The organism is Streptomyces sp. NPDC043680, from assembly GCF_056436685.1.
This window is the reverse complement of sequence record NZ_JBWKCE010000001.1, coordinates 1-57,671: the sequence shown is the minus strand read 5'-3', so window position 1 is coordinate 57,671 and position 57,671 is coordinate 1. Positions and strand designations below refer to the sequence as shown.

General features: G+C 71.7%; 48 protein-coding genes (1 of these 48 running past the window's edge). 29 read left to right on the top strand and 19 right to left on the bottom strand.

The window, feature by feature from the left end; genetic code table 11:
• The 4 genes from AC0666_RS00240 to AC0666_RS00225 form a co-directional block, all read right to left on the bottom strand.
• Window positions 1–483 carry the 5' portion of a GNAT family N-acetyltransferase gene (locus AC0666_RS00240; RefSeq protein WP_478706839.1) on the bottom strand. It extends 180 nt beyond the left edge of the window, so only the first 483 of its 663 coding nucleotides appear in the window; the start codon lies at window positions 481–483; its stop codon lies beyond the left edge, outside the window.
• On the bottom strand, window positions 480–2,600 hold the full coding sequence (locus AC0666_RS00235) for a penicillin acylase family protein (RefSeq protein WP_478706838.1): 2,121 nt from the start codon (window positions 2,598–2,600) through the stop codon (window positions 480–482). The genes AC0666_RS00240 and AC0666_RS00235 overlap by 4 nt, the downstream gene beginning before the upstream one ends.
• A gap of 62 nt (window positions 2,601–2,662) precedes the next feature.
• Window positions 2,663–3,163, bottom strand: a complete 501-nt coding sequence (locus AC0666_RS00230; RefSeq protein ID WP_468581287.1) for a DinB family protein — start codon at window positions 3,161–3,163, stop codon at window positions 2,663–2,665.
• A complete protein-coding gene (locus tag AC0666_RS00225; RefSeq protein ID WP_478706837.1) occupies window positions 3,139–4,005 on the bottom strand; it encodes a GNAT family N-acetyltransferase in 867 nt (288 codons plus the stop codon). The genes AC0666_RS00230 and AC0666_RS00225 overlap by 25 nt, the downstream gene beginning before the upstream one ends.
• 62 nt (window positions 4,006–4,067) lie before the next feature.
• Here AC0666_RS00225 and AC0666_RS00220 point away from each other — a divergent pair, with 62 nt between their 5' ends.
• The 6 genes from AC0666_RS00220 (at window position 4,068) to AC0666_RS00195 (ending at window position 11,686) form a co-directional block, all read left to right on the top strand.
• Window positions 4,068–4,436, top strand: a complete 369-nt coding sequence (locus tag AC0666_RS00220; protein ID WP_478706836.1) for a cupin domain-containing protein — start codon at window positions 4,068–4,070, stop codon at window positions 4,434–4,436.
• A 210-nt stretch (window positions 4,437–4,646) separates the two neighbouring features.
• A complete protein-coding gene (locus AC0666_RS00215; RefSeq protein ID WP_478706835.1) occupies window positions 4,647–6,896 on the top strand; it encodes an MMPL family transporter in 2,250 nt (749 codons plus the stop codon).
• Between the two features lie 42 nt (window positions 6,897–6,938).
• Window positions 6,939–7,487 carry a GNAT family N-acetyltransferase gene (locus tag AC0666_RS00210; RefSeq protein WP_468581282.1) on the top strand — a complete coding sequence of 183 codons (549 nt, stop codon included), beginning with the start codon at window positions 6,939–6,941 and terminating at the stop codon, window positions 7,485–7,487.
• Window positions 7,488–7,590: 103 nt separating this feature from the next.
• Window positions 7,591–8,199, top strand: a complete 609-nt coding sequence (locus AC0666_RS00205) for a hypothetical protein (RefSeq protein ID WP_478706834.1) — start codon at window positions 7,591–7,593, stop codon at window positions 8,197–8,199.
• Between the two features lie 169 nt (window positions 8,200–8,368).
• Window positions 8,369–8,536, top strand: coding sequence for a hypothetical protein (locus tag AC0666_RS00200; RefSeq protein WP_468963392.1), 168 nt, complete (start codon window positions 8,369–8,371; stop codon window positions 8,534–8,536).
• An 84-nt stretch (window positions 8,537–8,620) separates the two neighbouring features.
• A complete protein-coding gene (locus tag AC0666_RS00195) occupies window positions 8,621–11,686 on the top strand; it encodes a helix-turn-helix transcriptional regulator (protein ID WP_468963529.1) in 3,066 nt (1,021 codons plus the stop codon).
• On the opposite strand, the gene AC0666_RS00190 is transcribed toward AC0666_RS00195, so the two are convergent.
• From AC0666_RS00190 to AC0666_RS00180, 3 genes are all read right to left on the bottom strand, one after another.
• The gene (locus tag AC0666_RS00190) at window positions 11,652–11,837 is read right to left on the bottom strand and encodes a DUF6191 domain-containing protein (RefSeq protein ID WP_468581279.1); all 186 of its coding nucleotides are present in this window, start codon (window positions 11,835–11,837) and stop codon (window positions 11,652–11,654) included. The two genes, AC0666_RS00195 and AC0666_RS00190, sit on opposite strands and share 35 nt — an antisense overlap.
• Window positions 11,838–11,870: 33 nt before the next feature.
• Entirely contained in the window at window positions 11,871–13,154 is a 1,284-nt protein-coding gene (locus AC0666_RS00185) for a PQQ-dependent sugar dehydrogenase (protein ID WP_478706833.1), read from the bottom strand.
• A 106-nt stretch (window positions 13,155–13,260) separates the two neighbouring features.
• Window positions 13,261–14,268 (bottom strand): aldo/keto reductase, encoded by a 1,008-nt coding sequence (locus AC0666_RS00180; protein WP_468963394.1) that lies wholly within the window; start codon window positions 14,266–14,268, stop codon window positions 13,261–13,263.
• A gap of 70 nt (window positions 14,269–14,338) precedes the next feature.
• Between AC0666_RS00180 and AC0666_RS00175 the strand changes: the two genes are divergently transcribed.
• From AC0666_RS00175 to serA, 6 genes are all read left to right on the top strand, one after another.
• Window positions 14,339–15,295, top strand: a complete 957-nt coding sequence (locus AC0666_RS00175; protein ID WP_468963395.1) for a 2-hydroxyacid dehydrogenase — start codon at window positions 14,339–14,341, stop codon at window positions 15,293–15,295.
• Window positions 15,296–15,566: 271 nt separating this feature from the next.
• Window positions 15,567–18,458, top strand: coding sequence for a putative bifunctional diguanylate cyclase/phosphodiesterase (locus AC0666_RS00170; protein ID WP_468963396.1), 2,892 nt, complete (start codon window positions 15,567–15,569; stop codon window positions 18,456–18,458).
• A gap of 204 nt (window positions 18,459–18,662) precedes the next feature.
• Window positions 18,663–20,549 carry an acetolactate synthase large subunit gene (locus AC0666_RS00165; RefSeq protein WP_468581275.1) on the top strand — a complete coding sequence of 629 codons (1,887 nt, stop codon included), beginning with the start codon at window positions 18,663–18,665 and terminating at the stop codon, window positions 20,547–20,549.
• A gap of 32 nt (window positions 20,550–20,581) precedes the next feature.
• Window positions 20,582–21,106 carry an acetolactate synthase small subunit gene (gene ilvN, locus AC0666_RS00160; protein ID WP_468963397.1) on the top strand — a complete coding sequence of 175 codons (525 nt, stop codon included), beginning with the start codon at window positions 20,582–20,584 and terminating at the stop codon, window positions 21,104–21,106.
• Between the two features lie 147 nt (window positions 21,107–21,253).
• The gene (gene ilvC, locus AC0666_RS00155; RefSeq protein ID WP_468963398.1) at window positions 21,254–22,255 is read left to right on the top strand and encodes a ketol-acid reductoisomerase; all 1,002 of its coding nucleotides are present in this window, start codon (window positions 21,254–21,256) and stop codon (window positions 22,253–22,255) included.
• A gap of 237 nt (window positions 22,256–22,492) precedes the next feature.
• On the top strand, window positions 22,493–24,082 hold the full coding sequence (serA, locus tag AC0666_RS00150; RefSeq protein WP_468581273.1) for a phosphoglycerate dehydrogenase: 1,590 nt from the start codon (window positions 22,493–22,495) through the stop codon (window positions 24,080–24,082).
• Window positions 24,083–24,181: 99 nt separating this feature from the next.
• Here the strand turns inward: serA and AC0666_RS00145 are convergent, their stop codons facing one another.
• A complete protein-coding gene (locus AC0666_RS00145; protein WP_468963399.1) occupies window positions 24,182–25,720 on the bottom strand; it encodes an MFS transporter in 1,539 nt (512 codons plus the stop codon).
• 89 nt (window positions 25,721–25,809) lie between these two features.
• On the opposite strand from AC0666_RS00145, the gene AC0666_RS00140 reads away from it, so the two are divergent.
• Window positions 25,810–26,409, top strand: a complete 600-nt coding sequence (locus AC0666_RS00140; RefSeq protein ID WP_468963400.1) for a TetR/AcrR family transcriptional regulator — start codon at window positions 25,810–25,812, stop codon at window positions 26,407–26,409.
• Window positions 26,410–26,471: 62 nt separating this feature from the next.
• Here AC0666_RS00140 and AC0666_RS00135 read toward each other — a convergent pair whose 3' ends face one another.
• Window positions 26,472–27,839 carry a PucR family transcriptional regulator gene (locus tag AC0666_RS00135; RefSeq protein ID WP_478706981.1) on the bottom strand — a complete coding sequence of 456 codons (1,368 nt, stop codon included), beginning with the start codon at window positions 27,837–27,839 and terminating at the stop codon, window positions 26,472–26,474.
• A gap of 200 nt (window positions 27,840–28,039) precedes the next feature.
• On the opposite strand from AC0666_RS00135, the gene AC0666_RS00130 reads away from it, so the two are divergent.
• Entirely contained in the window at window positions 28,040–28,966 is a 927-nt protein-coding gene (locus tag AC0666_RS00130) for a proline dehydrogenase family protein (RefSeq protein WP_361717466.1), read from the top strand.
• Between the two features lie 34 nt (window positions 28,967–29,000).
• The gene (gene pruA / locus AC0666_RS00125; protein WP_468581268.1) at window positions 29,001–30,632 is read left to right on the top strand and encodes an L-glutamate gamma-semialdehyde dehydrogenase; all 1,632 of its coding nucleotides are present in this window, start codon (window positions 29,001–29,003) and stop codon (window positions 30,630–30,632) included.
• Window positions 30,633–30,718: 86 nt separating this feature from the next.
• On the opposite strand, the gene AC0666_RS00120 is transcribed toward pruA, so the two are convergent.
• Window positions 30,719–31,642, bottom strand: a complete 924-nt coding sequence (locus AC0666_RS00120; protein WP_478706832.1) for a quinone oxidoreductase family protein — start codon at window positions 31,640–31,642, stop codon at window positions 30,719–30,721.
• An 86-nt stretch (window positions 31,643–31,728) separates the two neighbouring features.
• On the opposite strand from AC0666_RS00120, the gene AC0666_RS00115 reads away from it, so the two are divergent.
• Together AC0666_RS00115 and AC0666_RS00110 are read left to right on the top strand one after the other, a co-directional pair.
• Entirely contained in the window at window positions 31,729–32,160 is a 432-nt protein-coding gene (locus tag AC0666_RS00115; protein WP_478706831.1) for a MarR family winged helix-turn-helix transcriptional regulator, read from the top strand.
• A 109-nt stretch (window positions 32,161–32,269) separates the two neighbouring features.
• A complete protein-coding gene (locus tag AC0666_RS00110; protein ID WP_478706830.1) occupies window positions 32,270–33,013 on the top strand; it encodes a tyrosine-protein phosphatase in 744 nt (247 codons plus the stop codon).
• A gap of 22 nt (window positions 33,014–33,035) precedes the next feature.
• Here the strand turns inward: AC0666_RS00110 and AC0666_RS00105 are convergent, their stop codons facing one another.
• Both AC0666_RS00105 and AC0666_RS00100 read right to left on the bottom strand, forming a co-directional pair.
• Window positions 33,036–35,063, bottom strand: a complete 2,028-nt coding sequence (locus AC0666_RS00105) for a phosphocholine-specific phospholipase C (RefSeq protein ID WP_478706829.1) — start codon at window positions 35,061–35,063, stop codon at window positions 33,036–33,038.
• A gap of 119 nt (window positions 35,064–35,182) precedes the next feature.
• Window positions 35,183–36,196, bottom strand: coding sequence for an NADP-dependent oxidoreductase (locus tag AC0666_RS00100; RefSeq protein ID WP_478706828.1), 1,014 nt, complete (start codon window positions 36,194–36,196; stop codon window positions 35,183–35,185).
• A gap of 62 nt (window positions 36,197–36,258) precedes the next feature.
• Between AC0666_RS00100 and AC0666_RS00095 the strand changes: the two genes are divergently transcribed.
• From AC0666_RS00095 to AC0666_RS00080, 4 genes are all read left to right on the top strand, one after another.
• Complete coding sequence (locus tag AC0666_RS00095) at window positions 36,259–37,188, top strand: LysR family transcriptional regulator (protein ID WP_478706827.1); 930 nt, start codon at window positions 36,259–36,261, stop codon at window positions 37,186–37,188.
• 261 nt (window positions 37,189–37,449) lie between these two features.
• Entirely contained in the window at window positions 37,450–37,578 is a 129-nt protein-coding gene (locus AC0666_RS00090; RefSeq protein ID WP_356853685.1) for a hypothetical protein, read from the top strand.
• A gap of 91 nt (window positions 37,579–37,669) precedes the next feature.
• On the top strand, window positions 37,670–38,710 hold the full coding sequence (locus AC0666_RS00085; RefSeq protein ID WP_468963407.1) for a 3-isopropylmalate dehydrogenase: 1,041 nt from the start codon (window positions 37,670–37,672) through the stop codon (window positions 38,708–38,710).
• A 232-nt stretch (window positions 38,711–38,942) separates the two neighbouring features.
• Window positions 38,943–40,028 carry a branched-chain amino acid aminotransferase gene (locus tag AC0666_RS00080; RefSeq protein ID WP_468963408.1) on the top strand — a complete coding sequence of 362 codons (1,086 nt, stop codon included), beginning with the start codon at window positions 38,943–38,945 and terminating at the stop codon, window positions 40,026–40,028.
• A gap of 69 nt (window positions 40,029–40,097) precedes the next feature.
• Here the strand turns inward: AC0666_RS00080 and AC0666_RS00075 are convergent, their stop codons facing one another.
• A complete protein-coding gene (locus tag AC0666_RS00075; RefSeq protein ID WP_468581255.1) occupies window positions 40,098–41,534 on the bottom strand; it encodes a cytosine permease in 1,437 nt (478 codons plus the stop codon).
• A gap of 167 nt (window positions 41,535–41,701) precedes the next feature.
• Here AC0666_RS00075 and ureA point away from each other — a divergent pair, with 167 nt between their 5' ends.
• The 6 genes from ureA (at window position 41,702) to AC0666_RS00045 (ending at window position 49,210) form a co-directional block, all read left to right on the top strand.
• Complete coding sequence (ureA, locus tag AC0666_RS00070; protein WP_468963409.1) at window positions 41,702–42,412, top strand: urease subunit gamma; 711 nt, start codon at window positions 41,702–41,704, stop codon at window positions 42,410–42,412.
• Window positions 42,409–44,142, top strand: a complete 1,734-nt coding sequence (locus tag AC0666_RS00065) for an urease subunit alpha (RefSeq protein ID WP_361717433.1) — start codon at window positions 42,409–42,411, stop codon at window positions 44,140–44,142. Before ureA ends, AC0666_RS00065 begins: the two co-directional genes overlap by 4 nt.
• Window positions 44,143–44,168: 26 nt before the next feature.
• Window positions 44,169–45,215, top strand: a complete 1,047-nt coding sequence (locus tag AC0666_RS00060) for an agmatine deiminase family protein (RefSeq protein ID WP_478706826.1) — start codon at window positions 44,169–44,171, stop codon at window positions 45,213–45,215.
• Window positions 45,216–45,245: 30 nt separating this feature from the next.
• Window positions 45,246–45,854 (top strand): TetR/AcrR family transcriptional regulator, encoded by a 609-nt coding sequence (locus AC0666_RS00055; RefSeq protein ID WP_468581251.1) that lies wholly within the window; start codon window positions 45,246–45,248, stop codon window positions 45,852–45,854.
• Window positions 45,855–46,135: 281 nt separating this feature from the next.
• Complete coding sequence (gene cimA / locus AC0666_RS00050; protein WP_468963411.1) at window positions 46,136–47,767, top strand: citramalate synthase; 1,632 nt, start codon at window positions 46,136–46,138, stop codon at window positions 47,765–47,767.
• A gap of 105 nt (window positions 47,768–47,872) precedes the next feature.
• Window positions 47,873–49,210 carry a hypothetical protein gene (locus tag AC0666_RS00045; RefSeq protein ID WP_478706825.1) on the top strand — a complete coding sequence of 446 codons (1,338 nt, stop codon included), beginning with the start codon at window positions 47,873–47,875 and terminating at the stop codon, window positions 49,208–49,210.
• Window positions 49,211–49,283: 73 nt separating this feature from the next.
• Here AC0666_RS00045 and AC0666_RS00040 read toward each other — a convergent pair whose 3' ends face one another.
• Window positions 49,284–49,895 carry a YceI family protein gene (locus tag AC0666_RS00040; protein ID WP_468963413.1) on the bottom strand — a complete coding sequence of 204 codons (612 nt, stop codon included), beginning with the start codon at window positions 49,893–49,895 and terminating at the stop codon, window positions 49,284–49,286.
• A 264-nt stretch (window positions 49,896–50,159) separates the two neighbouring features.
• Between AC0666_RS00040 and AC0666_RS00035 the strand changes: the two genes are divergently transcribed.
• Complete coding sequence (locus AC0666_RS00035; protein ID WP_361717417.1) at window positions 50,160–51,743, top strand: acyl-CoA carboxylase subunit beta; 1,584 nt, start codon at window positions 50,160–50,162, stop codon at window positions 51,741–51,743.
• Between the two features lie 23 nt (window positions 51,744–51,766).
• Window positions 51,767–51,967 (top strand): acyl-CoA carboxylase subunit epsilon, encoded by a 201-nt coding sequence (locus tag AC0666_RS00030; protein ID WP_468581246.1) that lies wholly within the window; start codon window positions 51,767–51,769, stop codon window positions 51,965–51,967.
• Between the two features lie 206 nt (window positions 51,968–52,173).
• Here the strand turns inward: AC0666_RS00030 and AC0666_RS00025 are convergent, their stop codons facing one another.
• The 5 genes from AC0666_RS00025 to AC0666_RS00005 all read right to left on the bottom strand — a co-directional run.
• Complete coding sequence (locus tag AC0666_RS00025; protein WP_037792108.1) at window positions 52,174–52,755, bottom strand: GTP-binding protein; 582 nt, start codon at window positions 52,753–52,755, stop codon at window positions 52,174–52,176.
• Window positions 52,736–53,305, bottom strand: a complete 570-nt coding sequence (locus AC0666_RS00020) for a DUF742 domain-containing protein (protein ID WP_468581245.1) — start codon at window positions 53,303–53,305, stop codon at window positions 52,736–52,738. Before AC0666_RS00020 ends, AC0666_RS00025 begins: the two co-directional genes overlap by 20 nt.
• Before the next feature lie 93 nt (window positions 53,306–53,398).
• Window positions 53,399–53,812, bottom strand: coding sequence for a roadblock/LC7 domain-containing protein (locus AC0666_RS00015; RefSeq protein ID WP_008739857.1), 414 nt, complete (start codon window positions 53,810–53,812; stop codon window positions 53,399–53,401).
• Between the two features lie 10 nt (window positions 53,813–53,822).
• Entirely contained in the window at window positions 53,823–56,999 is a 3,177-nt protein-coding gene (locus AC0666_RS00010) for a sensor histidine kinase (RefSeq protein ID WP_468963414.1), read from the bottom strand.
• A 333-nt stretch (window positions 57,000–57,332) separates the two neighbouring features.
• A partial coding sequence (locus tag AC0666_RS00005) for a GTP-binding protein (protein WP_361726162.1) occupies window positions 57,333–57,671 on the bottom strand: 339 nt, incomplete at its 5' end.

Below are 57,671 nucleotides of genomic sequence, written 5' to 3'. Positions count from 1 at the left end.
CAGGAAGGCGAGGACCTTGGCGTTGCGCACGTCCGGCTCCCCGACCACCCGGCGGGCGCCCGCCGCGGAGAACAGGTAGGCCGTGAAGGCGCTGACCAGGGCCGCGGTGAAGCCGTGCTCGGGGTCGCCCTGCGGGGGACCGATCAGCAGGTGGATGCCGATGTCGCCGGGCCGGACCTCGTAGCACTCGCTGATCCGGTCCTCCGCGCAGTCGTAGGTCTGGAACAGCGCGACCGGTTCGCCGTCGCGGCGGACGAGGAAGGCGTGGTGCGTGGTGCGGCGGTCGACGTCCTCGTAGATCTCCTGGACCAGCTCCCTGTCGGCCCCGCCCATGCCCCAGAAGCGGGCCCGCTCCTCGGCGACCCAGCGGTGGACGAGCGCGGAGTCGGCGGCCGGGTCGAGGGGGGTGAGGGTGACGGTGCCGAAGCCTCGGATGCGGCGGGTGAAGACGGCCTGCCGGGTGGAGGCGGGGGCGGGGCTCATGTCGATTCCTTGGTGAGGCGGGCCCAGTCGGTGACGACGGGGACGAGTGCGCAGCGGGCCCAGAGCGGGAGCTGGTCGCGGTGGTGGGCCGAGCCCGTGACGCCGTCCGCGCCGAGCGGGACCACCCAGAGGCTGTCCTCGCGGCGGGCGAGGTCCCATACGTAACGGGCCGCCGATGCGCGGGCGGTGAGGTCGGTGTAACCCGGGACGCTGGAGGTGGCGTTCACGCAGTCGTGGTCGCCGCCGAGGCCGGGCCACTCGGCCTCCGGGTCCGGGAGCGCCGCCCAGGGCGCGAGGCGGTGCACCTGGGACCACGGGGTGTCGGGGGAGCCCGCCGCAGCCGTCTCCTCCAGGGCGGCCCGTACGTGGGCGACCCGGTCGAGGCCGGGCAGGAGCGGGGTGGTCAGCAACCCCTCCAGGGCGTAGCCGACGCGGGGGAGCAGGTACAGCCAGGGGTGGAAGACCTCGGGGCCGGTGGGCGCACCCGCCAGGTCCGCGAAGACGGGATCGGCGGCGAGGCGGCGTACGGTCCTGGCCCGGAAGGCCGAGAAGACGGTGGCGTCGGTGCTCTCGGGCGCCATGTGCCGGTCCCAGGCGAGCAGTCGGGTGCGCAGCGCGTCCGCAGCGGGGGACAGGCCGGTGAGCCCGGGCAGCAGGTCCAGCAGGGGGGCGGCCGAGGCCAGGTACGTGTCCCGGTGTACGTCGGCCATCGCCTTCGGGGACCAGTCGGCCGAGCCGGAGAGCAGCGCGCGGATGCGGTCGGCGCGGTGCGGGGGCGCGAACTCCACCCCGAGCGGGGAGGCGATGCCGCGGGCGTTTGCCATGACGGCGAAGCCCTGCACCGGCTCGGCGGGGGTCTCGGCCCAGCCCTGCCAGGCGTACTGCGGATCCCACGCCGGCACCGGGCGCAGGCGGTTCGTGCGGTGCCGCAGCGGGACGGCGCCCGCGACGCGGTGCAGCAGGCCGCCCTCGGAGTCGGCGGCGTGGACGACGTTGACGGGCTCGGCCCAGCCGTCGAGGGCGCGGTCGATGTCGGCGACAGTGCGGGCGCGCAGGAGTGCGGGCAGGGCGGCGAAGCCGAGGTCCGCGCGGACGCGGGGCGGGTAGCGCAGGGAGAGGGTCTGTTCCCCGTTCTCCCCGGTGTCGCCGGTGTCCGCGGCGTGCACGGGGTGCCCGCGGGTGATCACCGGGCCGCGGGCGGTCTCCAGGACCTCCACCTCGACCGGGTCGGCCCCGGCGACGGTGATGGTCTCGGTGTGGCGGTGGACGGGCTCCCAGGTGCCGTCAGGGCCCAGGGCCTCGTAGCCGCCTGCGTCCGTCGGGCGCACCTGCTCCACGTACAGGTCCTGGTAGTCCGCCATGGCGTTGGTGATGGCCCAGGCGGCGGTGCCGGTGTGGCCGAAGTGGGCGAGGCCGGGCACGCCGGGGACGGCGAGGCCCAGGACGTCGTACTCGGGGCAGGCGAGCCGTATCTGCTGGTAGACACCCGGGTCCTCGATGAACCGGTGCGGGTCGCCCGCGATGATCGCCGCACCGGTGGCGGTCCGCTCGCCGGGTACCAGCCAGCCGTTGCTGCCTGCGGTGCCGGGGCCGTCGGTGGCGAAGAGGGTGACGGCCTCGTCGCCGAGGGCGCGCGCCACGCGCTCGCGCCACAGCTTGGTGGCGAAGCCGGCGAAGAGGATGTGGGTGGCGAGCCAGATGCCGAGCGGGACCCACGGCTCCCAGGGAGCGGGCGCGTGGCCGGTGCGCGCGAAGCGCTCGTCGCGGGCGCAGCCGCGGGCCAGGCCGTCGTTGACCCCGTCGACGTAGGCCCCGACCCAGGCCGCGGTGTCCGGGGCGAGGGCCGCGTGGCAGCGCCGGGCGGTGTCGTCGAGGCGGCTCCGGCGGGCGAACCGGTCCCAGGTGACGCAGTCGGGGCCGAGGAAGGCGGCGCTGGTCCCCTGGGCGCGGCAGCGCTCGACCTCCAGCTGCCAGGCGCGGTCGAAGGCGGTGGTGCGGCCCTGCGCGTAGGCGAGCCTGAGCGGATCGGCGGCACTGAGATGGGGGATTCCCCAGTCGTCCCGGTACAGCTCGAAGGCATCCGCCTCCGCGGCGTCTGCGGTGTTCACAAGACTCACTCGCGCTCCCTGTTGTTAGGTAAGGCTAGCCTAACTATAGAGATGCTCGCGGGGGGAAGTGCTCAGGCTCCCGTGGTGCCGTCGATGCCCTCGCGGAGGAAGTCGGCGTGGCCGTTGTGCCGTGCGTACTCGTGGATCAGATGCAGCATGACCAGCCGCAGCGAGGCCTCCGCCTGCCAGCTGGGCACGTACGCCGTCACGTCGAGCGATTCGGCGGCCGCCTCGATCCGGCGGGCATGCCCCACCTCGGCCTCCCAGGCGGTGAACGCCTCCTCGCGGGTCGAGCCGGTGGCGTCGTAGGCGGCCTGGAAGTCGTGGTGGTCGGACCAGAGGTGGGGGAGGTCCTCGCCGTTCAGGATGCGGCGGAACCAGTGGCGCTCGACCTCGGCCATGTGCCGCACCAGCCCCAGCAGCGAGAGGGTGGAGGGCGGCATGGAGGTGCGCCGCAGGTCCTCGTCGCCGAGCCCCTCGCACTTCCAGGCGAGGGTGGCCCGGTGGTAGTCGAGGTAGGCGCGCAGGGTGTCGCGCTCATTGCCGGTCAGGGGCGGTCCGATGCGATCCATGGGTTGATCTTGCCCCGGCGGGCCGGGCCGATGGAAGGCTTTCGCCCTGCCGGGGCCGTCCACACCCACGGCACCGTCACGCCCAGGACCCCGAAGCCCAGCCGCTCCAGGATCGGGCGGCTGTCCTCGGAGGCGTCCACCTGGAGGTAGGGGATGCCGCGCTCGGCGGCGATCCGGGCCCGGTGGGCCACCAGGAGCCGGTAGATGCCCCGGCCCCGCCACTGCGGGAGGGTGCCGCCGCCCCACAGTCCCGCGAACGAGCACCCCGGGCGCATCTCCATCCGGGCCGCGCTGACCGGGGTGTCCCCGGCCATCGCCACCACCGCCGCGATGGTCTCCGGCTCGTCCTCCAGCAGGCTCAGCATCAGCTGTCGGATTCCCGGCCGGTCCGTCCCGAAGGCCCCGGCGTGCACCTGCATCATCAGATCCACGCCCGCCTCGTCGGTCACCGGCCGCAGGGTGATGCCCTCCGGCGGGTCCACCGGCAGCGAGGCGAGCTCGTCCGCCCGCCCCACCAGCAGGGTTTCGGCCGGCTCCGGGGTGAACCCCGCCGCGCGCAGCCGCTCCCCGAGGTCGGCCGGCCGGTCGTGGCCGTACAGCTTCCACTCGAAGCCGGACACTCCCCGCTCCGCGAAGTGCGCCACCTGCGCCGCGATCTCCGCCTCCGCCGTCCCTTCGTCGAGGTCGGACCAGAGCACGCCGTTCCACCCGTCCCCGGGTGCCGTCTGGCGTACCACTGCGCCCGCCCGCTCGACCCGCGCCCGGGTCGAGTCCGGCAGCGCCTCGCGGCGCATCTCCCGGTCGTACCGGGCGCGTACCGTCAGCAGTTCATCGTGATCCATGGTCATCGCCCCCCAGCCGACCAGCCGCCGGGCGGCCCGCGCAACTGCATTAACCTCGGCCCGTGAACGACGACTCCCTCTACACCGGCAAGGCCGCGCCCGACGCCGCCACCGACCGCGGCTGGCTCCTCGGTCACTTCAAGGACCCCGCCGATCCGCGCCACAGCAAGGACGTGGAGATCAAGTGGGGTGTCCACCCGGAGGGCGAGGAGCGGGCCCAGTGGGTGACCGGGGAGGAGCGCACCGCGCTCCAGGTCCTGATCAGTGGACGCTTCCGGCTGGAGTTCCCGGGCCGTACGGTCGTCCTCGCCGAGCAGGGGGACTACGTCGTGTGGGGTCGCGGAGTCGACCACTCCTGGTACGCGGAGGAAGACTCGGTGGTCCTCACCGTCCGCTGGCCCTCCGTCCCCGGCTACCGCGCCGAGGACTGACCCGCAAGGCCCCCCGGATCCCCCCTTCCTGTGACGATGCACACGAAGGGGACCAACGATCACGAAACGCTGGGATATTTGGGGTGTAGACCACCACCTCCGGCCGTCCCCGGGCGATCCCCGGGTCCCCGGCCGGGCCTTCACGAGTTCTAGTGTTCTTTGCGTCGGGCGTCTCCCGGTAAAGATCCGAACCACCAGGGAGCACGTCCGTTGGCAGCAATCGCACGGTGGTGCATGCGGCACCGCCTGGTGGCCGTCCTGCTCTGGCTGCTCGCGCTCGGCGGGAGCGCCGTCGCCGCGGGGACCGCCGGAGCGGCCTTCTCCAACCACTACGAGGTCCCCGGCACCGAGTCCGGCAAGGCGCACGCCCTGCTGCGCGAGGGCTTCCACGGCCAGGGCGGGGACACCGACACCATCGTGTGGCGGGCCCCCGAGCACCAGTCGGCCCGAAGCCCCGGTGTGGAACAGCGCATGACGCGGGCCCTCGACGCCATCGCCGCACTCCCCGGCGTCGGCTCGGTCGCCGGCCCCTACGGATCCGGCCCGGAGAGCGCCGCACGGGTCAGCCGCGACGGCAGGACCGCCTACGCCCTGGTCACCTTCGACCAGCCGGCCGACTCCGTACCCAAGGCGCAGGCCAAGGCGGTCGTCGCCGCGGCGAAGAACCCCACGACCGAGGCGGACGGGCTGCAGGTCGAACTCGGCGGCCCGGCCGTCGCCCTCACCGAGGCGCCCACCGCTCACCTCGCCGAGGTCATCGGCGTGGGCGTCGCCGCCCTGGTCCTCCTCCTTGCTTTCGGCTCCCTCGCCGCGAGCCTGCTGCCCATCGCGACCGCCCTGGTCAGCGTGGGCACCGCCTATTTCGGCATCACCCTGCTCGGGCACGCCATGGCCGTCGCCGACTTCGCCCCGATGCTCGGCACCCTCATCGGCCTCGGTGTCGGCATCGACTACGCCCTGTTCCTCGTGACCCGGCACCGCAAAGGCCTCAAGAGCGGCCTCCCCGTCGCGCAGGCGGCCGAGCGCGCCGTCGCCACCACCGGCCGGGCGGTCGTCTTCGCCGGAGCCACCGTCTGCATCGCCCTGCTCGGCATGCTGGTGCTGCGGCTGAACTTCCTCAACGGGGTCGCGATCGCCGCCTCCCTCACTGTGGTCCTGACGGTCGCCGCCTCGGTCACGCTGCTGCCCGCCCTGCTCTCGTACATCGGCATGCGTGCGCTCTCGCGCCGTGAGCGCCGCACCCTGGCGGTCGAGGGCCCGCAGCCCGAGACGCCCACCGGCTTCGCCGCCCGCTGGTCCGCCTTCGTGGAGCGCCACCCCAAACCGCTCGGCCTTCTCGCCGCCGCGGCCATGGTCGTCCTCGCACTGCCCACGCTCTCGCTGCACCTGGGCACCTCGGACCAGGGCAACAACCCGGCGAGCTCCACCACCCGGCAGGCGTACGACCTGCTCGCCGAAGGCTTCGGTCCGGGCGCGAACGGCCCGCTCACCGTCGTCGCCCGCCTCGACGGCGCGGGCGACCGGGTGGCCGTCGCGCAGCTGGCCGAGGCGCTGCGCACCACCGAAGGCGTGGCCTCCGCCGGTCCTGCCGTCTTCAACCGCAGCGGCGACACGGCCGTCCTGAGCGTCGTACCGGACTCCGCCCCGCAGTCCCGGGCCACCAGCGAGCTCGTCGAAACGCTGCGGCAGACGGTCATCCCGCGCGCCGGACACGGCACCACCATGGCGGTCCACGTCGGCGGCGTGACCGCGGGCTACGACGACTTCGCCGGCGTCATCGTCGGCAAACTGCCGCTCTTCGTCGGGGTGGTCATCACCCTCGGCTGTCTGCTCCTGCTGCTGGCCTTCCGGTCCCTCGGGATACCGCTCAAGGCGGCGGCCATGAACGTCGCCGCCGTCGCCTCCTCCTTCGGCGTCGTCGTCGCCGTCTTCCAGTGGGGCTGGGGCAGCGAACTGCTGGGCCTCGGCAGCGCCGGCCCGATCGAGCCCTTCCTCCCCGTGATCATGGTCTCGGTCCTCTTCGGCCTGTCCATGGACTACCAGGTCTTCCTCGTCAGCCGGATGTACGAGGAGTGGCTGGAGACCGGCGACAACCGGCGGGCCGTCCGCGTCGGCCTCGCCGAGACCAGCCGGGTCATCAACTCGGCCGCGGTCATCATGATCTCCGTCTTCCTGGCCTTCGTCCTCAGCGGCGACCGGATCATCGCCATGTTCGGCATCGCACTCGCCGCGGCCGTGGCCCTCGACGCCTTCGTCCTGCGCACCCTCCTCGTCCCGGCACTGATGCACCTGCTCGGCGCCGCGAACTGGTGGCTGCCCCGCTGGCTCGACCGCAGGCTGCCGAAGATCAGCATCGAGCCCCCGGAACCCGGTCCGCATGCGACACTTCCCGCGCAGCGGCCCGGCACGGACCCCGCCACGAGCGAGGACGTCGCCGAGCCCGCCGCGACATCCCGGTGACCCGGCGGCCACCCGCCGTATGAGACCCAAGGAAGAAGCCGCATGTTCTCGATAGACCTCGCCGAAGACGCCCAGCTGTTTCCGCTGGAGATCTGGCACGCCGAGGAGTTCCTGACCCACATGGACCGCGGCCGGGAGTACATAGGCGAGCACATCGTCCTCGCGGACTTCGTCACCGACCTCGACTCGGCGCAGAGCTTCCTGTCCGCCTACGCGCAGAAGACGGCAGCCGACGGCGGCCGCATCTACGGCATCCGCGTCGACGGCACCCTCGTCGGCGGCGTCCTCTTCCGTACCTTCGACACCGGGACGGGCAACTGCGAGGTCGGCTGCTGGCTGGAGCCGACCGCCGCCGGCCGGGGCCTGGTCACCAAGGCCTGCCGCGTCCTGATCGACTGGGCCTTCCACGACCGCGGGATGCACCGCGTCGAATGGCACGCCTCCTCCGCCAACAAGAAGAGCCTCGCCGTCGCCGAACGCCTCGGCATGACCCGTGAGGGCGTCCTGCGCCAGGCCTACCCCTACCGGGGCGTCCGCCAGGACACCGAGATCTGGGCGGTCCTGGCCCACGAATGGCCCCCGGCCGCCTGACACCGGGCGCCCCCGGGCCGGCGGCCCACCCGCGGCCGGCCGCGCCCGGCCGGCACGGCGGCCTCTCAGAAACCTCTCAGACAAGCCGCCTACGGTGCCCCGCATGGACACCACCAAGACCGCCGCCCCGACCGCTCCCGACGCGGACACCTCCGAACAGGGCACTCCCCGGCCCGCCGATGCCCGCCCGGTCCTCCAGGACGCCCCCGAGGACACCGCGGCCCCCGCGTCCGCCGAGGCCGGCGACGAGCAGGAGCTCGACGAAGACCTCAGCGGCGACGAGCTCCTCGGCGAGCAGGACGACCCGCAGGAGCAGCCCACCGGGGTCGGCTCCGCGGCCGGCGCCGTCGTCGCCGCCGGGCTCGGGCTGGTCGCCCTCAGCGGCAGCTGGGTCTCGCGCGTCATCGCCGAACGCCAGACCCTGATAGGCCAGATCGAGTCGGTGAACGCCGCGACCACCGAGGCCAAGATCCAGGCCCTGTACGGCGACGCCTGGCACATGACCGCCCTCGTCAACGGTGTCCTGTCGACGCTCGCGCTGCTCCTCGCCGTCTTCGTCCTGGGCCGCCCCGCCTTCTCCGTCCCCGGCCGCGTCCACCCGACCTGGGTCCGGGCCGTCTCCTGGGCCGCCGTCGCGCTCGGCGCCCTCGGCATCCTGCTGTTCGGCCTCATGTACTTCGACATCCTCGTCCCCCTCCCCAAGGCCGCCTAGGACCCTGCTCAGGACTCCCCGGTCCGTACCGGGGACCCGCGGGGCCCGGTCTAAGGACCCCCGGCTCGTACAGATGCGGCATGCTCCCGATGCCCCGCGGCCCCCTGGGACGCGAATCTTGGATCACACCGAACGAGGTGCCCGAGAACACGCAACCAGGGAGTACGGGATGTTCGAGTACGAGATCGCCATGGCCCGCCGCGCCGACCTCATCCGCGAGGCCGAGGCCTACCGCCAGGTCCAGGAGGCGGCCAAGGCGCACAGCGGGTCTTCGCGCAGCCAGGAACCCGAGAAGCCGGTGAGAGGAGCCCGGGGCCGCTTCGCCCGGGCCGCGTGAACCGCGCCGCCGCCCCGCTGCGTGGACCGGCCCGTGATGAGAAGCGCACGAGAAACGAGTGCCGCCGGCCCGGACTCCTGTGCGATGCTCGGCGACGTGGAGACCAGATCTGTCAGCCCGGTGTTCGTCGGCCGAGCCGACGAACTGGCCGTACTCGTCGACGCATTGGCGCGCGCCGCCGGCCAGGAGCCACAGGCGATGCTCATCGGGGGAGAGGCCGGGGTCGGCAAGACCCGCCTCACCGAGGAGTTCCTCTGCGAGGCGGCCCGCCGCGGCGCGGTCGTGGCCGTCGGAGGCTGTGTGGAGATCGGGGCGGAGGGGCTCCCCTTCGCCCCGTTCTCGACGGCGCTGCGCGCCCTGCACCGCAGGCTCCCCGAGGAACTGGCCGCCGCGGCGGCAGGCCAGGAGGGCGAACTCGCCCGGATCCTGCCCGAACTCGGCGACACCCCCCGCGGGCCGCACGACGAGGAGAGCACCGCCCGACTCTTCGAGCTGACGGCCCGGATGCTGGAGCGGCTCGCCGTCGACCGCACCGTCGTCCTCGTCCTGGAGGACCTGCACTGGGCCGACACCTCCACCCGCCACCTGCTGTCCTACCTCTTCCGCACCCTCACCAGCGGCCGGCTCGTCGTGGTCGCCACCTACCGCGCCGACGACATCCACCGCCGCCACCCGCTGCGCCCGCTGCTCGCCGAACTGGACCGGCTCCGCACCGTCCAGCGCATCGAACTGCCGCGCTTCAACCGCGCCGAGGTACGCCGCCAGCTCGCCGGGATCCTCGCCTCCCAGCCCGACGAGGCCTTCGTGGACACCGTCTTCGAGCGCTCCGACGGCAACGCCTTCTTCGTGGAGGAACTCGTCGCCTGCCGGGAGAGCGGCTGCCGCGCCGGGCTCACCGAGTCCCTGCGCGACCTCCTGCTCGTCCGTGTCGAAGTCCTGCCGGAGGCCGCCCAGGGCGTGGTGCGGATCGTCGCCGAGGGCGGCTCCACGGTGGAGTACCCGCTCCTGCGTGCCGTGGCCGGGCTCACGGAGGACGAGCTGATCGAGGCCCTGCGGGCCGCCGTCGGCGCCAACATCCTCCTCGCCACCCCCGACGGGGACGGCTACCGCTTCCGCCACTCGCTGGTCCGCGAAGCCGTGAGCGACGACCTGCTGCCCGGCGAACGGGCCCGGGTCAACCGCCGCTACGCACAAGCCCTGGAGGCCGACGACTCGCTGATCCGGGCCGAGGAGCGGGTCATCCGGCTCGCCAGCTACTGGTACTACGCGAACGACGCGGCCAAGGCCCTGCCCGCGGTGCTCGCCGCCTCGGTCGCCGCCCGCCGCCGGCACGCCTACTCCGAACAGCTGCGGCTGCTGGAGCGGGCCCTGGATTTGTGGGAGAGCGCGCCCGAAGAGGTCCGCGAGGCACTGCGACCGGTGGACTACACCGAGGTCTACCCGCCGTGCGGATGCGACCCGGCCACCACCCCGCTCCAGCGGCTCGACCTGCTCGCCGAGGCCGCGGTCGCCGCCCGGTTCGGCGGTGAGCGGGAACGCGCCCTGAAGATCACCAAGACGGCGTTGCGGCTGCTGGAGGCGGACGCGGACCCGCTGCGGTCCGCGTGGTTCTGGACCGAGCGCTCCCGGCTGGTCGCGGCCCTCGGCCGGGGCGACGGCTGGGAGGAACTCGCCAAGGCCCAGGAGTTGGTCCGGGGGCTGCCCCCGTCCCAGGTGCACGCCGAGGTCCTGGTCCGGGCCGCGGGCTGGGGGATGCTGCACAACCCCGGCCCCGGCAACCTCGACGCCGCCGAACGCGCGGCCGCCTACGCCCGCATGCTCGGCGCCGAGGAGATCGAGCTCAACGCCCGGATCACGGTCGGCTCCCTGCTCACCGACGCCGGTGACCCCGAAGGCGGCCTCGCCGAGCTGCACGCGGTGCGCCGACGCGCCACCGAACTCGGGCTCCTCATGCTCGCAGGACGTGCACATATCAACCTCACCTCTCAGTTGGAAAGCATGGGCCGCTCACAGGAAGCGGTGGAACTGGCCCGGCGCGGAGCCGAACTGGTCAAAACCTCCCGGCTGTTGGACACCGAGGCATGGATCTGCGGAAACATGGCGGAGAGCCTGTACAGCCTCGGCCGCTGGGACGAGGCCGCCGAGGCGGCCCGGCGCACCCTGCGGGTCGGCCAGAGCGCCGCCCCGCGCGGCTCCGCCGCCGCCCGCCTGTCGTACCTGGCCCTGGCGCGCGGCGAACTCACCGAGGCCGCAGCCCAGCTCGCCGCCGCGCACGCCCACTTCGGCACCCACGACACCCAGCCCCAGCACCGCCTGCCGCTGTACCGCCTCGCGGTCGGCCTGGCCGCGGGGGAGGGCCGGATATCCGACGTCCGTGCCGAGACCGCCGCGGCCGTCGCCTACGGCTTCCCGCTCGGCCACCACCGCTACGCCTGGCCGCTGCTGCTCGCCGCCGCCTCCGCGGAGGCGGACGCCCTCGGCCTGCCCGCCGCCGACGAAGGCCGCGAGGCCGCTCTGGAGGTGCTGCGCGGCGCCGCCCGGGCCCTGGCCACCCCGAGCCCGGTGTGGGCCGCCCACGCCGAGTTCGTCCGGGCCGAACTGCTGCGCGCCGAAGCCCGGGACACCGCCGCCGACTGGACCGCCGTGGAGCAGGCCGTCCGCCCCCTGGAGCGCCCCTACCTGCTGGCGCGCGCCCGCCACCGGCTCGCCGAGGCTCTGCTCACCTCCGGCGGCTCGCGGGAGGCCGCGGCCCTCCTGCTCCGCGAGGCCCACGCCACCGCCGACCGGCTCGGCGCACGCCGGCTCCGCGAGGACCTGGCCCTGCTCTCCCGGCGCGCCAGGCTCCCGCTCACCGAGGCCGAGACACCCCCGGCCCTGCCCGCACCGGACACCGACCCGGCGGAGTCCCTGGGCCTGACCTCCCGCGAACGGGAGGTGCTGCGCCTGGTCGCCGCCGGCAACAGCAACCGGCGGATCGCCGAGGAGCTCTTCATCTCCCCGAAGACGGCCAGCGTGCACGTCTCGAACATCCTGGCCAAGCTGGGCGTCGCCGGCCGCGGCGAGGCGGCCGCCCTCGCCCACCGGCTGCGCCTGTTCGGCCCGGCAGCCGTCCCCGCTACTCCCGGTCCGGCGGCTCCGCGGGGCGTATGAGCACCTTGCCGGAGTCCAGGTCTATCGGCCCCCGTCCCGGATCGCCGTCATGCACGTCGGTCCGGGACAGCTCCAGGCGCTTCTTCTCCTCGTGGGTGTGCTTGCGTCCCGGGTTGAACAGCTCCTCGATCATGTTGAACACCGCGTCCACCGCACCTCTCGTCCCCCACCGGGGGCATGCCGGTCACCGCACCGTCAGTGTCAGGATCCTGTCGTCGCCGGGCTCCGGCGATCCCCGCCCGTCCGTCTCGCTCGTGACCAGCAGCAGTCTGTCCCCGCCGAGCGCCACCACCGTGCGCAGCCGGCCGTACTTCCCCGCCAGGAAGGCCTCCGGCTCCGCGGCCAGGGCCGTACCCGCCAGCGGGATCCGCCACAGCCGCGCACCCTTCAGCCCGGCCATCCACACCGATCCCTGCGCCCAGGCGATACCGCTCGGCGACGCCTCATCGGTCTTCCACACCGCGACCGGATCACGCAGGCCCGGCTTGCCTGCCTTGCCCTCCGCCTCCGGCCACCCGTAGTTCACTCCGGGCTCGATCAGGTTCAGCTCGTCCCAGGTGTGCTGGCCGAACTCGGCGGCCCACAGCCGCTTGTCCTTGTCCCAGGCGAGACCCTGCACATTGCGGTGCCCGTACGAATAGACGACGGAATCGGCCTCCGGATTGCCGTGCACGGGCCGGCCGTCCGGCGTCATCCGCAGGATCTTGCCGCCCAGCGACTTCTTGTCCTGCGCGAGAGCCTGCTCACCGGTCTCGCCCGTCCCCGCATAGAGCATCTTGTCCGGGCCGAAGGCGATCCGGCCGCCATTGTGGATGAGTCCCTTCGGGATGCCGCGCAACACCGTGTCCGGCGCCCCCAGTTGCTGTCCGGGATCTCTGTGCTCGTCATACCGCATCCGGGCGATGCGGTTGTCGGACTCCGTCGTGAAATACGCGTAGACCATCCGGTCCGAGGCGAACGAGGGGGACAGGGCCAGCCCCAGCAGCCCTCCCTCGCCGCCCGGGGCCACCCCCGGCACCTTGCCGATCGGCACCACCTTGCCCGTGGCCACCGCGACCCGGCTGATCGTCCCCCTGTCCCGCGAGGCCACCAGCAGATCCCCGTCGGGCAGCGGGGCCACGCCCCACGGCGACTCCAGATCCTTGGCGATCTCACCCGACACCGTCACCGAGCCCTTGGCCGGCGGCGCAAAGACCTCCGCGGAACCGGACGGGCCGCTCGTCGAGGGCGTGGGCGCCGCCCGGGGCGGAGACGAGCCGGACCCGGTGCCGGCGGTGCCCGCCGGGGAGCATCCGGCCGCCAGCAGTGCCCCGCATCCGGCCAGCGCGGCCACCGCCAGCGCTCCCCGGGTCCGGGCGCGCGGGGCAGCGTGCCCCCCGGGCCCCTCGGAGCCACCCTGCGCCGCGTACCCCTCGTACCGCTCGTGTTCCCCGTGCCGCTCGTGTCCCCGCGTCCGTCCGTATCGCATCGTCCTGCTCCCCTCCGGTCCCGCGATCGTGCCCTTCACCCGTCTCAACAGCGGCGGCACTTCCCGAAGTTCCACCACTCGTACACCCGATCGAGTGGTTGTTCCGTCAGTCCCAGGCTCCCACCGCGGACGGCAGCGCCGCGATCTCCGCCAGGTCACCGGCCGTGAGCCGCACCCGCGCCGCCCCCGCGTTCTCCGCCGCCCACCGCGCCCGGTCGGCCCCCGGCACCGGCACCACCTGCGGCCCCTGCGCCAGCACCCACGCCAGCGCCACCTGCGCCGCCGTCACCCCGGCCCCGTGCCGCCGGGCCACCCGGCGCAGCCCCGCCACCAGCACCTGGTTCGCCGCCATCGACTCCGCCGTGAACCGCGGATGCCGCGCCCGTACGTCCTCCCACTCGAAGCCCTCGCCCGGCGTGAGCGTCCCCGTCAGGAACCCGCTGCCCAGCGGCATCGCCGCCAGGAACCCCACGCCCCGCGCCGCACACCACGGCAGCAGCGTGCGCACCGCCTCCGGCGACCACACCGACAGCTCCGCCTGCACCGCGCTCACGGGGAACACCTGCTGCACCCGCTCCAGATGCCGCAACGTCACTGCATAGTTCCGGTCCCCGCGCCGCCCGGCCCCGGGCCCGGCTCCCGCGCCCAGCGCACAGAACCCCAGCGCCCGCACCTTCCCGGCACTCACCAGCTCCGCCATCGCCCCCCAGGACTCCTCGACCGGAACCTCCGGATCCACCCGGTGCAGCTGGTAGAGGTCGATGACGTCCGTCCGCAGCCGCCGCAGCGAGGCATCGCATGCCCGCCGCAGATATCCGGGCCGCCCGTCGGCCACGACGTGCTGCTCCCCGGCCCGCAGCCCCACCTTGGCCGACACGAACGCCTCCGAACGCCGCTCGCGCAGTACCCGTCCGAGCAGCAGCTCATTGGTGAACGGCCCGTACATGTCGGCCGTGTCCAGCAGGTTCGCCCCCAGGTCCAGGGCCGTGTGCACGGTGGCCAGCGAGTCCTCGCCGCGGCGCCGCGACGGGGCGTAGGCCCAGCTCATCGGCATGCACCCGAGCCCGACGGCGCCCACCGCCAGCGCCCCTGCCCCGATCGCCCTGCGCTCCACCCGTGCGTCCCCTCCCGCTCGGCACCAAACTAACGGCTTGATCAGGATCCCTTGGCATAGCCTCGTGATCATGACTGCAAAGACCGCGGACGTGTGGCTCCCGTTCCCCGCCGAGGAGGTCGAGGGCCTTCCCGACTCCTTCCACTACCGCCACTGGGACGGCGAGGAGACCTTCCCGGCCGATCCGGCCGCCTGCGTCTTCTACGTCACCCCCTACATGAAGTCCCCCGAGACCACCCTGCGGCCCTTGGCGGCGATGCCGGACCTGCAGGTGATCCAGACACTGACCGCGGGCATCGACGCCCTCGTCGGCGGACCGGGCGGCCTCGGCGGCCTGCGCCCCGGCATCCGCCTGTGCAACGCCCGCGGCGTGCACGAGGCCAGTACCGCGGAGCTGGCGCTCACCCTCACCCTCGCCTCGCTGCGCGGCATCCCGGGCATCGTGCGCGGCCAGGACCGGGAGGAGTGGCGTTACGGCTTCTACGACGCCCTGGCCGACAAGTCCGTGCTGATCGTCGGATACGGATCCATCGGCGCCGCCATCGAGGACCGGCTCGCCCCCTTCGAATGCGCGCGGATCACACGGGTGGCACGCTCCGCGCGCACCACCGCGCGCGGACCGGTCCACGCCCTCGCCGACCTGGCGCGACTGCTGCCGCATGCCGACGTGGTCATCCTCTCCACCCCGCTGACCGACACGACGCGCGGCCTGGCCGGCGCAGACTTCCTCGGCCGGATGAAGGACGGGGCCCTGCTCGTCAACGTGGCCCGCGGACCCGTCGTCGACACCCCGGCCCTCCTGGCGGAACTGGAGTCGGGCCGGCTGCGCGCGGCCCTCGACGTCACCGACCCGGAGCCGCTGCCCGCCGGACATCCGCTCTGGCACGCTCCGCAGGTCCTGATCACGCCTCATGTGGGCGGAGCCAGCTCGGCGTTCGAGCCGCGGGCGAAGCGCCTGCTGGCGCGCCAGCTCTCCCGGTTCGCCGCGGGGGAGCCCGTGGAGAACACCGTCCTGATCACCCCCTAGGTCACGCACGCACACGCTCCGCATCCGTCCGAGTGCACCCAGTGGTCACAACTCCCCGCCTGGTAACGGAGAGTAGAGCATCTATGTCCCTGAGTGACGAAAGTGGTGTATCGTCCGGAACAAGGGGCTGCGCCACGAACGTCTGGCGCTGGGGAGTGATCGGACACTTTGGGGGGCGACGGGCGATGCACGGCCAATGGACGAAGGATCCGATGCGGCACAGCCGCCGGAGGCGACGATGGGGTGCGCCACCAGCCAGCGAGGGGGGCCGGTGAGTGCGCCGGGGGCGGCGCTGCTGGCCCGGCCGCCGGTCCCGGGCGGGGGCAGGAGCCTGGCGATGCAGCTCCTGCTCGCCGTGGTCGGCGGGGGGTACGCCGTCGGCGCCGCCCTCGGCTGGGGCTCCGAGGAAGTCGCCGAGGTCATGGGCGACTTCGGGCTCAGTGCGGCGGCTCTGCTCGCCGCCGTCTCCTGCTATGGCTATGCGCGGGCGATCGACAGCCGTGAGCGGCCCGCCTGGCTGCTCTTCGCGTTCTCCTCCCTGATGGGAGCCTGCGGCAACGCCATCTGGGGCTGGTACGAGGTGATCCTCGGCGAGGCCGTGCCCAAGCCCTCGCTCGCCGACTTCGCCTTCCTGTGCTTCGCCCCGCCCGCCATCGTGGGCCTGCTCGTCCTCGCCAAACGCCCGGTCACCCGAGCGGGCTGGGTCTGCCTCGGGCTCGACTCCTGGCTCATCGGCGGCTCCCTGCTCACCCTCTCCTGGAGCCTGGCCCTCGCCCACACGGCCCGGACCGCCCAGTCCGGCGCCCCGGGCAGCGTCCCGCGGGCCGCCCTCTCCCTCGCCTATCCGCTGCTGGACATCGCGCTCGTCTCGATGGTGCTCGTCCTGCACTTCCGGCGCTCCGAGACCAACCGCTCGGCCGTCAACACCGCGATCGCGGCCCTCGCCCTGACCGTCCTCAGCGACGCGCTGTTCACCTCGCCGCTGTTCAGCGCGGGCTACCAGTCGGGGCAACTGCTCGACGCCGGCTGGTTCGCCGGCTCGCTGCTGCTCGCGTACGCCCCCTGGGGGGCCCGGCGCATGCAGCCGGCTCCCGGCGCCCCCGCCCGCCCGCTGCTCGACCGCCCGGTCAGCCGCCCCATCACGGGCTCGCTGCCCGCCCTCACCCCGTACCTGGCGGCCGCCGTCTGCACCCTGGGCATCCTCTACAACGTGGTGGACGGCCGGAAGGTCGACCGGGTGGTGGTCTTCACGGGCTGCACGGTCGTGCTGGCCCTCGTGATCCGCCAGGGCATCATGCTCCTCGACAACATCGCGCTGACCCAGGAACTGGCCCAGAAGGAGAACCACTTCCGCTCCCTGGTCCAGGGGTCCAGCGACGTGATCATGATCGCCGCGCCCACCGGCACCCTGCGCTACGTGAGCCCCGCCGCCGCCGGGGTCTACGGCCGGGAGGCCGAGGAGCTGGTGGGCACCGAGCTGGCCACCCTGATCCACCCCCACGACCTGGGCCGGGTGGTGCACGAGGTACGCCGCTTCCTCGCCTCCCCGCCCGCCGAGGAGCCGACCACCCGCATCGAGTGCCGCTTCAAGTCCGGCAGCGGTGAATGGCTCAATGTGGAGTCCACCGTCAACCGCCACCAGGGCGGCCTCATCCTCAACAGCCGCGACGTCACCGAGCGGGTCCGTCTCCAGGCGCAGCTCCTGCACAGCGCCGAGCACGATCCGCTGACCGACCTGCCCAACCGGGCGCTGTTCACCCGCCGGGTCCGCCAGGCCCTGACCGGGCGCCGGGCCGGAGACCACAGCACCGCCGTGCTGTTCATCGACCTCGACGGGTTCAAAGCGGTCAACGACTCCATCGGCCACCAGGCCGGCGACGAACTGCTGGTCGAGGCCGGGCGCCGCCTCCAGGACTCGGTGCGGGCCGGGGACACGGCCGCCCGCCTCGGCGGGGACGAGTTCGCCGCCCTGATCCTCGGTGACGGCAGCCGGGACCGCAGCGCCCGCGAGTACCAGGTCCACGAGATCGCGGACCGGCTGCGCACCACGCTGGCCCAGCCCTACCGGGTCGCGGGCCACGAGGTCCGGGTGGCCGCGAGCATCGGCGTGGCCTTCGCCGACCAGGGCATCACCCCTTCGGAGCTGATGCGCAACGCGGATCTCGCGATGTACCGGGCCAAGGCGGGCGGCAAGGACCGCGTCGAGCTCTACGCGCCGCAGATGCAGGCCGAGGTCGTACGGAAGGCCGAGCTGGCGGGGCGGCTGCGCAGCGCGCTCCACGAGGGAGAGTTCGCCCTACTGCACCAGCCCGTGGTCTCGCTCGCCACCGGCGCCGTCACGGCCGTCGCCGCGCAGGCCCGCTGGCGTTCCGGTCAGGGGATCCTGTTCACCCCGGCGGAATTCCTCCGGGTGGCCGAGTTCAGCGAGGGTGCGCCGCCGCGGCCGGACGCCCCCGGCCCCGGGACCTCCTCCCGCACGGCGGAGCTGGGGCGCTGGCTGCTGGAGGAGGCCGTGGGGCAGGCGGCCGAGCGGCACCGGCTCGGACACGACGTGCCCGTGGCCGTCCGGATGAGCGCCCGGAGGCTGCTGGACCGGTCCATGCCGCTCGGCTCCGTGGAAGCCGTGCTCAACCGGCACGGGTTGCCCGCCGGGGCCCTGATGATCGAGCTGGCGGACAGCGACCCCAGGGTCCCCTTCGAGGAGCTGGAGCGGCGTCTCGCGGCCCTGCGCCGGCTCGGGGTGCTGATCGCCCTGGACGGCTTCGGCAGCGGCTACGCGGCCATCAGCGCCCTGCGCCGCCTTCCGGTGGACATCCTGAAGCTCGACCGCAGCCTGGTCGAAGGGGTGGTCGAATCCGCCCGCCTCCACAAGATCACCGCAGGCCTGTTGCGCATCGCAAACGACCTGGGCATGCAGTCCGTGGCCGACGGGGCGGACCTGCCCGAACAGGTCACGGCACTGCGTGCAATGGGGTGCACTCATGGCCAGGGACTGGCTTTTTCCGGCCCGCTCGACGAGTACAGGCTGCGGCGGGCGCTGGTGCGCGGTACGTTCCCAGTACCGGGCGGGGCGGCCCAGCCCGCCTTGGCCGGTGGCTCGTCCAGTGGCTCGATGGCCATGCGCAGAGGCTCACATAATGAGACGCCCGTCCCACCCACTTGACATCCCCCTCCCGCCGGAGGGAGGGTCAATGCCATGCGCACCCGAATTCTCGTACTTGGAAAGCGCGTCGGCTGACGCTGGGACCTGCATGTCCCCGCTCTACGAACCCGACGCGCTCCCCTCGCTTGCCCACCGGCACGAGGGGTTTTTTGTTGCACTGGCACACCTTCGAATCCGCGTAAAACCCTCAGCTTCGAGAAGAGAATGCCGATGACCGAGCAGGCCACCGGGGCCCACCATCCGCAGCCGCGGCCCCGTTCCGGCGGACAGCCGTCCGCCGCAGTTGAGCACGTCACGGGTGCGCAGTCCCTCATCCGCTCTCTCGAAGAGGTGGGGTGTGACACCGTGTTCGGTATTCCGGGGGGTGCCATCCTTCCGGCGTACGACCCGATGATGGACAGCACCCGGGTGCGTCACATCCTGGTGCGGCACGAGCAGGGTGCGGGTCATGCCGCGACCGGTTACGCGCAGGCCACGGGCAAGGTCGGCGTCTGTATGGCGACCTCCGGCCCGGGTGCCACGAACCTGGTGACGCCGATCGCGGACGCGCACATGGACTCGGTCCCGCTGGTCGCGATCACCGGTCAGGTCTCGTCGAAGGCGATCGGTACGGATGCCTTCCAGGAGGCGGACATCGTCGGCATCACGATGCCGATCACCAAGCACAACTTCCTGGTGACCAGGGCCGAGGACATTCCGAAGACGATCGCGGAGGCGTTCCACATCGCTTCCACGGGCCGTCCGGGTCCGGTCCTGGTGGACATCGCCAAGGACGCGCTGCAGGCGAAGACGGTCTTCGCCTGGCCGCCGAGCCTGGACCTGCCGGGGTATCGGCCGGTGACCAAGCCGCACGCGAAGCAGATCCGTGAGGCGGCGAAGCTGATCTGCCAGGCCAAGCGCCCGGTGTTGTACGTCGGCGGCGGGGTGATGAAGTCCGGGGCGACGGCGGAGCTGAAGGTGCTGGCGGAGCTGACGGGCGTCCCGGTCACCACGACGCTGATGGCGTTGGGTTCTTTCCCCGACAGTCATCCGCTGCATGTGGGGATGCCGGGTATGCACGGGGCGGTCACGGCGGTGACGGCACTGCAGAAGTCGGACCTGCTGATCGCGCTGGGGACTCGTTTCGATGACCGGGTGACGGGCAAGCTGGACAGTTTCGCGCCGTTCGCGAAGGTCATCCACGCGGACATCGATCCGGCGGAGATCGGCAAGAACCGCGAGGTCGACGTCCCGATCGTGGGTGATGCGCGGGAGGTGATCGCGGATCTGATCCAGGCGGTCCAGGCGGAGCACACCGAAGGGCATGCGGGGGACTACTCGGCCTGGTGGAAGGACCTCAACCGCTGGCGCGAGACCTACCCGCTCGGCTACGAGACCCCCGCCGACGGCATGCTCTCGCCGCAGCAGGTCATCCAGCGCATCGGCGAGCTCGCCCCGGAGCACACCATCTACGCGGCCGGCGTCGGCCAGCACCAGATGTGGGCCTCACACTTCGTCAACTACGAGGAGCCCCGCACCTGGCTGAACTCCGGCGGCGCCGGAACCATGGGCTATGCGGTTCCGGCCGCGATGGGTGCCAAGGTGGGCCGGCCGGAGCGCACGGTGTGGGCGATCGACGGTGACGGCTGTTTCCAGATGACCAATCAGGAGCTGGTCACCTGTGCGCTGAACAACATCCCGATCAAGGTCGCGATCATCAACAACGGCGCGCTGGGGATGGTCCGCCAGTGGCAGACCCTCTTCTACAACCAGCGCTACTCCAACACCGTGCTGCACGCCGACGAGACCGGCCACGAGACGGTCGGCTCCCAGCTCGGCGAGTCCACCGCCCCCCGCAAGGGCACACGCGTCCCCGACTTCGTCAAGCTGTCCGAGGCCATGGGCTGCGTGGCGCTGCGCTGCGAGGACCCCGCGGACCTGGACAAGGTCATCGCCGAGGCCAACGCGATCAACGACCGCACGGTCGTCATCGACTTCATCGTCCACGAGGACGCCATGGTGTGGCCGATGGTCGCCGCCGGCACCTCCAACGACGAGGTCATGGCAGCCCGGGGCGTCCGCCCCGACTTCGGCGACAACGAAGACGACTGAGCCGAGAGAGCCTGAGAGAGAGAACGACTCACATGTCCAAGCACACGCTCTCCGTCCTGGTCGAGAACACGCCCGGCATCCTGGCCCGGATCGCCGCGCTGTTCTCCCGCCGCGGGTTCAACATCGACTCCCTCGCGGTCGGCGTCACCGAGCACCCCGACATCTCCCGCATCACCATCGTCGTGAATGTCGAGGACCTCCCGCTGGAGCAGGTGACCAAGCAGCTCAACAAGCTGGTCAACGTGCTTAAGATCGTCGAGCTGGAGCCGCACCACGCGATCGAGCGCGAACTCGTTCTGGTGAAGGTCCGGGCCGACAACGAGACCCGCTCCCAGATCATCGAGATCGTCCAGCTGTTCCGCGCCAAGACGGTCGACGTCTCCCCGGAGGCCGTCACCATCGAGGCGACCGGCGGATCCGACAAGCTCGGCGCGATGCTCAAGATGCTGGAGCCCTTCGGCATCAAGGAGCTCGTGCAGTCCGGCACGATCGCCATAGGGCGTGGCGGACGGTCCATCACGGACCGCAGCCTGCGCGCCCTCGACCGCAGCGCCTGAGCCGGGCGTTCGGCCCGAGCGCCCGATCGAAGAGCCTGACCGGCACCGCCCCGTCGCGTTGCCTCTCGCATGGCGAGACCAAGAAACTTCCTCTACGTTCCCCGCCGTACGGTGGGAGCAACACCAGCGCACCAAGGAGATATCCCAGTGGCCGAGCTGTTCTACGAGAACGACGCCGACCTGTCCATCATCCAGGGCCGCAAGGTCGCTGTCATCGGCTACGGCAGCCAGGGCCACGCCCACGCGCTGTCGCTGCGTGACTCGGGTGTGGACGTCAAGGTCGGTCTGAAGGAGGGCTCGAAGTCCAAGGCGAAGGCCGAGGAGCAGGGCCTGACGGTCGTCCCGGTGGCCGAGGCCGCCGAGTGGGCCGACGTCATCATGATCCTGACCCCGGACCCGCTGCAGGCCGAGATCTACGAGGAGTCCATCAAGGACCACCTCAAGGACGGCGACGCGCTCTTCTTCGGCCACGGCTTCAACGTCCGCTACGGCTTCATCAAGCCCCCGGCCAACGTGGACGTCGCCCTGGTCGCCCCCAAGGGCCCGGGCCACCTGGTCCGCCGCCAGTACGAGGAAGGCCGCGGCGTGCCCTGCATCGCCGCCGTCGAGCAGGACCACTCCGGCAACGCCTTCGCCCTCGCCCTCTCCTACGCGGCCGGTATCGGCGGCACGCGGGCCGGCGTCATCAAGACCACCTTCACCGAGGAGACCGAGACCGACCTCTTCGGCGAGCAGGCGGTCCTGTGCGGTGGCGCTTCCGCGCTGGTCAAGGCCGGTTTCGAGACGCTGACCGAGGCCGGTTACCAGCCGGAGATCGCGTACTTCGAGTGCCTGCACGAGCTGAAGCTGATCGTGGACCTGATGTACGAGGGCGGTCTGGAGAAGATGCGCTGGTCGGTGTCGGAGACCGCCGAGTGGGGCGACTACATCACCGGCCCCCGCATCATCACCGACGCCACCAAGGCCGAGATGAAGAAGGTCCTCGCGGAGATCCAGAGCGGTGAGTTCGCGAACACCTGGATGGCCGAGTACAAGGCCGGCCTGCCGAAGTACAACGAGTACAAGAAGGCCGACTCGGAGCACCTGCTGGAGACCACCGGCAAGAAGCTCCGCAAGCTCATGAGCTGGGTCGACAACGACGAGAGCTGATCCGTACGGGGGGTCGGGACGGTATGCCGTCCCGGCCCCCCGCGGGCCGCTTGTCCACCCCGGCCAACCCCGGACGGGTGATCCTTCCGTACAGGCGGAATCCCGGCCCGGCTGCACCACTAGACTGCTGAATACAACGCGTCAGGCCCACAGTGTCGTGCGTCTTCCACGCGGCTACCCCCTCCACCGCCTGCGGCCGTCGGGACGGCCGTCCGCACTGGACTTGTGAGGACCCACGTGAGCTCGAAACCTGTCGTACTCATCGCCGAAGAGCTGTCGCCCGCCACCGTCGAGGCGCTCGGCCCGGACTTCGAGATCCGGCACTGCAACGGCGCCGACCGCGCGGAGCTGCTCCCCGCGATCGTGGACGTCGACGCCATCCTGGTGCGCTCCGCGACCAAGGTCGACGCGGAGGCCATCGCGGCCGCCAGGAAGCTGAAGGTGGTCGCCCGCGCCGGCGTCGGCCTGGACAACGTCGACGTCTCGTCCGCGACCAAGGCCGGCGTGATGGTCGTGAACGCCCCGACCTCCAACATCGTCACCGCCGCCGAGCTCGCCTGCGGCCTGCTCGTCGCCTCCGCCCGCAACATTCCGCAGGCCAACACCGCCCTGAAGAACGGCGAGTGGAAGCGGAACAAGTACACGGGCGTCGAGCTCAGCGAGAAGACCCTCGGTGTCGTCGGCCTCGGCCGCATCGGCGTCCTGGTGGCCCAGCGCATGTCGGCCTTCGGGATGAAGATCGTCGCCTATGACCCCTACGTACAGCCGGCGCGTGCCGCCCAGATGGGCGTCAAGATGCTGGCGCTGGACGAGCTGCTGGAGGTCGCCGACTTCATCACGGTGCACCTGCCCAAGACCCCCGAGACCCTCGGTCTCATCGGGGACGAGGCCCTGCACAAGGTGAAGCCGTCCGTCCGCATCGTCAACGCCGCCCGCGGCGGGATCGTGGACGAGGCCGCGCTGTACTCGGCGATCAAGGAGGGCCGGGTCGCCGGCGCCGGCCTCGACGTCTACGCGAAGGAGCCCTGCACGGACTCCCCGCTCTTCGAGCTCGACCAGGTCGTCTGCACCCCGCACCTCGGCGCGTCCACGGACGAGGCCCAGGAGAAGGCCGGCATCGCCGTCGCCAAGTCCGTGCGCCTCGCGCTCGCCGGCGAACTGGTGCCGGACGCGGTCAACGTCCAGGGCGGCGTCATCGCCGAGGACGTCCGTCCCGGCCTGCCGCTCGCCGAGAAGCTCGGCCGCATCTTCACCGCCCTCGCGGGCGAGGTCGCGGTCCGCCTCGACGTCGAGGTCTGCGGCGAGATCACCCAGCACGACGTCAAGGTGCTGGAGCTCTCCGCCCTCAAGGGCGTCTTCGAGGACGTCGTCGACGAGACGGTCTCCTACGTCAACGCTCCGCTGTTCGCGCAGGAGCGCGGTGTCGAGGTGCGCCTGACCACCAGCTCGGAGTCCCCGGACCACCGCAACGTGGTGACCGTGCGCGGCACCCTGGCCGACGGGCAGGAGGTCTCGGTCTCCGGCACGCTCGCGGGCCCGAAGCACCTCCAGAAGATCGTCGGCATCGGCGAGTACGACGTGGACCTGGCGCTCGCCGACCAGATGCTGGTGCTGCGCTACACCGACCGCCCGGGCGTGGTCGGCACCGTCGGCCGCATCCTCGGCGAGGCCGGTCTGAACATCGCCGGCATGCAGGTCGCCCGCGCCGAGGAGGGTGGCGAGGCGCTCGGCGTGCTCACCGTCGACGCCGAGGTGCCGGTGAACGTGGTCGCGGAGATCTCCGCCGAGATCGGCGCCGTCTCGGCGCGTACGGTCAGCCTCACCTGATGGCCGGCCCTGCCTGACCATTCGGGTGACAGCTGCGCCAGGATCGCGAGAAGGGCCCGGGGTCAGACCCCGGGCCCTTCTCGCGTTCCCGTACGGCGGTCAGACCGTGACGGCCGCGATCTCCTCGGCCTGTTCCCCGGGGCCGGCGGCCGGGGCGGCCGCCGCCCGCATCAGGGCCACGGCCAGCCCACCGGCCGCGACCAGCAGGGCCGCGCCGCCCCAGGCCGCGTACTGCATGCCGTGGACGAAGGCGTCCCGGGCCAGGTCCAGCAGCTGCCCGCCCGCCTCGCCACCGAGCTGCCGGGCGGTGGCGACCGCGCCGCCCAGGGTCTCCCGTACGGCCGCGGGCTCGGTCCCCGCCAGGTCGCTGCGGTAGACGGCGGTGCCGAGGCTGCCGAGGACCGCCATGCCCAGCGCCCCGCCGAACTCCGAACCCGTCTCCAGCAGGGAGGCGGCAGAACCGGCCTTCTCGGCCGGGGCAGCCCCCAGGGCCATGTCCGAGACCAGCGACAGGACGACGACCAGGCCCGATGACAGCACTCCGGCGCCGACGAGCAGCAGCCACAGGGAGTCGGATCCGACCAGGCTGATCAGGGTGAATCCGGCGGCGCCGATGAGGAAGCCGCCGCCGATGACGTAGGCGCGGTCGACGGTGCGGGCGACGACGCCGGCGAGGGGGGCGGCAGCGCCGATGGCGACCGACGGGGCAAGGCTCCACAGGGCGGCCTCCAGGGTGCCCATGCCGAGCACCGACTGCAGGTACTGGGTGGTGAAGTAGGCCGAGCCCATGATGGCGAAGGCCGCGATGGTGTTCAGGAGGATACCGGCGCCGAAGCCGCGGTTGCGGAACAGGGCCCGGCTGACCATGGCGTCGTCACGGGTGCGCTGGCGGCGGACGAAGACGAACCCGACGAGCAGGCCGAGTGCGATGCAGGCGCCGCGGACGGGGGACCACCCCTCGGCGGCGATCTCCTTCAGCCCGTACACGACGGGGAGCACGCTGCCCATGGACAGCGGCACGCTCAGCAGGTCGAAGCGGCCGGGCGCCGGGTCCTTGAACTCGGGCACCAGCACGGGGACGAGGGTCAGCAGGAGCAGCATGGCGGGCACGTTGACCAGGAAGACGGAGCCCCACCAGAAGTGGTTCAGCATCACGCCGCTCATCACGGAGCCGAGTGCGATGCCGCCGGTCATGGCGGCGGACCAGATGCCGATGGCCCGGCCGCGCTGCGCGGCGTCCTGGAAGAGGTTGCGGACAAGGCCCAGCGTGGACGGCATCAGGGTCGCGCCGCCGATGCCGAGCAGGACGCGGGCCAGGATCAGCAGTTCGGCGCTCGGGGCGTAGGCGGCGAGCGTGGAGGCGAGTCCGAAGGCGGCCGCCCCGATCAGCAGCAGTTTCCGCCGGCCGATCCGGTCACCGAGCGAACCCATGGTGATGAGCAGTCCGGCGAGGGCGAAGGCGTAGCTGTCGAAGATCCAGAGCTGCTGGGTGGCGCTCGGGTCGAGCTCCCGGGTGATCGCCGGGATGGCGAAGTAGAGGACGGAGACGTCCATCGAGACCAACAGCAGCGGCAGGAGCAGAACGGTGAAGGCGATCCATTCCCGGCGGCCGGCGAGACGTGCGGCGGAGTTCGTCATGGGCAGGACGGTACAAGGCTTCTATACGGATGTCTAGTACGAGCGTATAGAACTGTCGTCTAGGACGGCTGTCTTGATACCGTGGCGGCATGGGACATCGTGAGGATCTGCTCGCAGGCGCCAAGCAGTGCCTGGTCGACAAGGGGTTCGTGCGCACCACGGCGCGCGACATCGTGAAGGCTTCCGGCACCAACCTGGCGTCGATCGGCTACCACTACGGGTCGAAGGACGCCCTGCTCACCCAGGCGTTCATCGAGCTCATCCAGGAATGGGGGGAGGGGTTCCAAAGTGGCCTGGGCGGCGAGGGCGGTTCGCTGGAGCGCTTCCGTGCGGTCTGGGACGGGGTCCTGTCGCAGAAGGAGAGCGCGGGGCCGATCTGGGCGGCCAGCCTGGAGGTGGCTTTGAGCGGGGATCGGTTGCCCGATCTGCGGAGCATGCTCGCGGCCTCCCAGGTGGAGGGGCGCAAGGGCATGATCGCGATGTTCACCGGACGGCCCGAGGAGGAGCTGACGGAACGGGACGTCCGCACCCTGGGCACCTTCTACCAGGCGCTGCTGAACGGCCTGATGATCCAGTGGCTGTTCGATCCGGAGTCGGCCGCCACGCCGGAGGAGTTCACGGAGGGCATGCGGCAGGCGGCGCAGGCACTGACGCGACCTCAGGCGGAGCCGGACCCGGCCGCACAGTAGGCGGACGCGGGGACCCGGTCGGCGTCGGGGCCGCACCCCCGCGAGGGCGGCCCCGGATTCCCTCAGGCCAGGCGGGCGGACTTGAGCGCCATGTGGAGCAGCAGGCGGTCCTCGCCCTCGTCCAGATCGAGGCCGGTCAGCTGCTCCACCCGGTTCAGACGGTAGTACAGGGTCTGGCGGTGGACGCCGAGGGCCGCCGCCGCCCGGCCCGCCTGGCCCGCGCAGTCCAGGAAGACCTCGGCGGTACGGGCCAGTTCCCGGTGCGCGGGGGCCAGCAGGGCCCGCGCGGCCGGGTCGTCCACCGGTTCGCCGGCCGCGAGCACCGCCAGCATCCGGTACGGGCCGATCTCCGACCACCGCGCCACCGGGCCGAGGCGGGACTGTGCCGCGGAGGCCCGCGCTGCCGCCGAGGCCTGGGCCCAGGCGTCGGAGAGCTCCGCCAGTCCCCTGCGCGGCTCGGCGATGCCGGCGGTGGGCGCGGTACGCGGGGCCCCCGCCGGCGCGGCCGGCCCGAGCAGCCGGGTCGCCGCGGTCACGGCAGGGGCCAGGACGTCCGCCGAGCGCAGCCGGACCAGCACGGCGAGCGCCTGCCCGGCCTCCGGCACGCCCGACGGTTCTGCCGCCGACGGCCCGACTCCGCCGCCGGCCCCGGCCGCCGCCCGCGCCCCGGACCCCGGCCGCGCGACCGCCCCGGAGCCGCCGCGCGCGACGGCCCGGGCTCCGGCAGCAGCTCCCGGTCCGCCGACGGCCCCCGCCCGGGCAGCGGCTCCGGTGGCCGGACCGCGGGTCGGCTGGTCCTCGTGCGCGCGCCCCTGCCACGGGACCAGTGATACCGCCGCCGCCCCCGGGACCGACGCCGGAGCCTCCCCGGACCACGGCGCCACGCACACCACCGTGTGCAGCCCGTCCGCCCCCGGGCCCAGCGCCAGCCGCAGGGCCGCCACCGCCATGTCGTGCTGCCATCCGCGCCCGGCGGTGAGCACGGCCCGGAACTCGCGGGACAGGTCCGCCCCCGCCTTCGCCTCCTCGGCGAGCAGGATCCCGATCCGCTCGGCCACCTCCATGGCCGCGGCCAGGGCCTCCGGCCCGGGTCCCGGCTCCCGGTCGAGCAGCCACACGTACCCCTGGACGATCCCGCGGTACCGCACGGGCAGGCAGATCCGCCCCCGGAAGACCCCCGCATCGGGCGCCGCCGGGATCCGCACCGGCCCGGTGGCGCGGGCGATGCCGAAGCCCTCGAACCAGGCCCGCACGGCCGCCGTCGACTGGCGGGTCAGGATGGAGCGGGTCCGCACCGGGTCCATCGCCAGATCGTCGTCGCTGTCGTGTGCGCCGAAGGCGATGAGGCGGAAGTCCCGGTTCTCCAGCGTCGCCGGGGCGCCGAGCAGCGCCGAGATCTCGTCCACCAGGTCCTGGTAATCGCCCTTCACCCGGACATTCTCCCACCCCGCGGCCGCGTCTTCAGACATGTGTATGAGGTCGTCGGCACGGATGCGTGACAGCTGTCGATGGCAGAGGATCGTCTCGATCCTTAGGTTTCACGGTGGTTTTACATGCGTTTTCCTTACGGCCCCCGGCCACCCCCCGCGGGAACCGTATGCCTGCTGCTGCCACCTGTTGGAGGTGCCCCGTGCTGGGTCCCGCGATCCTTGCCGCTTCTCGCAGCGAGAAGATGCGCCGCATCGTCTCCGCCGCCCCGGTGACCAAGCCCGTGGTGAACCGGTTCATCCCCGGTGAGACGGTCGACGAGGTCATCCCGATCGTCCGGGACCTCACGCAGAAGGGCCTGGAGGTCACCCTCGACGTGGTGGGCGAGGACATCACCACCGTGGAGCAGTCCCACGCCGCGCGTGACGCCTACCTGGAGCTCATCGAGCGCCTCGCCGACCTGGGCCTGGGTGAGAAGGCCGAGATGTCGGTCAAGCTGTCGATGTTCGGCCAGGCGCTGGAGGGCGGCCACGAGCTCGCGCTCGCCAATGTCCGCCCGGTCGTCGAGGCCGCCGCCGCGATCGGTACCACGGTCACGCTGGACGCCGAGGACCACACCACCCTCGACTCGATGTTCGCGATCCACGAGGAACTGCGCCGGGACTTCCCGCAGACCGGCTGCGTGATCCAGGCGTACCTCTTCCGCACGGAGGCCGACGCCCGCCGCCTGGCCGCCGCCGGCAGCCGCGTCCGGATCGTGAAGGGCGCGTACAAGGAGCCCGCCGAGGTCGCCTACCAGGACAAGACCGAGATCGACAAGGCGTACGTCCGCATCCTGAAGACCCTCATGGACGGCGAGGGCTACCCGATGATCGGGTCCCACGACCCGCGCCTGATCGCCATCGGACAGGAGCTCGCCCGCAAGGCCGGGCGCAAACTGGACGAGTACGAGTTCCAGATGCTGTACGGCATCCGCAGCGAGGAGCACCTGCGGCTGGCCGCCGAGGGACACCGCATGCGCGTCTACACCGCGTACGGGACGGACTGGTACGGCTACTTCATGCGGCGCCTCGCGGAGAAGCCCGCCAACCTGCTCTTCTTCCTCCGCTCGATGATCACCAAGAACTAGGTCCGAAGAACAAGGTCAAGGAGTTACCAGACCCATGGATGCTGTGACCCAGGTCCCCGCCCCGGTCAACGAGCCGGTCCACTCGTACGCCCCGGGCAGCGCCGAGCGCGTGCGGCTCGAAGAGCAGCTCAAGCAGCTGTCCGAGAACCCGATCGACCTGCCCATGACCATCAACGGCGTCAAGCGGATGGGCGGCGGTGAGCGCTTCGACGTGGTCCAGCCGCACGACCACAAGTCCGTGCTCGGCACCTTCGCCAACGCCACCCAGGCCGACGCGCAGGACGCCATCGACGCCGCCCTGGCCGCCGCCCCGGCCTGGCGCTCGATGTCCTTCGACGACCGCGCGGCGATCATCCTGCGCGCCGCCGAGCTGCTGTCCGGCCCGTGGCGCGAGAAGATGGCCGCCTCGACGATGCTGGGCCAGTCGAAGACCGCGCAGCAGGCCGAGATCGACACCCCGTGCGAGCTCGTCGACTTCTGGCGCTTCAACGTGCACTTCGCCCGCCAGATCCTGGCCGAGCAGCCGGTCGCGAACTCCGCCGGCGTGTGGAACCGCAGCGACCACCGCCCGCTGGAGGGCTTCGTCTACGCGATCACGCCGTTCAACTTCACGGCCATCGCCGGCAACCTGCCGACCGCCCCCGCCCTCATGGGCAACGTGGTCGTCTGGAAGCCGTCCCCGACGCAGACCCACTCCGCCGTCCTCCTGATGGAGCTGCTGGAGGAGGCCGGCCTGCCGAAGGGCGTCATCAACCTGGTGACGGGCGACGGCATCGCCGTCTCCGAGGTGGCTCTGAACCACCCGGAGCTGGCGGGCATCCACTTCACCGGCTCGACCAAGACCTTCCAGTACCTGTGGAAGACGGTCGGCAACAACATCGAGAAGTACAAGTCCTACCCGCGCCTGGTCGGCGAGACCGGCGGCAAGGACTTCGTCGTCGCGCACCCCTCCGCGGACCGCGCGGTCCTGAAGACGGCGCTGACCCGCGGCTCGTTCGAGTTCCAGGGCCAGAAGTGCTCGGCGTCCTCCCGCGCCTACATCCCGGCCTCGATCTGGAACGACGGCTTCAAGGAGGCCTTCGCGGCCGAGGTCGACGGGATCACCATGGGTGACGTCCGCGACCTGTCGAACTTCATCGGCGCCGTGATCGACGAGCGCTCGTTCGCGAAGAACAAGGCCGCCATCGACCGTGCCAAGGCCGACCCGACCTGCACGATCATCGCGGGCGGCACGTACGACGACTCGGAGGGCTACTTCGTCCGCCCGACCGTCATCGCGTGCACCGACCCGGAGAACGAGGTCTTCACGACCGAGTACTTCGGCCCGATCCTCGCCGTGTACGTCTACGAGGACGAGAAGTTCGACGAGATGCTCGCGCAGATGGAGTCCGTCTCGGCCTACGCGCTGACCGGCTCGATCATCGCCGCCGACCGCTACGCGGCCGCGGACGCGATGGAGAAGCTCCGCTTCGCGGCGGGCAACTTCTACATCAACGACAAGTCGACCGGCGCCGTCGTCGGCCAGCAGCCCTTCGGCGGCGGCCGCGCCTCGGGTACGAACGACAAGGCGGGCGCGGCGACGAACCTGCAGCGCTGGACCTCGACCCGCTCCATCAAGGAGACCCTGGTCGCGCCGACGGACTACGCCTACCCGCACATGGGCTGACCTCCGCCCCGCTGAGCCCCGCCCCCGTCCCGGTACCCCCAAGTCCGGAACGGGGGCGGTTCCAGTTGCCCCCGGGTGACCAGGCCTCAGGGGACCAGGACCACCTTGCCGAGGTTGCGCCGCTCCTCGATGATCCGGTGGGCCGCGGCGGCCTCGGCGAGCGGGAGCGTGTCGTGCACCGTGATGCGCAGCGCGCCCGCCCGGTGGAGTTCCCACTGCTCGCGCCGCCGGCGCTCGTACAGCTGCGGCTCGCCCCGGGCGATGGCCGCCATCTGGAAGCCGATCACCGAGGCGCCGCGGACCAGGAGTTCGTACGCCTCCACCGTGCCGCCGCCGGAGCTGAAGGCCACCAGGCGCCCGCCCGGTGCCAGGGCCCGGACGGCGGGGGCGAGCAGGTCGCCGCCGACCCCGTCGAGGACCACGTCGTACGGACCCCACTGTGCGGACTCCTCGTACAGCACGACCTCGTCGGCGCCGAGGCCGCGGACGAAGCCGGCCTTGTCGGCGCTGCCGACGGCGGCGACGACCCGCCCGGCGCCGGCGGCCCTGGCGTACTGGAGGGCGTACGTGCCGACCGCGCTGGCCGCGGCGGTGACCAGGACCGTGTCACCGGGTTCGATCCGTCCGGCCGCCTGCGCCCCGCGCGCCACCAGCCCGCTGCGGACCAGCGCGACTGCCTCGACGGCGCTCGCCCGGTCGGGGACCGGGGAAAGCATCGCAGCGTGCACGACGGCGTGTTCGGCGTAGCCGTGCGCGAAGCAGAGCCCGGTGACGCGGTCCCCGGGGGCGAAGCCGCTCACGCCTTCCCCGAGGGCTTCGACGGTTCCGGCGACCTCGCCGCCGAGGTGGGCCGGCTCGGCGGCCTCGCGGACCTTGCGGACGGTGGGCAGGGTGACGCCGACCGCCTCCACCCGGACCAGCACCTCCCCGGGGCCGGGCACGGGGACGGCGACGTCCTCGGCGAACAGCACCTCGGGCCCGCCGTTGACCTCGTAGCGGATGCGCAGCACAGGACCTCCCCAGGACGGAATTCATTGGACGCCCCAACGATATGCCAGATCGTGGGGAAGTCCAACGAATTCGCTAGAGTGGCGCCATGACCTCCCCTCTCGGGCACATCCAGTCCCTGCCGAGCTGGCTCGCCGGCCGCGTCGCCGCGCGGGGCCGGGGCCTGGTCGCCGAAGCGCTGGCCACCGAGGGGCTCAAGCTCCCGCATCACGCGGTCCTCGCGGCGACGGCGGAATACGGCCCCCTTGCCCAGGCCGACCTGGGCCGCCGCCTTTCCATGGACCCCAAGGACCTGGTCGGGCTCCTGAACCACCTGGAGTCCGCGGGGCTCGTGGTCCGCGCCCCGGACCCCGCCGACCGCCGCAAGAACGCCGTCACCGTGACACCGGCGGGCACGGCCGCGCTCACCCGCTGCGCCGCCCTGGCGGAGGCCGCCAACGCCGAGCTCCTCGCCCCGCTCACCCCGGCCGAGCAGGACACCCTCATGACCCTCCTGACCCGCCTCCGCGAAGCCCCGTAGGCCTCGCGGCCGCCGATGGCCGCGGGCGGCGGGGCGGACGTTCGCGGAACCGGGCGGGGTTCGCGGCTCGTCGTGACCACGGTCCGTGGTGTGCCGGCAAGGGGTGGGTATGACGAGCAAGGGTCGGTTCCTGGAGTGGGACGGCTGTTTCAACGTGCGCGACCTGGGGGGACTGGGGCGGGTCGCCCGGGGGGCCGCGGTCCGGGCGGACCGGCTCGACGCGCTCACCGCCCGCGGCTGGGCCGCCCTGGCCGGCTACGGCATACGCACCGTGGTGGACCTGCGCAACGACGACGAGGCCGACGTGGACCGCTCACCCCGCCCGGCCTGCGTCCGTACGGTCCGGATTCCGCTCGACGGGATCGAGCACCGGGACTTCTGGGACCACTGGTGGGGTACGCCGGGTTTCGGGACGCCCGCCTATTTCCGGCCCTTCCTGGAGCGGTTCCCGGACCGGGTGGCCGCCGTGGTGCGGGCGGTCGCCGAGGCGCCGGCCGGGGGAGTGGCCTTCCACTGCGGCCTCGGCCGCGACCGCACCGGGATCATCGCCCTGGTCCTGCTGCGGCTGGCGGGGGCCACTCCCGAGGAGATCGCCGCGGACCACGGCCTGAGCGAGCCCCGGGTCCGTGCGATGTACGCCGCCCAGGGGCGGCCGTACGACGCCGGCGTGATCGAGGAGTACGTCACCGGCCTCGGCACCACCGTCCACGCCCTCGCCCTCGACGCGGCCCGGTGGCTGGACGCCGAGGCGTACCTGACGGGAGCCGGGCTCGGCGCCGCGACGGTGGAGCGGCTGCGCGGGCGGCTGGCCCAGGGGGGCGGGGGCGAGGGGGCCCGGCGGCATTCGGGGTGACGGGCCGCCGGGCCGGGGCGGGTCAGCCGGAGATGCTGGGGGTGCCCGTTTCGATGTGGCCCGTGTAGCGGCGCGACCAGGTGCCGTCGCTGTCCGCCAGGATGGTGAAGTCGTACCAGCCGTTGCTGTAGGCCACCGCGTTGAAGTAGTCCTCCCGGGAGGAGCCCGCGGGGACCGTGTAGGTCCACGGGCCGTCCGTCCGGTAGGCGTTCGAGCGGATGGTGAAGGTGACCGCGGCCGAGGACCTGTTGCTCATCTTGAAGTAGACCGCGGTCTTGCCCGTGCCCGGCTCGACCGCGAAGCGGGCCGCCACCTCGATGTCCTTGCCCGCCTTCGACGCGTCGCCGATGAACCGCCGCAGGAAGCGGTTCGGCCCGTACATCGAGATGTCGTACTTGCCCGAGCCGCTGCCGAGCCCGATGTTGAAGTAGTCCGTCGACGTGTCGCCCGGGTCGACCGTGTACTGCCAGGCCGCCGTGTCGCGGTACTGGTGCGGGTGGATCGAGAAGTGCGCCGCCCGCTTCGCCTCCGCGCCCTGGTTGGTCATCGAGAACCAGGCCAGGATCTTGCCGGCCGCCCCGAACTCGAAGCGGTCCAGGTTGCCGTTCACCTGGTACGGAAGGGCCCGCGCGGGCCGGGTCCCCGGCTCCTGCGCCGGCAGGGCGTTGTCCTGCGGCGCCGGGTTGGGCAGCGGGCCGCAGGTCGACTGGCCGATCACCTTGGCGGTGGACGGCAGCCCGGACGGCACCCCGTACACGGGGTGCGCGAAGTCGAAGACGCCCGTCAGGTCGCCCACCACCCTGCGCCGCCAGGCGCTGATGTTCGGGCAGAGCGCGGGCGTGCCGAGCGCCGTCGTCCACGTCTCCATGAAGCGGAGCACCGAGGTGTGGTCGAAGACCTCCGAGCTGACCCAGCCGCCGCGCGTCCAGGGGGACATGACCAGCATCGGCACCCGGAAGCCGAGTCCGATCGGCACGCCGTCGATGTACTCGCCCGGGGTGCCCGGCGGGGCGACCGGCGGCGCGACGTGGTCGAAGAAGCCGTCGTTCTCGTCGTAGTTGAGGAAGAGGACGGTGGAGTCGAAGACCTCCGGGTTCGCGGAGAGCGCCCGGTAGACCAGGTCCACGAAGTGCGCGCCGTCGCCGGGCGGGGCGTACGGGTGCTCCGAGAAGGCCTCGTTCGCCACGACCCAGGAGACCTGTGGCAGCGTGCCGGCGACGACGTCCGCGCGGATCGCGGCCGCGATGTCGTCGGGGGTGGAGCCGGTGGTCCGCGGGACGGAGCCCATGCCGCGGTCCCACAGCGGATCGCCGGGAGCCGCGTCCGTGAACTTCTTGAAGTAGGCCAGGCCGTTGTCCCCGTAGTTGTCCTGGGCGTTCTGGTACACCTTCCAGCTCAGGCCGGCCCGCTGGAGGGCCTCGGCGTACGTCTCCCAGGTCAGCCCGGACTCGTCGCCGCCGTCCTTGCTGCCCGCGTCGACCTTGCCGCTCCACAGGAAGGTGCGGTTCGGGCCGGTCGCGCTCAGCGTCGAGCAGAAGTACGCGTCGCAGATCGTGTAGTTGTCGGCGAGCCCGTAGTGGAAGGGGATGTCGCCCCGGTCCAGGTAGCCGAGCGTGCGGGTGTTGCCCACCCCGAGGACCCAGTTGTCCATCCGGCCCTTGTTCCAGGCGGCGTGCTGCGAGCTCCAGCTGTGCGGCAGGTCCCCGTTGCACTGCGCCAGGGTCTCGCCGTCCGCCCCGCCGGCGGGCGGGGTGGCGGAGAGCTTCCACGGGTAGTGGCGGCCGCCCCAGTTGGGCTGGTTGAAGGTGCCCCAGCCGCCCGGGATGTTGCCTGCGGCGCGGTCGCCGAACCCGCGGACACCCTTCAGCCTGCCGAAGTAGTGGTCGAAACTGCGGTTCTCCTGCATGAGGATCACCACGTGCTTCACATCGGTGATCGTGCCGGTCGCGGCGGCCGCGGCCGCCGAAGCCGGTGCGATCGCGGGCAGTGCCGCCCCGGCCACCAGCCCGGCGCCGATTCCCACGAACCCTCTGCGGCTGATCGGTGTCACTGGCTACTCGCCTCCAACTCAAGTGCCGGGTCGGCACATTGAGGCACAGAGTGACGGGCGCCGGGCCAAAGGTCTACATCCGTGCGGCAAGGAGTCGGTGAACGTCGAGGTGGCGGGAATCAGTCCCCGACGCGGACCAGCATCTTGCCCAGGTTGTCCCCTCGGAGCATGCCCAGAAATGCCTCCACGGTGTGATCGAATCCCTGCACAACGGTGGTGTCGGTGCCGATGCGGCCACTGCGCAGATGGGGCACGAGGAAGTCCTCCAGCTCGTCCTGGAGATTGGTGTGGTTGCGAACCAATACCCCTTCCATGCGCAGCGACTTGTGCACGACCTCGAAGAGGTTGCGCGGGGCGGCCGGGGAGCGGTCCCCGTTGTACATCGAGATCGCGCCGACCCAGGCGATGCGCCCGTACTCGCGCAGCGCGTCGATCGCGCCCTCCAGGTGGTCCCCGCCCACGTTGTCCACGTACACGTCGATGCCCTCGGGCGCGGCCTTCGCCAGCTGCTCGCCGACCGGGCCGTCGTGGTAGTCGAAGGCCGCGTCGAAGCCGAGGACCTCGGTGAGGTGGCGGACCTTCGCCGCCGACCCCGCGCTGCCGATGATCCGGCGCGCTCCCAGCAGTCGTGCGATGTGCCCGGTCGCGGTGCCGACCCCGCCCGCCGCGGCGGAGACGAAGAGGTCCTCCCCCTCCCGGAGCCGGGTGGTCCGGGTCAGGGCGGCGTACGCGGTCAGGCCGGTGCCGCCGAGGATGCTCAGGTACGCCTCCAGGGGGACGCCCTCGTGGCCGCGGAGCCTGCGGGCGCCGTCCAGGCCCAGGGTGACGAGCGCGTGCGTACGCCAGCCCTCGCGGTGGAAGACCAGGTCGCCCTCGCGCAGCCCGGGGTCCCGGGAGGCGAGGACCCGGCCCACGGCCCGGCCCTCCAGCGGGGCGTTCAGCTCGAAGCCGCCTTCGCCGCCGTCCATCAGCCCGCGGTGGTACGGGTCCACCGAGAGCAGCAGGTTCTCCACCAGGGCGGTGCCCGGGGCGGGGGAGGGGACCGGGGTGGAGACGCAGGCGAAGTCGGTGGCGGCGGGGAAGCCGGTGGGGCGGGCGATCTGGTGGACGGCGAAAGCGGTGTTCTCGATCATGGCGAGGACGTTAGGAAGGAATCAAGGGGTCGGGCAGAGGGTTGGGCTCATGGAAGCCGCACATGCATGAAATCTGCTCATGGAACGAGGTGAGGGCCGCCGTGGCCGAGCTAGCTCCGCATGAACTCCGGGTCCTGGTCGCCGTCTGCGAGACCGGCTCCTTCTCGGCAGCGGCCGCCCGCCTCGGCCTCACCCAGTCGGCCGTCTCGCACTCCGTGCGCGGCAGCGAGGCCAAGGTGGGCGCCGTGCTCTTCGAGCGCGGGCGCGCCGGAGCCTCGCCCACCCCGGCGGGGGAGCGGGCCGTCGCCCTCGCCCACCGGATCCTGCGGCTGTACGAGGTCCTCGGCGCGGAGGTCCGCGGCGCGGCCGGCGGCTCCGCCGGGGCCGTGACCGGGGTGCTGCGCATCGCCGCGTTCCGCAGCGCGGCCCTGCACCTGCTGCCCCCGGCCCTGGAGCGGCTGACCGCCCGGCACCCCGGCATCCGCCCCGAGGTCCGGGTGGTGCGCGAGCTCGGCGCCGGCACCGCCGGGGAGGTGGCCGCGGGCCGCGCCGACCTCGGCATCGCCACCCTGGGCGCCCGCGGGGACGAAGCGGAGGCCGGAGCCGCCGGACTGCTGACGGGGGTGCTCACCGAGGAGGCGTACGCCCTGGTCCACCCGGTCGGCCACCCGGATCCGACGTCGCTGCCGCTGCTGGACTGGGACGAGAACTGCGGCTCGTACACCCGGGCGTGGTGGCAGGCCCAGGACTGGATCCCGCGGGCCACGGTCAAGGCCGAGGACGATGCCATGGTGCTCACCATGGTGGGACGCGGGCTCGGCATGGCGATCCTGCCGGAACTCTCGCTGCGGGAGGCCGGCGACACCGTGCAGATCACCGATCTGGGTCCTGCGAGGCCGGTGAGGCGCGTGGGATACGTCACCACACCGGAATCCGCCGCGACCCTCGCCGTACGGGCTCTGATCAGGGAACTCCGCTCCGAACAGCGCTGAAAACGGACCCCGGGCCCGGCCCCCTCCGCGGGCTTCGGCGTCTCAGATAGTAGGAAGCCCAAGTAATTGCGGAGACATACAGCGGGAGCTGCCCTAGCTTTGTAGGAGCCGAACGTCTCGCCGATCCGGCGAATGGCGGCCGATGGCGCGCGCCCCTGGCAGGCAACCCCTGCGGCGCACCCGCCCCCGCCTCTTCCGGCGCCTTGAAGGAACCCCTCATCCGTGGCCCCGCCACGCCGTGATCTCAAGGAGTCGATCACCATGACCGCACGCACCGCAGCCCGCCGCGTCCGCCACTCCTCCTCCGCCGACGCCGACCGCAAGAACGCCGCCGCCGCCCTCCAGCGCGCCCTGGACCGCCGGGACAACGGCGGATCCACCGGCCACTGACGGCCGCCCCCACCAGCCGGCCCAGGACATGTTGCGTCCAGATGGTGGACGCAATATGTCTGAGGGCTGGGACACGGAGTACGGTTCCGCCATGTCGACCAGCATCAATCTCGCAGTGATCCCCGGTGATGGCATCGGCCAGGAAGTCGTGGCTCAGGGCCTCAAGGTCCTTACCGCGGTCCTGCCCCAGGATGTGAAGCTGGAGACCAAGCAGTACGACCTCGGTGCCCAGCGCTGGCACCGCACCGGTGAAACCCTCCCCGACGCGGAGCTGGAGGCGCTGGGGCACCACGACGCGATCCTGCTGGGCGCCATCGGCGACCCGTCGGTCCCCTCGGGCGTGCTGGAGCGCGGCCTGCTGCTCAAGCTCCGCTTCGCCTTCGACCACTTCATCAACCTGCGCCCTTCGAAGCTCTTCCCGAACACGGCCACCCCGCTCGCCGGCCGTCCGGAGATCGACTTCGTCGTGGTCCGTGAGGGCACCGAAGGCCCGTACACCGGCAACGGCGGCAGCCTGCGCACCGGCACCCCCGCCGAGGTGGCCACCGAGGTCAGCATCAACACCGCGTACGGCGTGGAGCGCGTCGTCCGCGACGCGTACGAGCGGGCCAACGCCCGCCCCCGCAAGAAGCTGACGCTGGTCCACAAGAACAACGTCCTCGTGTACGCGGGCCACATGTGGAAGAACATCTTCGACAAGGTCGGCCAGGAGTACCCCGAGGTCACCACCGACTACCTGCACGTCGACGCCGCGACGATCTTCTTCGTCACGCAGCCCGAGCGCTTCGACGTCATCGTCACCGACAACCTCTTCGGTGACATCCTCACCGACCTGGCCGCCGCCGTGACCGGCGGAATCGGCCTGGCCGCCTCCGGGAACATCAACCCGACCGGCGCCTTCCCGTCCATGTTCGAGCCCGTCCACGGCTCCGCCCCGGACATCGCGGGCACCGGCAAGGCCGACCCGACCGCGACGATCCTGTCCGTCGCCCTCCTGCTGCGCCACCTGGGCCACGAAGCCGAGGCCGTCCGCATCGAGGACGCGGTCTCCGCCGACCTGGCGGAGCGCGACGGCACCTTCCGCTCCACCGACCAGATCGGCGACGCGCTCGCCGCTCGGGTAGCCGGCTGACCCGGCAGCTCCACCTCAGGAAGCCGCCGGGTCGCGCGACCGACGCCCCCGGCGGCTTTTCCTGTACGGCCCCGGGTGCCACCATCTCCCCTGGGCCGCATTCTCCCCGTTTCACCGCAGCGAGGCCTCGCGTGATAATCGAACGCGAGGCCGCGGAATGCGGGGATGCTCGGACGTCCTAGTACGCCGTGAGCGCGGTCCGCCATACACAACCGGTGAAGGACAAGCACTCATGACGACGCCCACGATCGAGCTCAAGCCCTCCTCGACCCCGCTGTCCGACGCGGAGCGCGAGGCGATCCTGGCCAGCCCCGGCTTCGGCCGCCACTTCACCGACCACATGGTGACGATCAAGTGGACCGAGGGCCGCGGCTGGCACGACGCCGAGCTGGTCCCGTACGCGCCGCTGTCGATCGACCCGGCGAACATGACCCTGCACTACGCGCAGACGATCTTCGAGGGCCTGAAGGCCTACCGCCAGCCCGACGGCACCGTCGCCACCTTCCGCCCGCAGGCCAACGCCGAGCGCTTCCAGGCCTCCGCCCGCCGGATGGCGATGCCGGAGCTGCCGACCGAGCTGTTCATCGAGGCCTGCGACGCGCTCATCAAGCAGGACAGCGCCTGGGTGCCCTCCTCCGGCGAGGCCTCCCTGTACCTGCGCCCGTTCATGTTCGCGTCCGAGGTCGGCCTGGGCGTCCGCCCGGCCAACGAGTTCCTGTTCATGGTCATCGCCTCGCCCGCGGGTGCGTACTTCCCCGGCGGCGTGAAGCCCGTCTCCGTCTGGCTGTCCGAGGAGTACGTCCGCGCCGTCAAGGGCGGTACGGGCGCGGCCAAGACCGGCGGCAACTACGCGGCCTCCCTCGTCGCCCAGGCCGAGGCCGCCTCGCACGGCTGCGACCAGGTGGTCTGGCTCGACGCCGTCGAGCGCCGCTGGATCGAGGAGATGGGCGGCATGAACCTGTACTTCGTGTACGGCGACCGCATCGTCACCCCGGAGCTGACCGGTTCGCTGCTGCCCGGCATCACCCGCGACTCCCTCCTCACCATCGCCCGCGACCTCGGCTACACCGCCGAGGAGGGACGTATCTCCACCGAGGACTGGAAGCGCGACAACGAGAACGGCACCCTGACCGAGGTGTTCGCCTGCGGCACCGCCGCCGTCATCACCCCGGTCGGCTCGGTCAAGTCCGAGCGCGCCCACTGGACCCAGGGCAACGGCGAGCCCGGCGAGGTCACCATGAAGCTCCGCAAGGCCCTTCTGGACCTCCAGACCGGCCACACCGCCGACACCCACGGCTGGATGCACCCGCTGGGCTAGAGCCCGTACGTGCGAAAGGCCCGCCCCCCGGATCCGGGGAGCGGGCCTTTCGCACGTACGGGGAGCCGGTCAGACGGCGGCCGGCTCCTCGGCGGCGGCCGCCGGGGCCGCGGGGGCCGCGGGGGCGGGGGCGCGCCGGGCGGTCAACGCCGCGTAGACCAGGCCGCCCGCCAGGCCGGAGAGGACGAAGGAGCAGTCCACCCCGCCGGTGAGGGCGAGCAGCGGGCCCTCGTAGAAGGGGGTCGTCACCGCGAGCAGCCCGACGCCCGCGCCGATGGCCCAGGAGGCGGTGGCGGCCGTGTTCCAGCCGGCCCGGTACCAGTAGACGCCGCCCACCGAGCGGCGGTTGAAGACCTGCAGCGCATCGGCGTCGTACGTGCCGCGGCAGCGGACGTACCCGATGAGGGTGATCACGGCCCAGGGGGTTCCGATCGCGGTCAGCAGCAGGACGAACGAGGTCATCGCGGACTGCACGTCCCACTCGAAGGAGCCGATGAAGACGAACGCGGTGGCGACGCCCGCCGCGACCAGGGTGGCCTTGGCGCGGGTGGCCCTGGGCACGATGGCGTCCAGGTCGAGGCCCATGGAGTAGAGCATCAGCCCGGCGTTGCCCACCGAGCCGGCCGCGGCGGCCGCGAGCAGCGGGACCAGGTACCAGAAGGGGGCGGCGTCGACCAGCGGCCCGGCGTAGTCGGCCCCGGCCTTGGCGGCGAGCGCCGTGTAGGTGCCGAACAGCTGCGGGATCAGCAGGCCGATCAGCAGGCCCAGGCACGTGGCCCAGTAGACCTTGCGGGAGCTGTGCCGGGCGGGGGAGATGTAGCGGGTGTAGTCGCCGAGCAGGGTGATGAAGGCGACGGGCCCGCTGAGCCCGGCGGCGACGGCGGCGAGGATCCAGGTCGGCCAGAAGGAGCCGAGCAGGAGCTCGGTGCCCGGCGGCGCGGCGGCGGTGAAGTCGGGGGCGTACGCGTAGAGGCCGACGGCCAGCAGGACCACCATGCCGAGGGACAGCACCTTGCTCATGCGCAGCAGGAGCCGGTAGCCGAAGACGGCGCCGACGACGGTGAACGCCGCCAGTACGCCGTACATCAGGGCCCGGGTGAGACCGGTGTCGGGCAGCCCGACCAGGCGGGACAGGGTGGCGACCATCACGTCGCCGCCGATCCACAGGGTCAGCGCGGTGTAGCCGAGTGCGAGCAGCAGGCCGACGACGGAGCCGACGAGCCGGCCGCGGACGCCGAACTGGGCGCCGCTGGAAGTGGACAGGTTCGTGGCGGTGCGCAGGGACACCAGCGCCAGCGGCGCGGTGAAGGCGATCCCGACGAGGGTGCCGGTCACGATGGCGGTGACCGAAGGCCACAGGCCCAGTCCGAAGGACGGGGGAAGCCAGCCGAAGACGATCACACCGAGACAGAGGTTGGAGCCGAGCAGGATCGATATCAGGTCCCGGGGACCGCTCGTCCGCTCCTCCTCCGGGATGGTGTCGACTCCGCGCTGTTCGATGGGCATGGGGGACTCCCTTGGCAGGGCGGCGGGACGGCGCAGCAATGGGTCTGGCAATGTTTGAGCGACATTCAATGTGACCTAAGCCCAGCTCCAGGTCAATGATTCCCTGCGAGGAAATGAAGAGTTAGAGTGATGCTCTAACCCATCGACTCAAAAGGTGGTGGATCGGCGTGCGGCTGACCCCTACGGAGCGCGACCGGCTGCTGCTGCGCAGCGCCGCGGAACTGGCCAGGGCCCGGCGGGCCCGGGGCCTGCGGCTCAACGTCCCCGAGGCCACCGCGCTCATCGCGGACACGGTCTGCGAGGCGGCCCGGGACGGCAAGCGGCTGGCGGAGGCCATCGAGGAGGCCCGCGGCGTGCTCGGCCCGGACGACGTCCTGCCGGGCGTGGCCGACGTGGTCACCGAGGTCCACGTGGAGGCCGTTTTCGACGACGGTTCCCGCCTCGCGGTGGTCTCGGCCCCGATCCGGGGAGCCGCCTCGCTCGGCGACGACGCCCCCGGAGCGGTCGTCCCGGGCCCCGGGGCCCCGCAGCCGGAGCCCGTCCTGCACCTGCGCGTGCGCAACACCGCCCCCGTGCCGGTGAGCGTCACCTCGCACTTCCACTTCTTCGAGGCGAACCCCCGCCTCGACTTCGACCGCGCCGCCGCCTACGGCATGCGGCTGTGCGTACCGGCGGGCTCCTCCGTCCGGTTCGACCCCCACGGCGAGGGCGAGGTCGGCCTGGTCCCGATCGGCGGCGACCGCATCGCCGTCGGCTTCGCCGGACTGGTCGACGGCCCGCTGGACGCCCCGGGCGCCAAGGAGGAGGCCCTGGCCCGCGCGGCCGCCTGCGGCTACCTCGGCGCCACCGAAGACCACCCGGAAGGGAACCCGGCATGAGCCGCCAGACCCCGCACAGCGACCACTGCGCGCCGGGCAGCCGGCACATCGACCCGCACGAGTACGCCTCCGTCTTCGGCCCCCGCGCCGGGGACCGGGTGCGCCTCGGCGACTCCGGGCTCACCGTCCGCGTCGAGCACGACGCCCAGAAGCCGGGCGACGAGTTCCTGGCCGGCTTCGGCAAGACCGCCCGCGACGGCCTGCACCTGAAGGCCGCCGCCGTCCGCGAGACCTGTGACGTCGTGATCAGCAACGTCCTCGTGATCGACGCCGTCCTCGGCATCAAGAAGGTCTCCATCGGCATCCGCGAGGGCCGCATCCACGCCATCGGCCGGGCCGGCAACCCGGACACCCTCGACGGGGTGGACGTCGTCGTCGGCACGGGCACCAGCATCGTCTCCGGCGAGGGTCTGATCGCCACCGCCGGCGCCGTGGACACCCACGTGCACCTGCTCTCCCCGCGGATCATGGAAGCCTCGCTCGCCGCCGGTGTCACCACCGTCATCGGCCAGGAGTTCGGGCCCGTCTGGGGCGTCGGCGTCAACTCGCCGTGGGCCCTCAAGCACGCCTTCAACGCCTTCGACGCCTGGCCCGTGAACATCGGCTTCCTGGCCCGCGGCTCCTCCTCCGACGCGGCCCCGCTGGTCGAGGCCCTGGCCGAGGGCGGCGCCTCCGGCTTCAAGGTCCACGAGGACATGGGCGCCCACACCCGCGCCCTCGACACCGCCCTGCGCGTGGCCGAGGAGCACGACGTCCAGGTCGCCCTGCACAGCGACGGCCTGAACGAATGCCTCTCCGTCGAGGACACCCTGCGCGTCCTGGACGGCCGCACCATCCACGCCTTCCACATCGAGGGCTGCGGCGGCGGACACGTCCCCAACGTGCTCAAGATGGCGGGCGTGCCGAACGTCATCGGCTCTTCCACCAACCCGACCCTGCCCTTCGGCCGGGACGCCGTCGCCGAGCACTACGGCATGATCGTCTCCGTCCACGACCTCAAGCCGGACCTGCCCGGCGACGCCGCCATGGCCCGCGACCGCATCCGCGCCGGGACGATGGGCGCCGAGGACGTCCTGCACGACCTGGGCGCGATCGGCATCACCTCCTCCGACGCCCAGGGCATGGGCCGGGCCGGCGAGACGATCCGCCGGACCTTCGCCATGGCCGCCAAGATGAAGGGCGAGCTCGGCCCGCTGGCCGGCGACGGCGAGGGCGACGACAACGCCCGCGTCCTGCGCTACATGGCCAAGCTGACCATCAACCCGGCCATCGCCCACGGCCTGGCCCACGAGATCGGCTCGATCGAGGTCGGAAAGCTCGCCGACATCGTGCTGTGGCGCCCCCAGTTCTTCGGCGCCAAGCCGCAGCTGGTGCTCAAGTCCGGCTTCCCGGCGTACGGGGTCACCGGCGACCCCAACGCCGCCACCGACACCTGCGAACCGCTGGTCCTCGGCCCGCAGTTCGGCTCGTACGGGGCCACCGCGGCCGACATCTCCGTCGCCTTCGTCTCCGCGGCCGCCGCCGGGCTCGGCAGCGACCGGATGCCCACGCGCCGCCGCCGGGTCGCCGTCCGCGGCACCCGGGGCATCGGCCCCGCGGACCTCCTCCTCAACTCCCGGGTGGGCGCGGTCGATGTGGACGCGCGCAGCGGACTCGTCACCCTCGACGGTGACCCGCTGCGCTCCGAAGCGGCCGATTCGGTCTCCCTCAACCGCCTGTACTTCCTGTGACCAGCCCAGCCCGTAAGGACCCTTCCATGAGCAAGCCCGTCGCCGACGGATTCCGGATGCCCGCCGAGTGGACGCCCCACGAGCGGACCTGGATGGCCTGGCCCAGCCCCAACCCGACCTTCACCAACGAGCAGGAGCTCGCCGAGGCCCGCGAGGCCTGGGGAGCCGTGGCCCGCGCGGTGCGCAGCCACGAGCCCGTGACCCTCGTCGTCTCGCCCGGCGACGCCGAGAGCGCCCGCGCGATCGCCGGAAGGGGCGACGGCCATGAACTGGTGCTCGTCGAGCGGGAGCTCGACGACGCCTGGATGCGCGACATCGGCCCGACCTTCGTCACCAACGACGCCGGCGAGCTGGCCGCCGTGGACTGGACCTTCAACGGCTGGGGCGCCCAGGAATGGGCCCGCTGGGAGCACGACTCGAAGATCGCCCGCCACGTCTCCGACCTGGCCGGCACCCGTACGTACAGCACCGCGCTCGTCAACGAGGGCGGCGCCATCCACGTGGACGGCGAGGGCACCGTGCTCCTCACCGACACCGTGCAGCTGGGCCAGGGCCGCAACCCCGGCTGGACCCGCGAGCAGGTCGAACAGGAGATCCACGCCCACCTCGGCACCACCAAGGCGATCTGGCTGCCGTACGGACTGGCCGGCGACTACGGCACCTACGGCACGCAGGGCCACGTGGACATCGTGGCCGCCTTCGCCCGCCCCGGCGTGGTGATGGTCCACACCCAGCCCGACCCCGCCCACCCCGACCACGAGCGCTGCAAGACCATCGCCGCCATCCTGCGCGCGTCCACCGACGCGCGGGGCCGGCAGCTGGAGGTCGTGGAGATCCCCGCGCCGACGGTGCTGGAGGAGGACGGCGAGTGGGTCGACTACTCCTACATCAACCACTACCTCTGCAACGGCGGCGTGGTGCTGTGCTCCTTCGACGACCCGCGTGACGAGGAGGCCGCCGAGATCTTCCGCGGGCTGTTCCCCGAGCGCACCGTGACCCTCGTCGACGCACGTACGATTTTCGCCGGGGGTGGCGGTATCCACTGCATCACCCAGCAGCAGCCGAAGGTGTGACCTGCGGCACGACGTTCCGAGGAGTGGCCCATGGCGGCGGGTGGAGTACGCGCGGCGCGGAAGAACGCGCCGCCGCGCGAGGACGTACTCGTCGCCGCCATGGCCACGATCGCCGAGCGCGGCCTGGACGGGCTGACCATGGCCGGCCTGGGCCGCCAGGTCGGCATGAGCAGCGGCCACCTCCTCTACTACTTCCGCAGCAAGGACGAGCTCCTGCTGCAGACGCTGGAGTGGAGCGAGGCCGCCCTCGGCACCGAGCGCCGGGCCCTGCTGTCGCGCCGCGGTCCGGTGCGCGAGCGGCTCCAGGCGTACGTCGACTTGTACGTGCCCGAAGGCGCCCGCGATCCGCACTGGACCCTGTGGCTGGAGGTCTGGAACCGCTCGCAGAACGCCGGCCCGCGCGAACGCGACCGGCAGGCCGCCATCGAGGGCGCCTGGCACCGCGACCTGGTGGCCCTGCTCGCCGAGGGCATCTCGCGCGGGGAGTTCCGGCCCGTGGACCCCGACCGGTTCGGGGCGCGGCTGCGCGCCCTGCTCGACGGGTTCAGCATCCAGGTCGCCGTGGGCCTGCCCGGCATGGGGCGGGACGACATCCTGGCCCACGTCTCGGAGTTCCTCGACGAGGCTCTCGTATCGTGAGACGGCTCGCGTGCGCGGTGAGACGGTGTGGCACACTGCGGACGTGCTTGCTCAGCTCGTGATTATCGGCAGCAGCGCGCCGGTCCGCAGCGACCGCTGACCCGTGGAAGAACTTCGCGGCGGCGGCCACCGTGTCCCAGACCCGCGCGCAGACCTCTCGCACCCGCGAGAGGTTTTTTCGTTTCCCGGCTCCATTCCTGCCGGGACCGGACAGCGCGCGATGATGGGGGCAGTGGAACCCGGGTATCCGGAACCACTCATCCGACAGGAGTCAGATCAACATGACGACGACCGAGGCGACAGTGCCGGCACAGGTCCCGACCGACGACACCGACAGCTTCCACGTCTTCGACACCACCCTGCGAGACGGCGCCCAGCGTGAGGGCATCAACCTCACCGTCGCCGACAAGCTGACGATCGCCCGGCACCTGGACGACTTCGGAGTGGGCTTCATCGAGGGCGGCTGGCCCGGCGCCAACCCCCGCGACACGGAGTTCTTCGCCCGCGCCCGCGCCGAGATCGACTTCAAGCACGCCCAGCTGGTCGCCTTCGGCGCGACCCGCCGGGCCGGCGGCTCGGCCGCCGAGGACCCGCAAGTCCGGGCCCTGTTGGAGTCGGGTGCGCCCGTGATCACCCTGGTCGCCAAGTCCCACGACCGGCACGTCGAGCTCGCGTTGCGCACCACGCTGGACGAGAACCTGGAGATGGTCCGCGACACGGTCTCGCACCTGGTCGCCCAGGGCCGCCGCGTCTTCGTCGACTGCGAGCACTTCTTCGACGGCTACCGCGCCAACGCCGAGTACGCGAAGGCGGTCGTGCGAACCGCCCACGAGGCCGGCGCCGACGTGGTGATCCTCTGCGACACCAACGGCGGCATGCTGCCCGCACAGGTCTCGGCGGTGGTCGCGACCGTGCTCGCCGACACGGGAGCCCGGCTCGGCATCCACGCCCAGGACGACACCGGCTGCGCGGTGGCCAACACCCTGGCCGCCGTCGACGCGGGCGCCACGCACGTCCAGTGCACCGCCAACGGCTACGGCGAACGCGTCGGCAACGCCAACCTCTTCCCGGTCGTCGCCGCGCTGGAGATCAAGTACGGGCGAAAGGTGCTGCCCGAGGGTGCCCTCGCCGAGATGACCCGCATCTCGCACGCCATCGCCGAGGTCGTCAACCTGACCCCCTCCACCCACCAGCCGTACGTGGGCGTCTCCGCCTTCGCCCACAAGGCGGGCCTGCACGCCTCGGCAATCAAGGTCGACCCGGACCTCTACCAGCACATCGACCCCGAGCGGGTCGGCAACACCATGCGGATGCTCGTCTCCGACATGGCCGGACGCGCCTCCATCGAACTCAAGGGCAAGGAACTCGGCGTCGACCTCGGCGGCGACCGCGCCCTGATCTCGCGGGTGGTTGAGCGGGTCAAGGAGCGCGAGCTCCAGGGCTACACCTACGAGGCCGCCGACGCCTCCTTCGAGCTGCTGCTGCGCGCCGAGGTGGAGGGCCGCGCCCGCAGGTACTTCCGCACGGAGTCCTGGCGGGCCATCGTCGAGGACCGCCCGGACGGCACCCACGCCAACGAGGCCACGGTCAAGCTGTGGGCCAAGGGCGAGCGGATCGTCGCGACGGCTGAGGGCAACGGCCCGGTCAACGCCCTGGACCGGGCGCTGCGGGTCGCCCTGGAGCGCTTCTACCCCCAGCTCGCCAAGTTCGAGCTGGTCGACTACAAGGTGCGCATCCTGGAGGGCAAGCACGGCACCGAGTCCACCACCCGCGTGCTGATCTCGACGACGGACGGCACCCACGAGTGGGCGACGGTGGGCGTCGCCCCGAACGTGATCGCGGCCTCCTGGCAGGCCCTGGAGGACGCCTTCACCTACGGCCTGCTGCGCGCGGGCGTGGAACCGGCCGAGTAGTCCCCGCCCCGGCGGGAACCCGGCGGACCCCGGGCCGTTGCTGCGGAGCGGCGGCCTTATGTCCGGCTCACACGGGAACGTCATGGTTCCGGTAGCGTCGGAAGCATGAGGACCAGGCTGATGTCCCTACTCTCCGCCCTGCTGCCGGCCCTGTGCGCGACGGCTCTCGTCTTCGCGCCGCAGGCCTCGGCCGCCACCGGGCCCGCCACCGTGGCCGAGGCCCTCAAGAAGGGGCCGGTCTATGTCGATCCGCGGGCCGCGGCGCAGCTGTCGCCGGGGCAGGCGGACGCGCTCGCCAAGAAGATCAAGGACGCGGACAAGCCGGTCTTCGTGGCCGTGCTGCCCGCCACCTCCGAGTTCCCCGCCGCGAGCGTGCTGCGCACGATCCGCGCCGAGACCGGGATCACCGGCCTCTACGCGATCCGGCTCGGCGACGGCTTCAACGCCGGTGCGGACCGCGCGGTCATGCCCTCCAACGCCGTCCGCAACCTGACCGACGCCGTGAAGGCCGGCGGCCCGGTGGACGCGAACACCCAGCTGAACAACTTCGTCGACCAGGCCCTGGCCCAGGTCGGGGGCGGAGCCCCGGCTTCCTGGGGCGGCAGCGTCGACAGCGGCGGCGCCCCGGTCGGCGGGCTGATCACCCTCGGGGCCGTGGCCCTGGTGGGCGGTGGCGGTGCGTACGCCGTGGTGCGCCGCAACCGCAGGAGGAAGGAAGAGGAGGAGCGGGAGGCCGTCGAGAAGCTGCGCGTGGTCGTCGACGAGGACATCACGGCCTTCGGCGAGGAGCTCGACCGGCTGGACTTCCATCCCGGTGAGCCGGGCGCCGACGACGCCATGCGCGCCGACTACGCGCAAGGTCTCGACGCCTATGAGCGGGCCAAGTCCGTCATGGCCTCCGTCCAGCACCCCCAGGAGGTCAGGGGAGTGACCCAGGCCCTGGAGGACGGCCGGTTCGCCCTCGCCCGCCTGGACGCCCGCCGGCAGGGCCGGCCGCTGCCCGAGCGCCGCTCGCCCTGCTTCTTCGACCCGCGCCACGGGCCGAGCACCGAGGACGTGGAGTGGTCGCCGGCCGGCGGGACGGTGCGTACCGTCCCCGTGTGCGCGGCGGACGCGGTCCGGCTGCGCGAGGGGCAGGACCCGATGGTGCGTACGGTCGACACCGAGTACGGGCCGCGCCCGTACTACGACGCCGGCCCGGCGTACGGACCGTGGGCCGGCGGCTATTTCGGCGGCGGCATCCTGCCCGGCCTGCTGGTGGGCACGCTGCTCGGCTCGATGATGACGTCCGGCCCCGCCTACGCCTCCGACCTGGGCGCGGGCTACGAGGGCGGGGACTTCTCCGGCGCCGACTTCAACCCCTCCGACTTCGGGGGAGGCGACTTCGGCGGCGGCGGGGGATTCGACGGGGGAGGCGGCTTCGATGGCGGGGGCGGCTTCTGAGCGCCGCCCCCCGGCCGAACTGCCGCTCCGGTCAGGCCGGGCCCGGCAGGGCCCGCCCGGCGGCCGTGGCGCCTCAGGCCTGCTTGACCGCCGAGATGTCGAAGGTCAGCTTCACCTTGTCGCTGACCATGACGCCGCCCGCCTCCAGCGCGGCGTTCCAGGTCAGGCCCCAGTCGGAGCGCAGGATCTCGGCGGAGCCCTCGAAGCCGACGCGCTCGCTGCCGTAGACGTCGGTGGCCGAGCCGTTGAACTCCAGGTCGATGGAGAGCGGGCGGGTGACGTCCTTGATGGTCAGCTCACCGGTGATCCGGTACGTGTCGCCCCCGATCCGGGCCGCCTCGGTCGAGCGGAAGGTCATCAGGGGGAAGGCCTCGGCGTCGAAGAAGTCACCGCTGCGCAGGTGGGCGTCGCGGTCGGCGATGCCCGTGTCGACGGAGGCGATCTGCACGTCGATGGAGGCGGTGGAGCGGGAGGGGTCCACGCCGTCCAGCCGGAGGGCTCCCTCGTAGGCGCCGAAGCTGCCGCGGACGTTGGTGACCATCGCGTGGCGGACGGTGAAGCCGATGCTGCTGTGGGCGGCGTCGATGGTGTAGTCGCCGGTGAGGGCGGCGAGCGCCGGGTCCACCTCCAGCGTGGCGACGGCGGTCGTGGTGTTCTCCTGGCTGCGGCGGGTGAAGAGACCCATGGCTTCCTCCTCGGGAGCGTGATGGCTGTCCTGGGACAGTTCGTTGAATGTTCAACGAGAATGACTCTAGGCCCATTCCGTTGAATTTTCAACATCTGGACGAGGTGTCAGGCCGTTTTATGGAACCTCCACAAAGGGTCGGGGTCCCGCCTGGTGGTGTTCGCGCATCACCCTGCGGTTCTGTCCGGGCCGAACAGCGGAACACACCCGAGACTGTGCGGAACCAACGGAGGTTTTTGCCCCCGCGCTTCGTAAGGTCGGTACATGACCGTTGTGGACCAGATTCCGAGCGAGCCGGCGGACGCCCGCGGGCGCGTGGCCGAACTGCACTCCCTGCGCGAGCAGGCGCGGCGCGGCCCCAGTGACCGGGCGACCGAGGCCCAGCACGCCAAGGGCAAGCTGACCGCACGCGAGCGCATCGCGCTGCTGCTCGACGAGGGTTCCTTCAAGGAAGTCGAGCAGCTGCGCCGCCACCGGGCGAGCGGCTTCGGCCTGGAGGGCAAGAAGCCCTACACCGACGGTGTGATCACCGGCTGGGGCACGGTCGAGGGCCGCACGGTCTTCGTCTACGCGCACGACTTCCGGATCTTCGGCGGCGCGCTGGGCGAGGCCCACGCCACCAAGATCCACAAGATCATGGACATGGCCATCGCCGCCGGTGCCCCCCTGGTCTCCCTGAACGACGGCGCGGGCGCCCGTATCCAGGAGGGCGTCTCGGCGCTCGCCGGGTACGGCGGCATCTTCCAGCGCAACACCAAGGCCTCGGGTGTCATCCCGCAGATCTCGGTGATGCTGGGCCCGTGCGCCGGTGGCGCCGCGTACTCCCCGGCCCTGACGGACTTCGTCTTCATGGTCCGCGAGACCTCGCAGATGTTCATCACCGGCCCCGACGTCGTCCGAGCCGTCACCGGTGAGGAGATCTCCCAGAACGGCCTCGGCGGCGCCGACGTGCACGCCGAGACCTCGGGCGTCGCGCACTTCGCGTACGACGACGAGGAGACCTGCATCTCCGAGGTCCGCTACCTCATCACGATGCTGCCCTCCAACAACCGGGAGAACCCGCCGGTCCACCAGACCTCCGACCCCGCCGACCGGCGCTCGGACGTCCTGCTGGACCTGGTGCCGGCCGACGGCAATCGCCCGTACGACATGCACAAGGTCATCGAGGAGCTCGTCGACGACGGCGACGTCCTGGAGATTCACGAGCGCTGGGCCCGCAACATCATCTGCGCGCTCGCCCGCCTCGACGGCCAGGTCGTCGGCATCGTCGCCAACCAGCCGCAGACGCTGGCCGGTGTCCTCGACATCGAGGCCTCCGAGAAGGCCGCGCGCTTCGTCCAGATGTGCGACGCCTTCAACATCCCGATCATCACGCTGCTGGACGTCCCCGGCTTCCTGCCCGGTGTCGACCAGGAGCACGGCGGCATCATCCGCCACGGCGCGAAGCTGCTGTACGCGTACTGCAACGCCACCGTCCCGCGCATCTCGCTGATCCTGCGCAAGGCCTACGGCGGCGCGTACATCGTCATGGACTCCCAGTCCATCGGTGCCGACCTCACCTACGCCTGGCCGACCAACGAGATCGCGGTCATGGGCGCCGAGGGCGCGGCCAACGTCATCTTCCGCAAGCAGATTGCCGAGGCCGAGGACCCGGAGGCGATGCGGGCGCGCATGGTCAAGGAGTACAAGGCCGAGCTGATGCACCCGTACTACGCGGCCGAGCGCGGCCTCGTCGACGACGTCATCGACCCCGCCGAGACCCGCGAGACGCTGATCAGCGCCCTCGCGATGCTCCGGAGCAAGCACGCCGACCTGCCGTCCCGCAAGCACGGCAACCCGCCGCAGTAAGAAGCGAAGGAGAGCTGCCACCCATGTCGAAGACCGACGCCCTGCTGCGCGTGGAAAAGGGCAACGCCAAGCCCGAGGAGCTGGCCGCGATCACCGCGATCCTGCTGGCCCGCGCCGCCTCCACCCCCGAGGACCGCCCGGTGCACCGCATCGGCTCCCAGGCCCGCTGGCGCCGCCTGGAGCGCACCCCGGGCTTCCGCGCCCCGCACAGCTGGCAGGGCTGACCGCAGCCCCGTCGTTCAGGCCCCGCACCCCTTCCGGGTGCGGGGCCTGACGCATGCCCGGGGAACGGCCGGCGCGCGGCGCCCGTACGAGGAGGCAGGCCATGGCGCGGGCCCGTCGGGAGCGGTCGGGAACGCCGAAGGCCCCCGAGTCCGTAGGGACGGACTCGGGGGCCTTGCTGCACACGGGCCGCGGCACGGCCGGGCGGCTACCGCAGGCGGGCCATGAGGGCGTGCTCCACGAGCGTGATGAGCGCGCTCTTGGCGTCGGCGCGGTGGCGGGCGTCGGTGGTGATGATCGGAGCGTCCGGGCCGATCTGCAGCGCCTCGCGGACTTCCTCCGGCGTGTACGGCTGGTGCCCGTCGAAGCCGTTGAGGGCGATGACGAACGGCAGGCCGCTGTTCTCGAAGTAGTCGACCGCGGGGAAGCAGTCCGCCAGACGCCGCGTGTCCACGAGGACGACGGCGCCGATGGCGCCGCGGACGAGGTCGTCCCACATGAACCAGAAGCGGTCCTGTCCGGGGGTACCGAAGAGGTACAGGATCAGGTCCTGGTCCAGGGTGATGCGGCCGAAGTCCATGGCGACCGTGGTGGTCGTCTTGTCCCCGGTGTGGGTCAGATCGTCGATGCCGGCGGACGCGCTGGTCATGACGGCTTCGGTGCGCAGCGGGTTGATCTCGGAGACCGCGCCGACGAACGTGGTCTTGCCCACGCCGAAGCCGCCCGCCACCACGATCTTCGCGGAGGTGGTGGAGCGAGCCGCTCCGCCGTTAGAGCTTGCGAAGTCCACTGAGCACCCTTTCGAGCAGTGTCACATCTGGCTGGCCACCGGCAGACTCGTCGCCGCCGGGCTGGTGAATGGCGACAAGGCCCGCCTCCGCCAGGTCGGCGACGAGGATGCGGGCGACACCAAGAGGAATGGAGAGAAGTGCCGAGATCTCCGCGACGGATTTGATCTCCTGGCACAGGCGGCAGATGCGCTGGTGCTCGGGCAACTGCCCTTGCAGACGCGCGGGATCCGCCGTGGTACTGACCAGCGCCTCGATGGCGAGCTGGTAGCGCGGCCGGGTACGGCCGCCGGTCATGGCGTACGGACGCACCAGCGGGTTGTGCGCCTTGGCGGCCTGCGGCTGCGAGCCCCGCGGAGGCTGCTGCGGGAGCCGGTGGGGCGCCTGCGGCTGCTGGGGCTGCTGCTGGGGCTGGCCGTACGGCTGCTGCTGGTACGGGTTCTGCTCCGGCACGGGCCGGCTGGGAGCGGACGGGAAGTTGAAGCGGTTCTGGTCGTGCCCACCCTGCGGCTGCTGCGCGCCGCCATAAGGATGTCCTCCGGGTGTTGTCACGTTTCCTCCTCCGACTCCAAGAACGCAGTACTCCCTGTGGAACCGCGCCACCGCACCCTATGGTGCGATGACGCGAAACGCACTGCCTGTTTGCTAGTTGAGAAGACTTCCCTGCAGCTCCGAGCGCAGTTCCGGGGTGAGGACACTGCCGGCACGGTCCACGAGGAGGGCCATCTCGTAGCCCACGAGGCCGATGTCGCACTCGGGGTGCGCGAGCACCGCGAGCGAGGACCCGTCGGAGACGGACATGAGGAAGAGAAATCCCCGGTCCATCTCGACCACGGTCTGGTTGACGGCGCCACCCTCGAAGATGCGGGAGGCTCCGGCGGTCAGCGACGTCAGACCGGAGGCCACGGCCGCCAGCTGATCGGCGCGGTCGCGCGGGAAACCGTCGGACATCGCCAGAAGAAGGCCGTCGGCGGAGACCACCACCGTGTGGGACACCCCGGGGGTGTTGTCCACGAAGTTGGTGATCAACCAGTTCAGGTTCTGTGCCGCCTGGCTCATCGGGCTCACACTAACGCTCCTGGTCATAGCTGTTACTTGACTGCTCGGAACCCGCACTGCGTCCCTGCTGGACACCGCGCCGCAGGTTGCTCAACCTGCCGCGGACGTCCTCCGGGGCGCGGGAGACCTGGGGGCCGCCCTGCGGGGTCGTCTCCGCCGCGCCCTCGACCAGGTTGGCCTTGGGCACCCGCCGAGGGAGACCGGACGGGGTGACCCCGCCCGCCTTCGGCTCACGGAGCTTGGCGGCCTGCTGCCAGCGCTCGTCGTTGTTCGAACGCCAGCCGCTGCCTTCCTCGTCCCGCTCCGCGGCGGCGGGCTGCTGCTGTCGCTGCGGCCGCTGCTCGAAGAGGGATCCGGTGGACTCCGTTTCCCGCTGTGCCGACTGCCACTGCTGCTGGCTGCCGCGTCGCGGCAGGCCCGCTCCGGTCACTTCGTGGCCGGTGTCGGCAGCGGCGCCCGGACGGTCGAAGCCTACGCGGTCCGCGGCGGGTTCGGGAGCGGGGAGGGGTTCCGATTCGGTCCCGTATCCCTGCTGGTAGCCGTTGGAGTAGGAGTTCTGCTCCGGCCACTCGGCCTGCGGGGACTGGGACTTGTAGCCGTCCTGGTACGCCTGGGCGTCCTGGCCGCCGTCCTGGTAACCGGCTTCCGCATAGCCGTAGTCCTGCTGCGGGTAGGCCTCGTAGCCCTGCTGGGCCGCGTGCGCCTGCTGGGAGCCGTACGCGGGCTCGTACCCCTGCTCGGACTGCTGCTCGTACTCCGGGTACTGCTGGTACCCGTGCTCCGGCTGCGGTTCCGCATACTCCTGCTCGGCGTACTCGCCCTGGTCCTGGCCGTAGCCGACCTGGGCCTCCAGCGCGGCCCGGCGTTCCTGCTGCCCCAGCGACCGGCTGACCGGGTCGAGGGGGGTTCCGTCGGCGCCCTGGTTGTCGTAGCGCGAGTCGTCGAAGCCGAGCTCGGCCGCCGTACGCATGGGGACGCTGTGCTGCGCCTGCTGCTGCGGGATCATGGAGGAGACGGTGAAGTCGTCGTCCGGGATCCCCTCGCCACCACCACCGTGGGTGATGGCGTCGGGCAGCATGACCAGCGACGTGGTGCCCGCCGCCTCACCCGAGGGGCGCAGCTGGACGCGGATGCCGTGGCGGTCCGCCAGCCGGCCGACCACGAAGAGGCCCATGCGCTGGGAGATCGCGGCGTCCACGGTCGGCGGGTTGGCCAGCTTGTGGTTGATGTCCGCGAAGTCCTCGGCGGTCAGGCCGATGCCCTTGTCGTGGATCTCCACCATGACGCGCCCGTCGGGCAGACGCGTGGCGTTGACGCGGACCTTGGTCTGCGGGGAGGAGAACGTGGTGGCGTTCTCCAGGAGCTCGGCGAGCAGGTGCACGAGGTCGGTCACGGCCTGGCCGTGGATCTCGGCCTCCGAGACGCCCGAGAGCTCGATGCGCTCGTACTGCTCCACCTCGGAGGAGGCGGCGCGCAGGACGTCGACGAGGGGAACCGGCTGGTCCCAGCGGCGGCCCGGCTCCTCACCCGCGAGGATGAGGAGGTTCTCGCCGTTGCGGCGCATACGGGTGGCGAGGTGGTCCAGGCGGAAGAGGTTCTCCAGCTGGTCCGGGTCGGCCTCGTTGTTCTCCAGGTCGGTGATGAGGGTCAGCTGGCCCTCGATCAGCGACTGGTTGCGCATGGAGAGGTTGGTGAAGATCGCGTTGACGTTGCCCCGCAGGAGGGCCTGCTCGGCGGCGAGCCGGACCGCCTCGCGGTGGACCTGGTCGAAGGCCCGGGCGACCTCGCCGATCTCGTCCTGGGAGTTGATCGGGATCGGCGCCACACGGGTGTCGACCTTGCCGGGGTCGGTGCGCGAGAGCTGGTCGACGAGCATCGGCAGGCGCTGCTCGGCGACGTCGAACGCGGCGGTACGCAGGTGGCGCATCGCGCGGCTCATCTGGCGGGCCATCATGCCGGCCATGATGAAGGCGGCGAGCAGGGCCACGACCACGATGGCGCCGGTCCAGATGGCGTCGTTGCGGGCCTCGTCGGAGACGGCGACCGCGTCCTTGACGGCCTTGTCGAGGAGGTCCCTCTCGATCTCGGCGTAGCCCTCGAACTTGGCCGTGGCGCCGTACTGCCAGGCGGCAGGGGTGACGCCGATCGTGGCCAGCTTGGTGTTCTTCTCGCCGCCGGCTATCGCCTCGGTCATACCGGTGAGCGCGGAGCCGTTCACGATGGGCGGGGCCTTGAAGGGGGTGCCCGCCTGCTCGGCCTGGGTCTTGGCCTCGGCGAGCTTGGCGGCGCCCTCCTGGGACTTCTTGCCCATCACCTCTTTGAGGCGGTTGGTGTCCTCTTCGGTACCGGCGGAGACGTACTCGCCGACCGCGATCTCCTCAAGGTAGGCGTACGAGGAGAAGGCGACGAGCTGGGCCTTGCGGACCTCCTCGTCCGGGTTCGGCCGGACCAGCAGGTGGGTGCCGATGGCGCGCTGGAGCGAGTTGGCGGCCTTGGCCAGCTCGATCGCGTAGACCATGCGGCCGTAGCTGGTCACGTTGCCGGTGCCGAGGCCCAGCTCGTTCGAGAACTGCATGAGGTAGTGCTGGACGAGCAGGTAGCCGTCCTCGGTCGGGACCGGGCCCAGCTGGTTCGGCGGGTTCTTCTTCGCCGACTCGGGAGCCACGTAGGCCGACTTGCGGACCAGTTCGAGCTTCGGCTCCTCCTGGCGGAAGAGTTCGAGGCGCCGTTCCATGCCCTGGTTCTTCGGGAGGTCCTTGACGGCCTGCCCGAACTTCAGCTGGGCGGCGTTGGTGGCCTCGCGGGCCTTGGCGACCGTGTCGCTGCGGGTGTCGCCCTTCAGCAGCGGCTCGGCACTGAGGTCGCGCTCGTTGAGCAGGGCCTGGCCGTATTCGGCCGCCGCCTGGACGATGCGGGCCGTCTTCTCGGCGTCCTTGGCCTCGTTCCAGGTGTCGAGGGAGCCCTTCACCTGGAAGCCGCCCATGACCAGTCCGACGAGGACGGGCACGAGCAGGATGGCGTTCAGACGCGTCGGCACACGCCAGTTGCGGGGCGAGAACCTGCTGGTACTGCCACTCTTCGCCGGCGGGTCCGCGGGCGCGTCGACGGGCGACGCGGCCGCGCGCTGCGGCGGGGTGAAGTTGCCGCGCGCGGTTTCACCCGCGGGGCGTGAGTTGCTTCGCCTCACTCGACCAACAACCTTCCGGCGGTGCTACTAGCTAGTTAGTTGAATTCCAGCATGGTTAACGGCCGTGCTCCAAACACTTGAAATCGGCCATTCACAGAACCTTATGTCCCGCATAAAACGGACATAGAGAGCTACCCGTCGCAAAAATGGGCTCCGTTGTGAGCGCAGCGGCACCGGGCGACCGCACCCTGTGTCCGGTCGGCGGCAATTCTCTGTCGAAACGTTATGAACGAGAAGGGCGGGCCGTGTCGTAGGACACAGCCCGCCTTCACGTGACACGGACCGCCTTCACGAGCCTTCACGATCTTTCACGAAAGCCCCTCGGAAACACCGCTACTTCAGCCGGGCCATCAGGGCATGCTCGACGAGTGTGATGAGGGCGCTCTTGGCGTCGGCGCGGTGGCGGGCGTCGGTGGTGATGATGGGGGCGTCCGGGCCGATCTGGAGGGCTTCGCGGACTTCTTCGGGGGTATAGGGCTGGTGTCCGTCGAAGCCGTTGAGGGCGATGACGAAGGGGAGGCCGCTGTTTTCGAAGTAGTCGACGGCGGGGAAGCAGTCGGCGAGACGGCGGGTGTCGACGAGGACGACGGCGCCGATGGCGCCGCGGACGAGGTCGTCCCACATGAACCAGAAGCGGTCCTGTCCGGGGGTACCGAAGAGGTACAGGATCAG

Coding starts and splice junctions, on each gene's coding strand:
- AC0666_RS00230 (WP_468581287.1), bottom strand. CDS start 3,163: ATGGATCGCATCGGACCGCCCCTGACCGGCAATGAGCGCGACACCCTG.
- AC0666_RS00225 (WP_478706837.1), bottom strand. CDS start 4,005: ATGGATCACGATGAACTGCTGACGGTACGCGCCCGGTACGACCGGGAG.
- AC0666_RS00210 (WP_468581282.1), top strand. CDS start 6,939: ATGTTCTCGATAGACCTCGCCGAAGACGCCCAGCTGTTTCCGCTGGAG.
- AC0666_RS00205 (WP_478706834.1), top strand. CDS start 7,591: ATGGACACCACCAAGACCGCCGCCCCGACCGCTCCCGACGCGGACACC.
- AC0666_RS00200 (WP_468963392.1), top strand. CDS start 8,369: ATGTTCGAGTACGAGATCGCCATGGCCCGCCGCGCCGACCTCATCCGC.
- AC0666_RS00195 (WP_468963529.1), top strand. CDS start 8,621: ATGCTCGGCGACGTGGAGACCAGATCTGTCAGCCCGGTGTTCGTCGGC.
- AC0666_RS00185 (WP_478706833.1), bottom strand. CDS start 13,154: ATGCGATACGGACGGACGCGGGGACACGAGCGGCACGGGGAACACGAG.
- AC0666_RS00175 (WP_468963395.1), top strand. CDS start 14,339: ATGACTGCAAAGACCGCGGACGTGTGGCTCCCGTTCCCCGCCGAGGAG.
- AC0666_RS00165 (WP_468581275.1), top strand. CDS start 18,663: ATGCCGATGACCGAGCAGGCCACCGGGGCCCACCATCCGCAGCCGCGG.
- ilvN (WP_468963397.1), top strand. CDS start 20,582: ATGTCCAAGCACACGCTCTCCGTCCTGGTCGAGAACACGCCCGGCATC.
- AC0666_RS00145 (WP_468963399.1), bottom strand. CDS start 25,720: ATGACGAACTCCGCCGCACGTCTCGCCGGCCGCCGGGAATGGATCGCC.
- AC0666_RS00140 (WP_468963400.1), top strand. CDS start 25,810: ATGGGACATCGTGAGGATCTGCTCGCAGGCGCCAAGCAGTGCCTGGTC.
- pruA (WP_468581268.1), top strand. CDS start 29,001: ATGGATGCTGTGACCCAGGTCCCCGCCCCGGTCAACGAGCCGGTCCAC.
- AC0666_RS00115 (WP_478706831.1), top strand. CDS start 31,729: ATGACCTCCCCTCTCGGGCACATCCAGTCCCTGCCGAGCTGGCTCGCC.
- AC0666_RS00110 (WP_478706830.1), top strand. CDS start 32,270: ATGACGAGCAAGGGTCGGTTCCTGGAGTGGGACGGCTGTTTCAACGTG.
- AC0666_RS00100 (WP_478706828.1), bottom strand. CDS start 36,196: ATGATCGAGAACACCGCTTTCGCCGTCCACCAGATCGCCCGCCCCACC.
- AC0666_RS00095 (WP_478706827.1), top strand. CDS start 36,259: ATGCATGAAATCTGCTCATGGAACGAGGTGAGGGCCGCCGTGGCCGAG.
- AC0666_RS00090 (WP_356853685.1), top strand. CDS start 37,450: ATGACCGCACGCACCGCAGCCCGCCGCGTCCGCCACTCCTCCTCCGCC.
- AC0666_RS00085 (WP_468963407.1), top strand. CDS start 37,670: ATGTCGACCAGCATCAATCTCGCAGTGATCCCCGGTGATGGCATCGGC.
- AC0666_RS00080 (WP_468963408.1), top strand. CDS start 38,943: ATGACGACGCCCACGATCGAGCTCAAGCCCTCCTCGACCCCGCTGTCC.
- AC0666_RS00075 (WP_468581255.1), bottom strand. CDS start 41,534: ATGCCCATCGAACAGCGCGGAGTCGACACCATCCCGGAGGAGGAGCGG.
- AC0666_RS00065 (WP_361717433.1), top strand. CDS start 42,409: ATGAGCCGCCAGACCCCGCACAGCGACCACTGCGCGCCGGGCAGCCGG.
- AC0666_RS00060 (WP_478706826.1), top strand. CDS start 44,169: ATGAGCAAGCCCGTCGCCGACGGATTCCGGATGCCCGCCGAGTGGACG.
- AC0666_RS00055 (WP_468581251.1), top strand. CDS start 45,246: ATGGCGGCGGGTGGAGTACGCGCGGCGCGGAAGAACGCGCCGCCGCGC.
- cimA (WP_468963411.1), top strand. CDS start 46,136: ATGACGACGACCGAGGCGACAGTGCCGGCACAGGTCCCGACCGACGAC.
- AC0666_RS00045 (WP_478706825.1), top strand. CDS start 47,873: ATGAGGACCAGGCTGATGTCCCTACTCTCCGCCCTGCTGCCGGCCCTG.
- AC0666_RS00040 (WP_468963413.1), bottom strand. CDS start 49,895: ATGGGTCTCTTCACCCGCCGCAGCCAGGAGAACACCACGACCGCCGTC.
- AC0666_RS00035 (WP_361717417.1), top strand. CDS start 50,160: ATGACCGTTGTGGACCAGATTCCGAGCGAGCCGGCGGACGCCCGCGGG.
- AC0666_RS00030 (WP_468581246.1), top strand. CDS start 51,767: ATGTCGAAGACCGACGCCCTGCTGCGCGTGGAAAAGGGCAACGCCAAG.
- AC0666_RS00015 (WP_008739857.1), bottom strand. CDS start 53,812: ATGAGCCAGGCGGCACAGAACCTGAACTGGTTGATCACCAACTTCGTG.